Consider the following 57,671-nt stretch of genomic DNA (forward strand, 5'->3'; position numbering starts at 1 on the left):
TGCAAATAGCAAGCATATTTGACCGTGTAGATTAAATGATGCCTCACTATAATCCCAAACATTTAGTTTAAAGTACACATTAAGAATGTAGCCTGAAGTGTATTCAAGTACCAATATGATACTTGTAATAAAAAAAATTTTCTTGAGAATCATCATTCTTGGATGACAGGTATGAAGATAATTTGCAAGGTTTCCACTTAGCCCCGCGCAAACAAACATCGCCCAATGGCTAGTCCCATCATAAATAATTTCTAGCATGTAATAAATGGATCCAAAGATAATAAAAACAATCAAATGTTGTAATAAGCTATTAAATTTATTCATAATTATGCACCATCCCATGTTGTTTAATATTTCTATTATCTGTGAATCCATCCAAATAGATACATGGAACTTGTTAACATATGCTTTTAGTTATAATACGAATAAATCTAAAAAAACACTCCCTATATCAGAAAGTGCTTTGTAAATGCAAAAAAACTTTTTCTCTATTTTAATAATCTAGTATAGAAATTTTTATACTTCGAATAAACCAACTACCATTCTTATAAATCCTTATCATTCAAAAACTGTTCGAACTTTTTCTCAGATAATATTTCATTGGTTACAAATCTTCCATTATAAAACAGACTATACGTGGTGAATGGTGCGGGAGCACTTTGTGCCTCACTTGTTGTATTGAGCTTAAGTACCTTTAATGATTGATCTTGTTGCTTTGCAATATCATGAATGATTTTTACATATTTCTCCGTATGGGGGCATTGATTAGAATAATACAAAACCATACCTTGATTATCAATAACACCTTTTTTACAGCACTCCTTGAATCTTGGCTTTTCATTGCCTAGTTCAAATGGGAGATACAAAAGCTCGTAATAAGGTTCTGCTGAATCGCATTGTTCAAAGCCCTTGTACTTTAGATATTTAGGATCTGATAAAAATGGTATTTTCTTTTTTGAAGAAAGGATAACTAGACCATTTTTACCTTTTGATCTTGCATCATCTATACATCCCTCTAATAACTTATTTGCATACCCTTGTCCTTTAAATTGCCCTGAAACCCAAAAACAGTTAATAAACATATAATTTTCAGCTATGATTGGGCACCACGCATTTTCAGCTGGGATATATTCAATAAAAACCTTACCACGAGCATTTAACTTTTTAAAAACAAGCCCATCATCATAGCGCTCTTTTAGCCATGCTTTTTTTGACGATACACAGCATTCCCCTTTTTTATCTGTAATGGCACAACAAATATGTTCAGTATCAACATTATCATTGTTCACAGATATAATATCCATTTCGTTTCCCCCTCTCTCTTGATTCAATTAGAATTCAAGGCAATATAAATATGAATTTCAACAATATTATCACTGCCACTTTGGTATTCCTCAAAATCACTGCTGAATTTTCTATCTAAATTCATTGACCACAGCTTGGTCCAGAATTCAGCTACAACCTTCTGCATATCACCTTTGACAACAAATTTTGCATATTTTCCAGCTGGTATCATCTGAGGATAAACACCCACCGGAAGCTTTGATGAATTAATTACTTCACAGCAAACCATCATATCATACTCACCCTGATCATCGCTCTCATAATTCGTATATAAGCCAATGCTTTTATCATTGTATTTATTTGGTATCGACTGATAGATACCCTTTGTAAAAAACTCTTGCCAAAGACCACCAATTGAGTTAACCATATTAGGGTCGCTATTACTTGTTCTAATTTTCAATCCAGCAACATTCTTTTCTTCTAAATATACTATTTCATAATCCATTATACTACCTCTTTTCATCCTTTTATGAAATCAGTATACCACTTGTAATTTGACAGCTGCATGTCATATTAAAAATATTATTGCAATTATTTATAAACTTCATATCCACAAAATAACCGACTATGAAATCCCTGAATTACTCACCATAGTCGGTTATTTATATGATTAATTAATTACAACTAAACTATCAAGTTTTGCTTCCCTTTTAGCTGTGCTTTTTAACTTACTCTCCTCTAAAATAGAATATATCGTTGGTATAATTACTAAGGTTAGTGTCGTTGCCATGGTTAACCCAAACATGAGGGCTATCCCCATTGGAGCAAGAAACGGATCTTTTAAGGTAATAGGTAAGATACCTCCCACTGTTGTTATGGTTGTTGCAAATACTGGAATAAATCGTGTTTTTCCAGTTTCCAATATTGCATCTTTGATATCGTAACCATTCTTCCTTAAATAGTTAATGTAATCTACAAGCACAATTGCATCATTAACTGCAATCCCTACAAGAGCAACCACCCCAACAAATGAAAAGAATCCAAATGCATTTCCTGTCATTAACAAGCCCGGTATAACTCCAATTAGAGCCATAGGTAACGTAAGCAGTATGATAAATGGTTGTGAAAGCGAGTTAAATTGTATCGCTAATATAATAAATACTAGTAATACTGCAATAACCATATTTACCATCATATCTCCAAAAGAATCACCCATCATCTCCATTTCTCCACCATACTCAATTGTAACATCATCTGAAACAGGATAATCTTTAATTGCTGTTTTAAATGCATTAACTGCATCTGTGGCAGTTTCAATTTCCGGATTTTGATTAGGTACTATATCAGCAGAAACAGAAACTATTCTTTTTCCATCCTCGTGTTGTATTGCTGTGATACTTTCAGTTTCAACTATACTTGCAACCTGTGAAAAAGCGATAACATCTCCACTTTGGTTATAAAAATTTAATTTTTCTAGATCATATATCGTGTTAACCTTATGTCCAGCTAGCTTGATTACAATATCAATTTCCTCTTGATCTTGTCTAAAGGTTGTTGCTGTTATACCATGAATTGAATTACGAATACCGAAGGCAATCGTTATATCATCCAATCCAAATCGCTTAGCTTTTTCTTTATCTACTTTAACCTCTAAAATATTTTTACCTCTTTTCGTACTTGTTTCAACATCTCTTATTCCATTAATGCCATTCAGAGTATTTGCAAAATCCTCTTCGACCTTTCTAATGTTTTCTAAACTATTGCCTTTAATTCTTATAAATACTGGGGCTCCTGTTGGTGGTCCCCCTTCCATTTCAACCACATCAAAGTCAATTCCTGGTATTCCTTTCATTAAAGTTCGGATTTCTTGGGCAATCTCCATACTTGAACGTTCTCTATCTTCTTCCTCCAGTAAATCTAATAATAGAAATGAACGATTTGGAATCCCACCACCATCATCATTATAATCCTCCCAAACATTTGCTCCATTGTTACCTACATAAGTAACAAAGCTTTTTATTTCTGGGACTGAAAACAATCTCTTTTCTATTTCTTTCACACTTTTATCTGTATCTTCTACTGTTGTTCCTTCTGGCGTCCTAACATATACAAATAACCAAGGTGAATCTGTTGAAGGAAACATTTCCACTTTAAGTATACCCATAGGTATCGTTCCAATACATATGATTAACGCTATTACAACTGAAGCAATAACCAATAACTTTCTACGCGTTTTCTCTAGTATCCATTCTAAAAAAGATATGTATTTCTTAATAATCTTCCCTGGTTCATGAGAATTTTTTGATTTTAATTGTTTAAATAGCATCCCCGATCCAAATAGTATTGCTGCAACGATCGCTAACGGCCCTATACCTTTTAAGCCTTCTTTTCCATAATCCATGAAAGCTGCCAATGATAAAATAAAAACCAATAAAACAGATAAGGAAATTCTAATTTTCTTCTTTATAGGGTGTGTTTTTCCATCATCATGACTTCGATGTTTCTTCAAGGCCAATGAACATATGGACGGTGTAACTGTAATTGCCATTAAAAACGATGCACTAAGTGCAAAAATAACGGTAAATGGAATATGTTTTATGAAATCTCCCATTATTCCCGAAGTTAGGGCAATTGGGAAAAATGCAGCTAAAGTTGTTAACGTTGAGGCAAGAATTGCAGGCGCGATTTGATTTGTACCTACTACTGCTGCATCTTTTGCTGATAGGCCTTTAAACCTAAGTCTATCCACGTTTTCCATTATAACAATGGCGTTATCTACTAGCATACCAACTGCTAGTATCATCGAAAACATGGTTACATTATTAATGGTCATACCTGTTATCTTCATTAAACCAAAGGCTGCAAATAAAGACAATGGTATAACAAAGGATACAATAAGCGACTCACCAAATCCAATAAATAAAAACAATACAACTATAACAAGAAAAAATCCAGCTTTAGCATTATCAGTTACATCGTCAACAATATCTTCAATGTACTCCGCTTTATCCCCTACCAAATCAAATTGGACATTTTCAGGAATCAGCTCACTTCTTTTCTCTTCCATAACTTCACGTACTTTATTTCTTACCTTGATATCATCTGACGAATCTCGTTTTTTCACCGCGATACCTATCGCATGTTTTGTTTCTTTTATATCATCACTTGAGTAAAAAGATTTTGAAACGAAAATTTCTTGTTCTTTGTACCCATCTTCTATAATTGCAATATCATTTAAAACAAGTTGCCCCGTGTCTGTTGACTTAATAATAACATTTTGAAGTTCATCTATTTGATCAAATCTACCAACAGTTCGAATAGAATATAATTTGTCGTTAAGCTCTATGTCACCACCAGGCATATTGATATTTGAGCTAGTTAGCGCATTTTGAATATCTTCCATTGTAATTCCATATACTTGAAGCGTTTGGGGATCAACAGTAATTGTGATTTCTCTTTCAATATCCCCAATTACTAAAACTTCGCTCACAATACTTATTTTTTCTAATTCTTTTTTTACATTATTAGCGATATTTTGCAAGGTCATAAGATCCTCGTCACCACTCACAGTATAAATAACCACTGGCGACTTACCAATTTCGAAGTCAGAAGCAACCGGCAACTCCGCATCCTTAGGTAGTTCACTGCTAATATTTGAAAGTTTCTCTCTTATGTCTCTTAGCTTTTCGTCAATATCCGCTCCTGGATCAAATTCAATAGCAACAGAGGAATACCCAAAGCCAGATACTGAGGTCAAATTATTGATGTCATCTAAATCTTCTAACTTATTTTCAATTTTATCTGTTATAAGAGTCTCAACTTCCTCTGGCGAAGCACCAATGTAAACTGTACTAACAAATGCCATGGGCAAGATAACTTCAGGCTGAGCCTCTCTCTTTATCGTAGCATATTGATATACACCCCAAATCAGTACAATTGCTATAAAAAGAAACGTTACTCGATATCTTTCTATAAAAAAGGCAGACCATTTCCCTAAAAAATTCTTTTTTAAATACAGTTCTGGTATCTCATCATGGTTCAAACCATCATTTTGGATACCCTTTTCATTATCCTTCTTATTCATACCCTTGCCTCCAAATACTCATGTGTTTTATTGAACAATCTGAATCTTTTCACCATTTGTTAAGTAATCCTGTCCCTTGATGATTACTTCCTGACCCTCTACCAGACCTTTTAAAATTTCAACCTTTGTACCATTGTCAACGCCCATTTCAATATCCACTCTTTTTGCCATTTGGTTCTCAACCACATATATGTATTTTTGGATATTATCTAAGAGAAGTGCATTTCTATTAATCAATAATGCCTCATCATTTTTTTCTATTACAATTGAAACTTCAGCATACATACCATCTTTTAAAAGTCCCGCTTCATTATCAATTTCCACCTTAATGGGATAAGTAAATGTACGTTTGTCAACAGTAGGAGAAATTTCGATTACTTTACCAATAATAATCTCATCGCCTTGCATCTTAACCTTAACTTGAACCTGTTGGTTAAGCGTAATCTTAGAAATAACACTTTCAGGCACGTTAATTTCAAGAATCAACTTGTCAAGCTTGACGATTGTAAAAGCGGGTTGGTTACCAGCCAATTCACCTTCTTCAATATTTCTTTGGGCCACTATACCACTGATAGGACTTCTTACTTCATGATCTTTAACACCATCTTTGGCAATATTAATTTGTGCTGCAAAGGAGCTTTTAGAAGGATCATTAAAAAATAAGTCGTATGATTGCTTCGCTGTCTCATAAGCAAGTTTTGCTTGCTCATATCTAATTTTTGTATCTTCAAACTGTTGATTAGCAATAATTCCTTCACTTAATAACACAGTCATATCATCTAGCATATTTTTTGCATCATTAAATTGTAGTTCTGCCGCTTTTAAAGAGGATTCCAACTGATTTGCTTGTGTATCCATCTGATTTTCAAGGATAATTAGATTATTGCTTGCATTCTTTTTATCCATGATAAACAATAGTTCTCCATCCTTTACCTGATCTCCAACATCGAAGAATATTCGATCAATCGTCCCCATTGATTTACTACTTACATCAACTGATTTTAATGGCTTTAAATACCCTGCATAAGTCATGCTTTTTTCTATGGGTCCTTTTATTGCCTTTTCTGTTTTTACAGGAGTATATTTCTCCTCAGTTGCTGCTACTGCAGCGCTCTTTTGACATCCACTTGTTAGTATTGTAATTGATGCTAAACCAAGTATAATTGCAAGAGTAAGTGTACTTTTTAAGCTTAAAACTGTTCTTTTCATGTTTGCCTCCAATTAATAAATATTTCCCTATGCATATTGTTTATTTCCATTATATCTCATTCTTTAATTAAGTATAAGTATATACGAAGATTATTACTTCATGTTTAGTAAAAGATTAGAAAATCATTAGAAATACACGAAATTTTCCCAAGTAAAAAAACAACACCCTACTACGGGTGTTACAGACTGTCGACAAAAGCATTTTTTCTCATAGGTGTGTACTAATTCTTGGCAGTAAGTGTTCATTTTTCTGGCCTTACCCTTCGGCCGGTCTGGCGAAAAATGAACACTTACTGCCTTTCGTATTAATCGCGAAGAAAAAATGCTTTTATCTCTGTTTCGCTACTTGATAATTAAATTGTCAACATCCTGCAACACTTCTTCTGGTGTTATTTATTCAATCATTTAACCTTCCTTATTTCTTAGGATTAAACCATGCATATGTATCATATGTTTTGCTAAATCTAATCAATGGTTCATCCCCGATTGTAGTTTGAAAATATGTAAAGCCTTCATATTCTGATCCTTTATATAATTCCGTACTAAGGTTCAATGGTATTACCAAAGAAATGAACTCGTTATATACTGTTCCGTCCTTCCTAACAGCACTGAATAAATAATTGTTTATATCTACAGCCGTATCCTTTTCAGTTTCTAAAGCTTTTACCTTGAATCTAACTAACATGTATTCGCAACCATCTTTAGGCGCACGGTTGAATTTATTTTCTTTGATGATGATATCCCATGCAGCTTGGCCTTTAATAACTTCTGTTAGTGTTATTTCAATTTTATGTTTGCCATTTGAAAAATCATCTCGATCACATACAATCTTTTGTCCTATTACAGCTGGATTACTCCTTGAGTTTGTAGTAATAGTCGCTGTACCTTTATCCACAATATTTGCAGTGCTTGTTATCCCATCCCAATCAACCTCTTTACCAACTAATTCTGCAACCTTTCTCATCGGTAAATAGGTAGTGTTCTTGTATAAGATACTATAGGGTACTTTCTCACCATTAGTTAAGGTATAAGTATCCCCCTTACTTGCTGCCTTTGTACCCGCAACTAAAATATTTACACCATTGAGTACTGCCGTAATCGTTTGAGTTACCCCAGCTCCATAAACGTTAAATGATGCAAAAAAGATTGTTGCCGATAAAAAGCCTACTAAATACCCTTTTATATGTTTTCTCATTACATTTCCCTCCTCAAATGATACTATTTTAACAAAAGTATAGCACACTAGGAATAATATGCAAATAAAAAGGTAAGAACAATAAAATAAAAGTCTACAATCTATATTCAAAAGATTGTAGACTTTCTCTTACTAACGAAAGAAAATGGTATAGACTAGATCTACCAACAAAACAACTAGAATAGTGACAGATAGTACTGTTATTTTTTGATCGCTCAATTTGCCTACAACTTTTTCAAAAAGTGGCTGGAACAAATATAGAAATATTACCCCACCAATGCCAAAACGTATGGATGGTGACAGTGCAATTCTAGCCTGGAAATGAATGGCGTAATCCGCATATGTTTGCCATGGCCAGCTGCCAGTTGTCCATTCCATTAAATAACTTGTAAGCAGTTCTAACAAAGTGGCTGAAGCCATACATCCCAGGAATACTGGCAGAATCCATATTAACTTTTTGGGATACTTTTTATCTTTAATCAGCGGATAAACGCAAAACAAAAAAAGAAGTGCTCCAAATCCGTATACTGGGCAATAGGGGCCAAACAAAAAACCTCGATTTGAAAAGCCCCAGCGATATACGACAACTTCAAGAAACACCTCATAAATCCATCCAAACAATGCATACATCATAAAAAATAAGATATATCTTCTCATGCCTCTTATCTGTGTAATCGTCTTACTTTCAATGAATACTTTCATAATCTTTTTCTCCTAATAGCATTAATAATCACTTTTCACACCCTGATGATCAAAATGTCAATACCTTCTAATATATCAAACCCTTTAAAACAGTATATTATACATTTTTACATTCCACAATCAAAACTGTTATTTTCGACAAAATATTAATACTAATAGGTGCTACATTTAGTCTGTTACTAATGTAGCTTTTCTTCAAAAATCTAGCTAATGGCTCATTTTCTAGCACTGCCATGTACAAAGCTATATAATACATCACCAAGGTTTGATAGTATTATGAGACCATGGTACTGCAGGGGGAATTACAATAGGTCTATCAATAACATCAATATCAATCTGCGGAGGAAAAAGGGTTGCAATATTTACAGCTCTTATTTCTACAGCATTATTTTTTAACAAATATATTCCATAAACAATACCATTACCATGGTTAGCTTGATGAAAGTTTGGAAATCCAGTGGCGAAACCATTTATTCTAGCATAATCATTTACTGCCCTAAATCTTGATGGAATGTCTGGTGGATTATTTAACTCAGTTACTAGAACATCTTTCCACTCTAATGCTTCATGCTTTAGTAAAATTACTCCATAAACTAGTCCATTACCATAATCAGCTTGATGAAAATTGGGGAATCCCGTAGCAAAACCATTCATGATAGCATAATCATTTACAGCTCTATATCTCGAACTAAAATCTGGTGGATTACCTAATTCGGCTGCTGTTACATCTCTTTTTTCTACAAATTCGTTTTTTAATAAAATAGTTCCAAAAACTACTCCATCACCATAATTAGCTTGATGGAAGTTTGGGAATCCAGCAGCATAACCATTTCTTGCGGCATAATCATTTATAGCTCTAAATCTTGATTCTGTATCTATCACCTGTTCAGTTAGTTTAACTCTTAGATTACGTGTACTTACGTCGATTCCTTTATCTTTATATATACCTTCAATCATTTCTCTAGTAATTTGATTACCATGTACTGTAGTTACCTTGTTTTTAAACCATTCTATAACCTTTTCAATACCCTCAGTAATAACGTCTGAGTTAATTTCACAAGTCACTTTTACTTCTTTAACCATACCATGACGATCAAAATTAATTTCTGGTTTACAAGGAAAATCTATAATTTTCTCGGTTACTGCTTTACACCAATCTCCAAATTCTTTACTAACTAAACCACAAACTTCTCTAGCTACTTCTCCAGCATTTTCAGATAAACTCATTATATTACCTCCTTTAATATAGTAATATTTTTATCTGAAACTTTAAATATTATTATGATAATATATTTTTTAAGCAACCTAAAACAATAAAAGTATCAAATGAGTATCGCTGTCAATAATTAAAGCCTGCAAACCTTTATAAATCAAGGCTTGCAGGCTTTCTCTTATCTATTCCCACTCAATCGTAGCTGGTGGCTTACTCGTTATATCATAAACAATTCTATTAACATTCTGTACTTCATTCACAATTCTATTACTAACATTAGCAAGAATTTCATGAGGAATTCTCGACCAATCAGCCGTCATAAAGTCTGAGGTGTCTACTGAACGAAGAGCTACGGTATAACTATACGTTCTCTCATCACCCATAACACCAACACTTCTTAAATTTGTCAATACTGCAAAGTATTGACCTAAACCACTTGCAATACCAGCATTAAGTACTTCTTCTCTAAAAATATAATCAGCATCACGAAGAGTATCTAGTTTTTCCTTAGTAATATCACCAATGATTCTAATTGCAAGACCAGGTCCTGGGAATGGTTGACGAGAAACTAAGAATTCTGGAATTCCTACTGCACGTCCTACTTCACGAACCTCATCCTTAAATAAATCTCTAAGAGGTTCAATAATTTCCTTAAAGTCCACGTGATCAGGTAGTCCGCCTACGTTATGATGACTCTTAATAACTGCTGCATTTTTAGTTCCACTCTCTATTACATCAGGATAGATTGTACCTTGTACAAGATAATCAACTACTCCTATTTTTTTCGCTTCAGCTTCGAATACACGAATGAATTCCTCACCAATAATTTTTCTTTTCGTTTCAGGATCAGATACACCTGCTAGCTTGTCTAAAAACTGATCTTCACAATTTACACGAATAAGATTCATATCAAATTCTCTAGCAAAAATTGTTTCTACTTCATCGCCTTCATTCTTGCGAAGTAAACCGTGATCTACAAAAATACAGGTCAATTGCTTTCCAACCGCTTTATGAATAAGCACTGCTGCTACAGAGGAATCTACTCCACCTGACAAAGCACAAAGCACCTTTTTATCACCAATTTTTTCTTTGATTATTCTTATTTGCTCTTGAGCGAAATCAGTCATGATCCAATCACCACTACACTCACAAATATGGAATAAGAAGTTCTTCAATATTTCCTTGCCTCTTGGTGTATGTACTACCTCAGGGTGGAATTGAACTCCATATAATTTCTTTTCTACATGGGCCATCGCAGCAACTGGACAAGTTTTCGTCGTTCCAATAATTTCGAAGCCAGCTGGTGGAGCACTCACATAATAAGTATGGCTCATCCAACACACAATATCTTTTTCAATATCTTTAAATAATAGACTTTCCGTGTTTAGCTCTATATCCGTTTTGCCATATTCTCTATGTTCAGCCTGTGCAACCTCAGCATCAAGCACATATCCCATTAGTTGAGTACCATAACAAATACCTAAGATAGGAATACCAAGCTCAAAAAGCTCTTTACCAACTAACGGTGCTCCTTCTTCAAAAACTACGCTAGGTCCACCAGTAAGAATAATGCCCTTTGGATTCTTTGCTTTTATTTCTTCAATTGGAGTATCATAATGTATGACCTCACAATATACGTTTGCTTCTCTAACACGCCTTGCAATCAGTTGGTTGTATTGACCTCCAAAATCAAGGACTATAATTAACTCATGCTTCATTTATATTGCCTCCTAAAAAACAAAAATTGATACAGTTTACTTCTATTTTCTCTATTTCTAGACTTTTATCATACATTAATATTTATTCAAATGCAAACATTTTTTAGTAAAACAAGAATAATGTTCGGATAATTTATTCTACACTTAATTTTGTATTTAGTAAAATGTCATTCTCCCATTCTTCGATCACCTTAGAATTTGAAGCAATCGCATAAAAAAATATGGTACACCCATTTTCTTGAAAATACCTTGCATAGAATTTCCCCTTCATTTCGACTAAAGGAAAGTCTTTGCCTTCAAATAAATTCTTTGGAGGCTTGCCATACTGAATATATGCTTCTAATCCATCCTTTTTCATATGCATTGGAGAATTGGTAAGTACGGTTCCTTCAATAACGTCCCAATCTTCATAGCCCAAAAGCTTATCCATTGAAAGCCCTTCTTCCAACTGCGAATCAAAAGTATAATGAGTACACCCAAGGCTATTTAAAACCAATTGGGTCATATCATATTTTGCAATCAAGGCCATTTCATCATAATCAGGCTTTCCATCTGCAAAATAACCATATGGAAAACCCTTTCCTTTCACAACATAAGCCCCATAAAATGCATTAAAATACGGCGAGAAGCGATCATAGAAGGTTGAAGCTCTATGATTAAAATCATAGGCACCGAAATTATATAAAATGCTTAACTTCACATCTTTACCAACATAATTCGAAAAACCTTCAGAACTATTAAAAGTCATAACAAAAGGATACCAGTCCTTCTTAATTGTCGATATTCCTCCAGGCATGCTTATTTTAATATTTTCTTCCTTTAATAAACTATAATTCCTTTGATAAGTGCTACTAATGGACATTATTGTAACACTTTTTAGAAACTGAAAATAGGGGCTAGAAATAATTAATACAATCAGAATAACCCCAAATACTATTTTGAATTTTTTACTCATATATACCATATATACCTCAAACTTCATGTATTGAATCTATACAGTATATTATAGTCTTAAACTCTCGGTTCAATTCACTTAGTAAGGTAATCTTATTGTCATTTTTGTACCTTCTCCAACTTTACTATCAACCTTTATTTTTCCATTATATAGTTCAACTATATGTTTTACAATTGATAATCCCAGTCCAGTACCACCTGTTGCCCTTGATCTACCTCTGTCAACGCGATAAAATCTTTCAAACAATCTAGGTATATGTTTTTTCTCAATGCCTATACCGGAATCTTCAATTTCTATAATTACAAATTTAAACTCTTCTCTAAGACGAATCTTGACAAACCCAACATCCGTATACTTTATAGCATTTCCAATCACATTAATCAAAAGTTGCTTTATTCTATTTTTATTACATTTATATGGAACCACTAAATCATCGGTAAATGTTTCTATTTGCAAATTCTTTTCCTTTGCCTCTGGCAACAAAAGTTCAACGACTTCATTTATGATTTCACCAATATTGTAAAGCCCAATATTTTTATCTCCAACCATCGCTTCAATTTCAGATAAAATTAATATATCATCAATTAACCCTTCTAATCTTTCAGCTTCAATATCAATAATGTCTAAAAATCTTGTAGCCACCTCTTCTTCATCAATCGCTCCATTTTTCAAGGTATCAACAAAGCCTCTGATTGAAGTAAGTGGTGTTTTTAATTCATGAGTAACATTTGATACAAAATCGCTTCGCATGTTTTCTAATTTTCTCATTTGCGTAACATCAGATACAACAAGTAGAACCCCTAAGCTTTTTTTAGTTTCAGATCTTGATCTTATTGGATTTGCATAAATCAAATAATTTCTTTCTCCTGATGAATCATATATTTTTGCTTCCTTTACAATCAATTCACTAAGCTCTAAGGATTTCTCTAGTAAATCAAAAATAACAAGATTTCTTGTGACTTCATAAAACAGTTTGCCCTTTATGTCTTGATCTTCAATATGAAACAACTTTAAAAAATTATCATTATAAATTCCAATCTTCATTTCATGGTTAACAGCAATTATCCCACTACTCATGCTACTTAAAATCGATTCTAATTCTGCATTTTTATTTTCTAATTTCCACAAGTTCATTCTTAGCTTAAAAGTCATATTATTAAAAGCATCTGCTAGCTGCCCAATCTCGTCGTGCTGTTGAATATAGATTTTATCTTCATAATCTCCTTCAGATATTTTAATTGCTGCCTCCGTTAATTCATTAATTGGTAACATAATTTTTCTAGTGAGAAAATAAGCGATAGCAATCGCTAATAATGCACCTATAAAAATACCAATTACCACCATCATTAACATGTCTGATATGATCTCTTCAATTTCTGTTAGAGGTGTAGCCGTTCTTAAAACGCCCTGAAAATCTTGAACATTTAAAGGAATTGCTACGTATTGAAAATAAACTTTCATTGTATTGCTGTATCTTAAACTTGAATAAAGCTCTCCTTTTTCAAGAGCCTTGGCAATTTCTTCTCTATTTTTATGGTTGTCCATTTCATCGACTTTATTATCTGACTCCGCTATTACTTGACCCTCTGAATCCACTATCGTAATTCTAGATCCTGTTTTTTCGGAGTATATATTCACAAAATCCTGATATCTAGATGGATCATAGCTCTGATCCGATGTAACAATATCTAACAACAAATTAATTCTTGTTTCTGATTCTTTCTGTACCCTTTCAAAAAAATAGTCTTTTGTTTTATTCCATGAAAAAATTACTGTAACAAGCATAGTAACAGTAATGATTAGTAAATAGGTTCCTAATAATTTCTTTTGCACGATACCACTCCTCTACTTAAGAAAACTTATATCCAATGCCACGAACAGTTTTAATGTAAATAGGATTACTATCATCAACTTCAATTTTCTTTCTTATGTTTCTTATATGTACATCAACCGTTCTGGTTTCTCCAAAATAATCATAGCCCCAAATTTTTTCAAGAAGATATTCCCGATCAAAAACTCTTCCTTTGTTTTTCGCAAGTAAATAGAGCAGTTCGAATTCCTTTAAAGGCAATTCAACCACTTTATCTCCAATTACAACCTCATGTGTTGACTTGTTAATCATGATATCACCAATTTTTATGCGATCTTCCAAGAAATCTTCTTTAACCGCTTGTCTTTTAGATAATTCTTCTGTTCTTCTAGCCACAGCTTTGATTCTAGCCATCAATTCATGTATACCAAAAGGCTTACTGAGATAATCATCTGCCCCCATTTCCAGTCCGAGTACCTTATCAATTTCTTCACTTTTTGCAGTAAGCATGATGACTGGAATGCTCATCCATTTTTCTGTTGATCTAATCGTTTTGAGCACCTCTAAACCATCTATACCTGGTAGCATAAGATCTAGTAATATCATATCCACATCTTTTTCATTTAAGATACGAAGTCCACCTTCACCGGTATCTGCTTGAAGTACTTCATAACCGTTTTTTTCTAAATTGTATTTGAGTAATTCTAATATATTTTGTTCATCATCGACAGTAAGTATAACCTTTTTCATGACACAAGCCTCCTTTATAGCAGTAAATCTTATAAAACTCCGCATTCCATTCGGTTAAATTTTAGTGGCTGCCTGTCACTGTATATATAATCCATTCAGCAATATTTGTAGCATGGTCTCCCATTCTTTCCAAATACTTGACTATAAACATAAAGTCCTTACACTGTCTAATATTATCACTATTCTCTTTCATAAGCTCTATTAATTCTTCAATTATAGTATCAAAATAGTTGTCAATCTCATCGTCTCTAGCACAAATAGATCTTGCCAGTTCCAAGTCTTTTTTTACCGAGCAATCAATCGCATCCTTTACCATTTGCTTCACTTTTTCAACCATTTCAGGAATATGAACCACTGGTTTAATATAATTCTCTTTAGACAAACTAACTGTATATTCAGAAATATCTGCACAATGATCCGCAATTCGCTCTAAATCAGTAATGATTTTAAGAACAGCAGCTATATCTCTAAGGTCTGAAGCAATCGGTTGCTGTCTAGCAATTAATAAGATGCATTCTCTTTCAACCTTAAGTTCCATTTCATCAATTTCTTCATCTCTATCAATAACCTGTTGAGCCAATTCAATATTTTGAGTAATCAATGCCTCAATCATGTCATCCATTGTTTTTTCGATGACTGCACCCATTTTTGTTAAGTCTTTATGTAGTACATCTAGCTCTCTTTGAAATTCATATCTTTCTGGCATAAATAATTCCTCCAATTATGATAGTTTGCGCTTGTATAAATTCTTATCACCCAAAGCGTCCTGTGATATAATCCTCTGTCTTTTGTTTTGTTGGATTGCTAAATATCTTTTCTGTACTATCAAATTCAAGCAGTTCTCCAAGAAGGAAAAATGCAGTTTTATCAGATATTCTTGCAGCTTGCTGCATATTATGCGTTACCATAACAATAGTATAATCCTTTTTTAACTCAGTTGCCAAGTCCTCAATTTTTAATGTAGAAATTGGATCAAGTGCAGATGTTGGTTCATCCATTAACAATACTTCTGGTTCAACTGCCAATGCTCTTGCTATACATATCCTTTGTTGTTGTCCTCCAGAAAATCCAATTGCATTTCTTTTAAGTCTATCACTTACTTCATCCCAGATAGCAGCTTTTCTAAGACTACTTTCTACAATCTCATCTAGAATTGCTTTTTTCTTAATGCCATGTGATCTTGGACCATAAGCAATATTATCATATACACTCATTGGAAAAGGATTCGGCTTTTGAAAAACCATGCCAACTCTTGATCTTAGCTTAATAACATCAATATCACCATAGATATCTTCACTGTCTAACTCAATTTTTCCTTCTACTCTTACACCTTCTATTAAATCGTTCATCCTATTTAATGTTCTTAAGAAGGTTGACTTACCACATCCAGACGGACCGATAAATGCTGTGATTTCATTTTTTAGTATATCCATATTAATATTTTTTAAGGCTTGAAGGTCACCGTAAAAAAAATCCAAATCCTTGATCATAAATTTTATACTTTTATCCATCATTTCACCCACCTTAATTTATTTTAGAGTATTTTCTTGTTATGAATTTTGATAAAACATTAAGAACTAGAATAATGGCAATAACAACTGTTCCTATAGCACATGCCATTTCAATATTACCTTCTTCTTTTGCTACGTTATAAGCTTTTACAGTTAGCGTAGCTCCGTTTGAAAAAATACTATTTGGAATAGTTGCTACTGTGCCTGCTGTAAGTAATAATGCAGCTGATTCCCCAACAATTCTTCCAATACTTAAAATAATAGCAACTACAATACCTGGAATCGCACTTGGCAAAACTGCATTTTTTATTGTATGAAGCTTCGTCGCTCCCAATCCCAAAGAACCTTCTCTATAGGACAAAGGTACCGCTTTTAAGGATTCTTCTGTTTGTCTTATGATCACTGGTAACAATATAATACTTAAGGTTAGTGCACCTGCTAAAATTGAAAAACCAAGTTTAAGAAATGCTACAAAGAACAGCATTCCAAATAATCCATATATAATAGATGGTATACCTGATAAGCTTTCTGTCGCAAAACGAATCAGTGTTACCATGCGTCCTGCTTTTGCGTATTCAGTCAAATAAATCGCTGCAAAAATACCAATTGGGCAAGCAATTATGAGGCATAAGCCAATCATCATTAAGGTTGTTACAAGCATTGGAAAAACACCTTCACCTGCTCTCGTAACCTTTAATGTAAGCGTTTCACCTTCTTTGTTAATCATATCATTTATTTCAGCTAATGATACACCCTTTACATTTGTTTTTCCTATTTTTTTTACAATATCTCCTTTTTTCATCTTGAATACTTCACCAGTAGTCAATTTCCCCTTACTTACTAGAGAGGCTGATTCAACATTTGTTATAATCGCTACCTCTTCACCTTCTATTTGCTTTAGTTCAAAACTCACACCAAGTTTATTTTCTTTACCATTTTCTATAGCTTCTACCTTAACATAACTCGTTTTGGAGTCGTAATCTGATGTTAAAAAGTCGATCCTTAATTTATCCATACCATTCATAAAAACAAATCCAATAATATACAATAGAACACCAATCGTAAAAGCTGTAGAAAGACCAATAAGAAAATATGCAAGTATATTCGTTGTCTTACCCTTGGAAGTTTTTTCTTTTAGAGATATGTTTCCCTTATTGATATAAGATCGTTTCATAATATCTTGTTCCATTTTATCACTCCTATTTCACATTAATACGTGATACCATTCTACTAAGTAGGATGTTAATGACAATAATAAAAATAAATAAAACTGCGCCTGTAGCAAATAGCATTTCTTGGTGTAATCCAAAGGAATATCCCATTTCCATAGCAATATTTGTTGTTAACGGCCTTACCTTATCCCATATGCTAAAGGGCATTCCTGCAATTGGATTACCTGCAACTAGCATTACTGCCATCGTTTCTCCAATAGCTCGACCAATTCCAAGTACAACAGCTGCTAATATTCCAGACCTCGCTGCTGGTAGAATTACTTTAAAAATAGTTTGTACTTTAGATGCTCCTAGTCCATAAGAGCCTTCTCTATATGAATTTGGCACTGTGCGGATTGCATTTTCAGAAATCGTAATCACTGTTGGCAATATCATAATTGTTAATACAATAATGACTGCAAGTAGCGATTGTCCTTGTGATTGTGGTGATATCTTCATAACATGAGGCACGATAATTCCCAATCCAAATACCCCATAAATAACAGATGGTATTCCTGCTAATAATTCAACTGCTGGCTTCACGATTTTTTTAATAGGCCTTGGTGCGATTTCCGAAATAAAAACCGCTGTTAGTATACCAATAGGAACCCCTATCAAAATTGCTCCTGAAGTAGCAAATACTGATCCAACTATCATAAATAAAATACCATATTTTGCATCAGCTGGATTATCACTTGGTCGCCACTCAGTCCCCGTTAAGAACTGTATTAATGAATATGTACCTTCCTTATTACTTGGAACAAATGGTTGTAATCCTTTATAAAAAACAAAAAAAGTTATCGCAATAACACTAATAATCGCTATACAAGCATTTATAAAAAACCATTTTTCAAAAATGAATTCTAAGAAATCTCTTTTTTTGTTTGCCTTCATTGTAGTTTTATCTTGAACCATTATTTCACTCCTTACACTTGATGATAGCCAAACAATTTAGTCAATTGTTTGGCTTCTCAAAGTATGATGTATTCGTTATTTTACTGGAATGCCACCACTTTCAGTTACAATTACTTGACCTTCTTCTGATAAGATGAAATCCATGTATGCTTGTGTTGCTGTGGTCATGTTTTCTTCATGATAAATCATTAAGAAAGGTCTTGATATTTTGTAGGTTTCTGCTAATACATTTTCAACTGTTGCTTCTACGTCATTCACTGAAACTGCTTTTACTGTCTCATCAATGGATGTAAGTGAAACATAACCAATCGCTTGTGGATTACCTGCTACTGAAGTTTGAACATTCCCATTTCCTTCAGCGATCATTGCATTTGCTGTTAACTCTTTTTCAAACTCTAAAAGCTCTTCAAATGCGCCTCTTGTACCTGAACCATCTTCTCTAGATACAACTACGATTACTTGATCTGCTCCACCAACTTCTGACCAGTTTGTTATTTCACCTTTGTAAATTGCTGTAATTTGTTCCATTGTTAGAGCCTTTACCGCATTATCTGGATGCGTAACAACTGCAATGCCATCATATGCTACAACAACTTCTGTTAAGCCCCATGTTTTTTCTTCTTCTTTTAAATTTCTTGATGATGCACCAATAGGTGTAACTCCTTCATGTGCGTTCTTAACACCTGCTGATGATCCAATTGCTTCATATGAAAAACCTGCTTCTGGGTTAATTGCGATAAATTCTTCTCCCGTAGCATTTCCAATTTTTTCTACTGATGTTGATCCTGATATTGCTACTTCACCACTAATAGTTGTTTCGCTTGGTGTTTCTGTAATAGCTTCTGGTGTTTCTTCTGGTGTTTTTGTTTCTACATCTTTCCCACATCCAACAAATGTCAATACCATAGTAGCTGCTAATAATAATCCTAATAATGATTTCATTTTCTTCATAATATCCTCCAATGTTTTACAGGTTCTTTTTTTATTTAATTCATGTCATTAATATATCATTCTCTAGTTAACACCATATAATGCAAATGTTAAGTTCATGTAAAGTCGAAAATTGCAATTTTAATAAATAAAACACCCAAAGTTATATACCATGAGTGTTTTTATACTTATTATTATTTTTTTAAACCAATCAATTTATTCATATCGCAGTAAATTTATTGAATTTTAGCTCCGAAAGGTAAAAGGGCTAATTTTGCTAGCTTTAGATGTTGTAACCCAAAAGGTATTCCAACTATGGTTATACATAAGATTCCTGCAAAGATCAAATGACTTAACGCCAATTCCCATCCTAAAAAAATCAACCAAATAATGTTTCCAATGAGACCTCCTGCACCAAACTCTCCGATTTGAACATCTCTCCCAAATGGAGCTAGAACCAAACCCGAAATTTTAAAGCATTGTAAACCAAAGGGTATTCCAATTACTGTTACGCAACATAATAACCCACATATGAGCCATTCAATAGCAGAAATAAACCCACCAAAAATAATCCATAAAACATTTCCTAAGCAACCCATGTTAGCATCTCCAATCAAGTTATATATCTACTATTCTTAATATGCTGTACTTCTCAAGAAAATCGGCTGCGCCGAGTTAAAACTCTCGTTACGCATCTGCCGCTTTTCCAATTGCATATGCAGAACTTTCCTTGTCAATAAAAAAGCACCTTTAATGTCCAGCTAATTACAAGTAAAATGCAAACTAAAAATCCATATCCAGCAAGAAACTTTCCGAATTTTAAAGTGACTTTTGCTTTTAATAATCCCATTATATTAAAAATAGCTGTAAACACCATAAGTAAGTAAACCAAAAAACCAACTCTATTATATCTTAATGCATCCGTAAAATTAAAATTCTCTAGGGAAATAAAGCTTCTTGTTAGGCCACAAGAGGGACATTGAAATCCAAAATTAGTTCTATAAAAACATTTTCCAATCTCATATTTTTCCCAATTAAATACACTGATATAAGCAACGTCTCTTTCAACAAAAGCGATTGCAGCAATAAACAGAACTCCTAATATAGCCAATAATGAAAGCATATGTAATGTTCTAATGTTAATCCATCTTTTCAAAGTATTGATTCCTTTTTCTTTTATTTCATTCTCACTCCTAGAAAATCGACTGCGCAGCGTTAAATATCTATTTATACGCAGCGTTAAATATCTTTGTTATTTATACACCGAGTTAAAACTCTCGTTACCTATCTGCCGCTTTTCCAATTGCTTATGCAGAACTTCCTTATCTAATAAAAAAATAACCGCATCCATTTTTATGATACGGTTGATTTTTCAATTGTCAATTTACTCGTACTAATCTTCTAAAAAGTCTTCAAAATAGTTTTCATAATCATACTTGTAGTCAAATGATGGTAATGCTATGCTTATAATGGTAAGTATGATAGCTAAAACTATCGCAATGATTCCAAGTATGAATCCTGCTTTTGCCATACCTTTTCCAACTGTTAGATCTTTGTTGGCATTTAAAAATAGTATTGCAAAAACAATTGCTAATGCACCTAATATAATCATACCAACTACTGTACAGCAGCATCCTGGGAAGAATGCAGTAATCCCTAGTACTAGAGATGCAATACCAAACCCCTTTTTATTAATAACTGGTGTGTCAGGTGTAACATCAACATACGTTTCAACAACTTGTTCATTTTCTTGATCATTAAATTCGCTCATAAGTCGCCCTCACTTTTTTATTATTCGTTGACATTATACCAAATTTTTACCTTTTAATCAACATAAGGGTCTGTTTTATTTTAATATATAATTATACTATTTCCATTGATCTCAACAATTTTAGCATCAATGCTATAAACTCTACGTATATTTTCTTCCGTCAATACCTCGTTTGCTTCACCAGATGCATAAATTTCACCCTCACATAGAAGTATTACATGATCACAATATTTCATCGTTAAATTAAGATCATGCATCACACATAAAATGGTTTTATCCTCTTCAGTACTTAATCTTTTGGTCAAATTAAGTATATCAAGTTGATGATGTATGTCTAAATGAGACAAAGGTTCGTCTAATAATAAAATATCAGTTTGTTGAGCAATTGCTCTAGCCAATATTACTCTTTGGAGTTCTCCACCACTTAAGGTATTCACATCTCTTGTTCTATGCTGAAGAAGATTCGTTTTTTCCAGGGCATGTTGAACAAACTCTTTATCCTGTTGTGTAAAATTTCCAAGTCCTTTTATATATGGATACCTTCCCATAGCAACAATCTCTTCAACAGAAAATGAAAGTTCTATATTGAAGGTTTGAGGAACCATTGCCATTTCTCTAGCTCTCGTTTTTTCTTTTAAAGATGTAACATCTTGTCCTGAAATCCATATTGTTTTTTCAGGAGTTTTTAATAAACTGGCAATGTGCTTTAACAAGGTTGTCTTTCCTGAGCCATTCGGCCCAATAATTCCATAGAACCTACCTTTTTCGAATTCATGTGTAATGTCTTTCAGTATTTTTCTATGATCATAAAAATGCTCTAATTGCTCTATTGAAATGGACATATCATCACCTACTGTACGATCAATTTTTTATTTTTATATAACAATGCCAAGAAAAAAGGAACACCAAAAAGTGCAGTTATAATACCAACTGATATTTCGGCATTTGGCAATATACTTCTTGCTATGGTATCCGCTACAACCATGAAAATTCCACCTAAAATCGTAGAAATAGGAATAAGCACTTTATGATTAGCACCCACAACAAGTCTTGTTGCATGTGGAGTGATTAGCCCCACAAATCCAATAATACCACAGGTGGAAACAATAACAGCAACCATCAATGATGCTACCACTAACAATATCCTTTTAACCTTTTCAGTTGATACTCCCAAAGTCAATGCTTGCTCTTCATTCACCATGATCATATTTAATTCTACATAATACTTATAGATCACTATGAATGCAATTATAACGATTGCTCCTAAAAATCCAAGCTTAAGCCAACTAGCATCTCGAAAACTACCCAGCGTCCAAAAATATACACTCTCTATCTTTTCCTTATTAAACATCATTAATAACGCTATAAGAGAAGCTATAAAATAATTAATTGCAATGCCTGCAAGAATCAAAGCAATTTTAGGCAAAGAATTTTTATTCTTTGCAATAAAGAACACAAAAACCATCGTTGTAATAGCACCTAAAAATGCAAACGTACTCACAGATCCAAATGCTAAAAATCGATTGGAAATTGGAAAAAGCATCGCTATAGTAGCTCCCAATGCAGCCCCAGACGATATACCAATCAAATATGGGTCCGCCATGGGATTAGAAAAAACCCCCTGATAAACACAGCCTGCAGCAGAAAGCCCCATTCCAACAAATAGAGCTAGGATAATTCTAGGAAGTCTCAAATTCATAACTATGATAATATGTGATTCCTTAATTCCATCAGCATGAATAAGCTGATTTAACCCTGGAATATGGCTCCCAATTATTTTTATGCAATCATCAATTGAGATAGAAACCGTTCCAAACATAATGGAACCCACAGTAACAACAATTAATATAAATAGCATGATTGATATTTTGTATGCTAATTTTATGTCACGCCTTATTTTCATTTTTATCACTCTTTTTCTAATTATTTAAAGGCCTCTGGATGAAAGATTTGAGCCAATACCTTTATTGCTTCAACTGTTCTAGGTCCTTGTCTAAAGAAAATATTTTCATCGACTTCATATAGCTTGCCCTCTTTTACAGCAGTAAGTTCTTTATATCCTTCTAATTCAGAGATTTGAGCCTTCGTACCAAAGTATTTTGAGCAGATTAAAATATCTGGGTCTTTGTCAAGCAACTGTTCAATACTATACATCCAGTTACTACCATCTGCTGCAGCATTTGTTGCTCCCGTTTGTTCCATGAGCTGCCCAATAAAAGTATCTCCTGTCGCTGCAGAGTCAAACTCACCAAAACCAATAACAAAATATGCAGTTGGCTGATCAAGCCCCTGTACCTTCGATATGATTTGCTTAATATCAGTTTTCATGTTGTTCGTCAATTCCATAGCCTGATCTTGTACATTGAAAACAATTCCAAGCTTATCAATATATTCATAGACTCCATCAACATTTGTATCTGCATCTAATACCAAAACCTTTAATCCTTGTTCTGTTAGAGTTCTTACTATCTCTTCACTTGCCATAGAAGATAGCAGAATCAGGTCTGGATTACTTTCTACAATGCTTTCAATATTTAAATTAAACAAATCCCCCATATCTGGAATTTCTTTGGTATCATCAGGATAATCGCAATAAATAGACCTACCAATAAGCGTATCCTCCACTCCTAAGGCATACATGATCTCTACCAACTCTGGTGAATAAGAAATAACCCTTTCAGGCTCATTTTCCAATATGATTTCATTACCAAACTTGTCCATCACTTTTAATGGGTAGGTGTTATCCACTTCCTGTGGTTTCTTATCCTCTATAGTTTTCTTGTTATTACAAGCTGAAAATAATAATGATAAAGTCAAAATGCTTAATAAAATGATTAATAATTTCTTCATGTTTTTTCCTCACTTCTTTGTTTGTATATTATTTAAAGCCATCCCACATAAGTGGTATGGCTTTGAACGCTTAATAGTAATAGCCTAAATAAAGGCTTTCAATATACGCTTTCCCTCCGAAAGTATGTGATGTTATACATGGCAGGTTTCCTGACTTATGGCTCATAACCAAGCTCTAACCTTCTCAGTCTCCCAATGGTATTTTTAGATCTTGTGGCCATATACAGTAGCGGGGGCTGTAACGAATTTACATCGTTTTCCCTTTTAACTTCAATAATGATAATGAAGCACCAATGTATGCTCATATTAAATTTTGTTTCTAATTCTCTCACCTTTTATTATGCTTGTCAAGTTACTATTTATAAAAGACTACCACTACTGACGTTTGATTCGCATGTCTTATATATTGTTCACCAAAGCTAATAAATCCGAATCTATTGACATCTTCACCAAAAGCGTCTTGAAATATTGTTTCGTATTGCTTCTCTTTATTCCCGCTATGAATGCCATCTCCTAATAGTTCAACATATCTATGCGCACACATAATTTCAAAGCATCCTAATACATTATGTGCATGAATTGTTTTCTCTAGCTTACTTATAACATCCTCAGTCGAATCTATGATTGAAGTAGTTCTTAATATATGTATATTTTCATTTGCCTCAACAGTACATGAATTTCTTATATAACCCTCTTCAGTAATCTTTTGAGGTGTTCTAATGAAAATTTGGTTGTCGTGTCCTTCATAACCAAAGGGATATTTTGAAAACATTTGATCCATTTCAATATTTCCATCATCCATTAGGGTGCTCACTCTTTCCTTGTAAACCTTACCTGCCAATTCACCTTCAAGCTTTTGAAGTGTTCTTCCCACTACTCTTGTAGTTTTTACTGTGATGCCGGTTTTTTCAACGCTTTGAATTTTTGCAATTGCATGCTTTATTTTCATTTTAGCAATCAGTAGAATTGCCTCATGAGAATACACCTTACCATTATAAAAAATATCTGATTTTTCAAACTGCAAATTATCACTTGCCGAACCACCAATGATATCAATATGGGTCTTAACTTCTAAAGTTTTCATAAGATGCTCTTCCTTCTCTAGAAGTGAGCATATATGAATAAATCCTACGTAGTCTTCTTGATTTAAATATCTTAGGGGTTTCCCAAAAACTGAATTTGATTTTTTAAATAAATCAAATACACCTTTTGCAATATCATCAAGATGAATTAATACTGAAATAGTTTTCTCAACCTCATCTTCATCATAAATAACGAGTAAATTTTCATTCTTCCTCGTTGCCCCACAAATGATTGTACCAGTAAGACCACCAATTACTTCCACACCTTGAAAAAAATCATAAACCTTTTCATTCACATATGCTGCATCAATATTTGGACAACAATACAACATAATTAATTTAGGTTTTTTAATAATATCAAGTGCTTCCAAAAAATATTCTATTGTATTTGCTTGCTCAATAGAAAAAGTATAGCTCCTCATATTTTATTCCCCTTTTTTTATCCTATTAAATCTCTTATAAGTCAAAATTAACAGTCTACTTATGCACATCATCATTTATGTCAGATGAAAGTGGTAGCATAATCGCAAATGTTGTCCCCTCTCCAAGGATACTATGAACCGATATTGAACCATTGTGAGATACAATAGTACCATAGATCGCCGCTAAACCTAAGCCTGTTCCTTTTCCAACTTCTTTCGTCGTAAAAAAGGGCTCAAATATATTTTTAATAATGGATTTATTTATTCCAAAGCCATTGTCTGATACCTCAATTTTAATATAATTACCTGTCTCCAATATGAATTCCTCTATCTGACAGTTTTCTTTTATTATAGTCGCATTGCTAGTTGATATACAAATATTCCCTCCATTAGGCATTGCATCTCTAGAATTTAGGCACAAATTAATAAACACATTTTGAAGTTCCGTAGCATCTGCTAAAACAATATCTTTTTCTGCAATAAAGTCAAGTTCAAAAGATATTTTTTTGTCTATCGTCATTGATAGAATTTCAAAAGCATTACAGATACACTCATGTACATTAATATGATTTTTAAATAAACTGTCTTTTCTAGAAAAAGCCAAAAGCTTTTTCGTTAGATCAGCAGAACTTCTAACCGAGTACAGAATTTTATTACAATACTCATTGATCGTAGCATCTTGAGATTTAAGCTTAATCAATTCCGCATATCCGCTTGCTGCCATTAAGATATTGTTAAAGTCGTGGGCAATACCTCCTGCAAGTTGTCCAACTGCTGTCATTTTTTCAGCTTGTCTTAATCTTTCCTCTAAAAGGTTTCTTTCAGTAATATCTTGTAGTGTACCTATAATACTGATTATTTTTCCGTTATCATCATAATTCTTTGTTGCAATAACATGAATCTTTTTTACACCTTGACTAAAGTGCATAAAAAACTCTTCCTCATATTGATCATTTAATAAAAGGCCATCACTAAAGCCTCTGAACCTGTTCATTTGTTCTTCACCGATTATTTCTTCTAACCTCATAAGTGTATATTCGTTCTCAACATAACTAAATCCTAGTATTTGTAGCGCTTCATCAGATAAAAATATTGTTTCTTGTTCAAAATCATAATCCCATCCTCCAAGATGAGCAATTTTTTGAGCTTGCTGTAATCGTTTTTGATTTTTTATTATGTTTTGCTCATTTTCTACACTTGATGAAATATCTTGACTAATTCCTACTGCTCTGAGTACATTTCCCTCATCATCATATTCGATAACCTTACCTGTACTTTTCATCCAAATAGTTTTGTTTCTTCTTGCACTATAAACCCTATATTTAACCAAAAAAGAATTTTTACCCAAAAATCTAATTCTATTAATTTCCTGTAAAAACAATGCAACATCTTCTCTATGAATATTTGTTATATGTTCAGCTAACGTAAATTGTTCATTGGACTCCCTACTCAAATTGTACTCGTCTATATAACTTCTAAACGTTATTCTATCAGTTTTAACATCATAGTCCCAGACATCTATGCCGCCATTTTTTATACCTATTTCTAGCATTTGAGCTAGCTTCTTAATCTCATCTTGGGCTAGCTTTTGTTGATTAATGTCTTGATAAATACCTAATAACATAGTTGGTTTTAAGTCTTGATTATTAATCAAGATCGCTGTCTTTCTCACCCAAATATATTTTTTACTAATACCATGATAAAACCTAAATTCACATTGACATTCTTCATGTTCCACTATTTTTTCAAATAGCTCCTCAACGCTTTTTTTATCTTCCGGATGAATATTATTCCAAAAATAAGTTAGGATATTCTTGTTTTTTTCTGTCGCACCAAATAATTCATACCAAAAGTCGCTTACAACTTGAGTGTTCGTATCATAATCATATTTAAAAAAAGCTATTTTTGCAGATCGTGCTGCCATATTATTACGAAGGACTTCTTCATTCAAATGCTTTTTATTCATGTATTCTTCTGTTGCATCTATTATTAATGTCACAAATCTTCCTATTTCATAAGAATAGGCATGAACTTTAAAGCATTTATCAATAGGTTTTATATACATTTCAAAATACTTTTCAACACCCTTTTGCGTTATCTCTCCAAATAGTTCAATCCATTTGTCTTCTATATCAGGAATGATTTCCTTGATTGTTTTACCTACCATTTTACTTTTTTCTATCCCTACTAGTCTTTCAAAAGCAGTATTAAGATCAGTAAATCTATAATTAATTGGTAATCCTTCTTCATTTAAAATTATCTCATGATCAGCTACTCCAATAAACTCATTGCTAACTAGCCTTTCATATATCTCCAAATGCTTTAGTGACATCCTATTACCTCACTTAATTAAAAAAGTTTATTTAGCCCAATGCAACATCCAATATCATCATTATCGTAAATCCTAGCATTGCTCCCATTGTTGCGATGTGCGTATTATGATTTGCTTGAGATTCTGGAATAAGCTCTTCAACAACTACAAATATCATTGCACCTGCAGCAAACGCAAGTGCATAAGGTAAAATCGCCCTCATTGAAATAACCGCAATAGCACCAATCACCCCTGCAATTGGCTCAACTATACCTGATGCTTGACCATACATAAAACTTTTTCTTCTTGAAAAACCCTCTCTACGTAGTGGCATAGATACTGCTGCACCTTCTGGGAAATTCTGTATACCGATACCAATTGCTAATGCAATTGCTCCTGCTAGTGTAGCTCCTTCAATATTACCCGTAACAGCTCCAAAGGCTACTCCTACAGCTAGGCCCTCAGGAATATTGTGCAAAGTAATTGCAAGCACAAGTAAAACACTTTTTTGTAAATGGCTCTTAACACCCTCTGCATTCTCTATTGGTTCACCAATATGAAGATGAGGTAAATACCTGTCAACAACCCTTAAAAAAACTCCACCTAATAAAAATCCAATTGCAACGACAAGCCAAGGTGGCAATGGACCTCCCTCTGCCATATCAATCGCCGGTGCCAGCAAAGACCAAAAACTTGCAGCAACCATTACCCCTGCTGCAAAGCCTAACATCCCATCTAAAACCTTTTGATTCATTTCTTTCATAAAAAAAACCAAAGAAGCTCCAAGTGCAGTTAAACCCCATGTAAAAAGCGTTGCAAAAAGAGCTTGTAATACTATATCAAGGCCTCTAAACCATTCATACATAATGTATTCCTCCTATAGTGATAATCTCTATTATTATATCAGGAAAATTAAATAATTATCAAATATTATTTTCCCGACTAAATCATATTTTGTAGTATTAACATACCATAAATATCCAATTTTATAAAGATTTATTTTCTGTTTATAGCATAAAAATACGCATTAATTGTAATAAAAAAAGCACCTTATAGGTGCTTTTTAGTAGTTGTTTTATTCTGCTAATTCTAATGCAATTGTCATCATCTTTGTAAATGCATTTTGACGTTCGTCACTCGTTGTTAATTCCCCACTTACCAATGAATCTGATACAGTTAATAGACATGTTGCTTCTTTATTTAAAATCTTAGCATTCGCAAAGAGTGCAAATGATTCCATTTCAACTGCTATACATCCATGTTCATCTCGTATGTTTTTAAAGGAATCAAAATCTTGGCGATAAAAAACATCAGAGGAATGTATACGTCCTCTATGAATTGGTATATTTAAACCACTAGCAACTTGAACTACTTGATCATTTAATGACTTTGTAGCTTCCACAACGTCCTTCTCATATCCACTTTGAACTTTAGCATATGTAGATTCAGACCAGCAGTCATCTACGAGTAGAACATCATATAAGTTTAAATCCTTTGAGTATGCTCCGCATGAACCAATTCTAATAATCTTCTTAACATCATAAAAAGCAAATAATTCATAAGAATATATGCCAATACTTGCCATTCCCATGCCAGACCCCATTACAGAAATTCGTCTACCTTTATACGTTCCAGTATATCCAAGCATATTACGCACTTCATTAATTTGTGTAACATTTTCCAAAAAATTTTCAGCAATAAATTTCGCTCTTAAAGGATCACCTGGCATTAAAACCGTTTCAGCAATCATACTTTTATCTTTAAGCTCAATATGTGGTGTAGGAATTCCCATTATAATACCTCCAAAGTCTTATTGTTTATTAATATCATTATCTTAATTTAAAGATTCTTAGTATATGGTTTTTCTAAAAGCACCCCACCCTCTTTAAAAATAAGAAGCTTAGGATTGAAAGGCTTATTCTCATAATTCTCCATAACAATAGCCTCAGTATCATTTTCTAATTCAAGTGAAAATCCAATTGGATATGGAGATACCTTAGAAATAAATAATTTAACAATTTTAGGATCAAAAGCCTTTCCACTATTATTGATTAGATATTTAAATGCATTAACTGGAGTCATTGCTTCTCTATACTTTTTAGGCGCAGTTAAAGCATCAAACACGTCAGCTACCGCAACGATACGACCATAAAGGCTAATCTCCTCATTCGCCTTACCTTGAGGATATCCTGTTCCATCAAATCTTTCATGATGCTGTAAAATAGCAAGATAGCTTGTAGTTGGTAAGTTAAAAGTATCCTTTGCGTATCTATAGCCTAATTCAGTATGTTGATTCATGATTTTATAATCTGCTGCTGTATATACGTCTTCTTTATTCAATACTTCTAAAGGGATAAACATTTGACCCATATCATGAAAAAATGCCCCAACCCCTAGCTTGTATAAATCATAGGTATTTAATCCAAGTGCTTTTCCTAATACCAATGATATGATACATACATTAACACTATGGGCGTATTTATAATTCTCTAATAGTTTAACATCAAAAACGTCTACTAAAGAAATATTTTCTGTAATGATATCATCTAGAATCATATCTATACTTCCCAAACAACTTTGCATCTGATTATGTAGTACTTTAGAATATTTCTCCATTACATGTTCATCTTTATTTGCAGTCTGAATGGTTAAATATAATGCCTTAATAAATTGAATGGCTTTGTTTCTAACCTCAGTTGTGATTGTACATTTTATTTCCACGTTCTTAGAATATTCATCATCAATATAAATATATTTCCAATAAAAGCTTTTTAGTTTTTCAATGTATTTATTTGTAATAACAGTTCCTACTTTAACTAATATATCTCCATTTACTCCATAAATGGTTTGTCCAACAATCATCCCTTCTTTGGCTTCAGAAATTGGAATCAGTCTCAAATAATTCACCTACCTATTTATGTTTAATATATGATACCACCAAGCTGTGGCCTTTATATGACGAATGAATTATTAACAATTTAAATCTTCTAATGATAGGCATTATAACATTATTTTTTATTTATGTCTAGGCAATAATAGCCATTCTTTAGATAGCAAAGCTTTACATTTTTTGGTAAATCTTATATAATATTCTACAAGAAGTGCGTTGATTACACTGAAAATAACGGGGAAAACTGCAATGGTAAAATTCTTAAGAAAAAGATTTATACTTTACATCGCTTCCATATTTCTAATATTACTCATGCTAGTAATGTTTATATTATATGCAGCAATAGAAGATACCCTATATGATAACGCTAAGGAATCAGCATTTTCGGTTGCCAATTCGATTTATATTGCCCTTGATGATAATATCTTTAACTCCGCACAACTAGTTACCTTTATCGGTAACGACCCCTATATATGTAATGACTTATTCCATAATGAACTTGATGATACGAATGAAATTCAAGCTTATTTAAAAAACATTAAAAGCATCTATTCCTTTGATATCGTACATATGGCATCCTTTGATACCAATCATTATTATTCACAAGATGGTTTAGTCAATACCTTTGACAAAGCAAACCCGAAAGATAAATGGTTTTTTGAACTATTAGATTCCACTCAAATAAATACTGGTTATCAACCAATTGTAGTGAATGATGGTGAAAAAATAATTTTCAATAATATTCACATGCTCAAAGATTCATCAGGAATCGTAAAGGGATTTATTCTTATTGGACTTGATTATTCGAAATCACTTGAAAAAATAAAAAAATCAATTAACGCATTAAATGCATCTGTATATATTGTCAATGCAAATGGTGAAATACAAAGCTCCATGTTTGAGGCTCTTAACGATTTGAAAGGCAATGAATCCTTAATTGAAGACTTCGATATGTCCCTCATCACCTCCAATTCAACCAATCATTTTGTTCAAATAGTGCAAGATAATACATCTATTTCTTTCAAATACATCAAAGAAGTAAATAGCTATTTGGTTATTACTCAAGATCTTTCTTCTACAATTTTCTATACCTTTATCATTACTTTACTTATAATAACCTTTTTGCTTGCATGTATTTTGCTGATCACTCTTAAAATAGTTGATTATTCAAACAGAAAAATTCTTGACAAAGCAGCACTTGATCCTTTAACTAATATATATAACCGTTCCGTGTTTAATATTAAGCTGAGTGAAGCCATAGAATTATGCTTCCATTATAATATTGTTTCCTCTTTCATCTTTATTGATATTGATAATTTTAAAATGATTAATGATGAAATGGGCCATGCCATAGGTGATGAAATCATCGTTAAAGTTGCACGTCTCCTAGAAGATAGCAAACGCAAAAATGATATTTTATTCCGTTGGGGCGGAGATGAATTCGGCTTAATTGTAAGATCAAATCTTGAAAACACACTTCAACTTGCACAGAGAATTTTAAATAATTCACATGAAATTTTTTGGAAGGAAGGAACTGCCGTTTCCTTAAGTATTGGTGTTACAGAAATACTAAGCAATGATAGTAAAAAGCTTGTCTTTAATAGAGTTGATGACGCACTCTATCATGCAAAGGCAAACGGTAAAAATCAAATATATTCTCAATAACATTTATAAACAAACTAAAAGACCAGAAAATCTGGTCTTTTGGTTTGTAATTCTATCTATAAATAAATCTTAAATGATTGTATTAAATATTTTAAGCAAGTACTTCGCAAAAATCATCTTCATCCTCATCCTCATCGAGTTCGAAATTCTGTTGATCATCATTGCGTCCATCATCATTATGCTTATAAACAAACTTCAGTAATATTGGTGTCATTAATGTTGTAACGATCACCACAATAACCAATGGTCCGAATAGTACAGCATTCATAATCCCTATAGCAGCACCTTTATCTGCAACAATCAGAGCTACCTCACCTCTTGAAATCATCCCAATTCCAATTCTCAAAGATTCTTTCTTAGAATAGCCACAAGCTCTTGCACCCAATCCACATCCAACTACTTTTGTTAATATGGCTACTACCAATAAGACAAGTGTAAACAATATGATAGGACCAGTTAAACCTGTAAAGTGCGTTTTAATTCCAATGCTTGCAAAAAAGATTGGAGAAAGTAGCATGAAGGAAAGCACTTCAAACTTTTCTGAAATATAGTGAGATTGTGTTACACTCGATATAATAATTCCTGCTAAATAAGCTCCTGTAATGTCTGCAATTCCAAAATATTTTTCGGCAATATATGATAAAATTAAACAGAATGCTAATCCATACACTGGTATTCTTCTTTTCTTTCCATGTCTTTTGCTAAGATGGGCAAATACGTAGTAGAATATCAACCCGCAAATACCAGCAAATACGAAGAATAAAAGAATTCTTATCATGATACTAGTAATACTTACAGAAGAGTCAGCAAAACTTGAAATAATCGTTAATATAATGATTCCTAAAATATCATCGATAACAGCTGCTCCCAAAATGGCAGTGCCTGAAGGAGATTTTAGCTTCCCCATTTCACGAAGTGTCTCAACAGTGATACTAACGGATGTTGCTGTTAAAACAACACCAATAAAAATATTTTGAAGTATTTGTTGTTGTGTCATTTCTGCAAAAGCTGTTCCTGAATAAATAGAAGTTACTAAAAATCCACCCGCTAATGGAAGAGCAACTCCAATAATTGCGATGACAAGTGAAGCCTTTCCACATTTCTTCATTTCCTTAATGTCAGTTTCTAGCCCTGCCGTAAACATCAAAGCAATTACACCAAGCTCTGCCATTTTATCTATAAAGTCAGTTTCATGTACAATGTTTAATACTCCAGGTCCTAAAATCAATCCTGCTATTAATGCCCCCACAACTTGTGGTATCTTTATTTGTTTTGTAAGTAAGCCCAAAATCTTGGTGCTTAATAATATAATTGCTAAGTCAAGAAAAAAATCAACTTCTAACATTATTTTTCCTCCTAAAGTTTAGTCTGATCTATTGGAAGTCTCTAGTCACAAGAAACTAATTTTCACTGCTTTTTCACACAAAAAAAGACCAAAAACCTTTTTCTAAGAATACCTTACAGAAATAAATTGTCATACAATTGATTTACTACAAATATATCCCCGCATTCTTAGATACCAAGTCAACTTTGTCTTTTCGCATTTAACTATCTATTTGATGTTAGAAATTAACTATAAAATGCTCTTAAAGGGCATATTTACAAAATAGATTTCTAACTATATTTTAAATTTTTTTGCAACTTGTCTTACTGATTCCGTCATTTATGTTAATAGATTTTAATCTTTTATTTACTTTCATTATTATATTCCTGTATTTTTTTTTTGTCAATAAGATAACAATCTAATGTTGTATACAAGTATACATTATGTTTGTGCAGTTTTTACATTGATATCTTGCAAATAATTCATTTATAGTGCATTTTGCAGAATTACATGAAAATAAAAAAAGTTGCATAAAAAAATATATATGCAACCTGTTAATATTTATGATAAATCAACATGTAAGTTTGTGATAAATGTTAGACATTAAAAAAGCTTATTTATTCTATCTCTTTATAAGTATAGCCCGAGCTGGCGCTGCTTCAGTAGACATTAACTTTAATGGCAATACAATTAATTCATATTCACCTTCATCAACTTGATGAAGCTGCAATCCTTCCAGAATCATGATGCCTTTGTTTAATAGAATTTTATGGGTTTCATGATCCGGTTGATTACGTTCAATACCAAGTGCATCTATTCCAATTCCTTTGATTTTTTGATTTTTCAAGTATTTTGCTCCTGATTTTTCCAAATATACAAAGCTATGATTAAATGTCACATCTGATGAGTTCCTAGTCTTTAGCAGTATAAAGTCGCCTTCATTTATATTTTTTCCCCTTAAATCTTCTTCCGTAATATTATCTTTAAGATGCGTTAAATCCAGCACTTTAGCTTGACTTACAAAGTCCTCAATTAAATATGCTGCCATTGTACTCCCCCCATCGATAATATGTAAAGGTGCATCAATATGAGTTCCTGTATGCAGGTTTAAAGTCAATTCACTTTCGTAATGATTGTTTTCTTCAAAATTAGCACTCTGAAATATCTTAGGTTTTTTTCCCTCTTTGTTTTTATATACCATCATATCCTCTGAGATTGTCATAGAAATATCAAATATTTTCATCAGCTTACCCTCCAATCATGAAAAGAAAATCGGCTGAACATCGATCCTGGTTGCCGATTTTCGAATTTATATGCAAAACTGTTAAAAATCAAATTTCGAATTGTTTAAATCTTCAATATTCCACCATTTTCTATTTGCTGATTTTATCATAAACTCTGCCTCTATTGGTCCCTCTGAATTTTTTTCATAGGAGACTAAATAGTCATCTTTGGTACAACTACTAATCAAATGTTTAATAAGCATCCATGCCGCTTCCACTTCATCCCATCTTGTAAATAGCGTTGAATCTCCTGCAATGATATCATTCAATAGTCTTTCATATGCTTCCGGAGATCGATAAATGAAATTACATGATTGACAATAGTCCATACTAACAGGCATTACCTCTTTTTCACTTCTTGGTTTTTTCGTATTGATTCTAAAATATATACCTTCTTCTGGTTGAATTTTAATGATCAACAAATTAGGTTGAGCTAATAATCCAAAGGGTTCACATTGGGTCTTGTTTTTAAATTCTATAATAATTTCCGCTTCCCTGCCATTTAAATATTTTCCTGTTCTTAAGAAAAACGGAACCCCTTCCCATCTAGGATGATCTATTTCACATTTAATAGCAACATAAGTTTCAGTCTTAGAATGAGGCTTTACTTTTTCTTCCTCTAAATAACCTTTGTATTGACCAAAAACTATGTTTTCATGGCTCTTCAATTCAGGTGTTATTTTAATATTCTTTAGTACCTTCACCTTTTCATTACGTATGCTATCTGTATCAAATTTGCTAGGTTCCTCCATTGCAACAAATGCAAGTATTTGTAATAGATGATTTTGAACCATATCTCTTAACGCACCTGCTTGATCGTAGTAGCCTCCGCGCTCCTCAACTCCATTGCTTTCTTTCACTGTAATTTGTACATTATCAATAGCATCCTTGTTCCATACAGCATTGAAAATTTGGTTAGTAAACCGTATTGTTAAAATATTTTGTATCATTTCCTTTCCTAGGTAATGATCAATTCTATAAATATTGTCTTCTCCAAATACGGCAGATATACTATTATTTATTTCTGTAGCCGATTTCAAATCATAACCAAAAGGCTTCTCAAATACTGCACGATTGAAGCCATTCGTATCTAATAGTCCATACTTCTTTAAATATTCCGATATCGAAGGAAAATCTGTTGGCGCAGTGGCTAAATAATAAATTCTATTGCCATTGGTTTGATGCGCCTGGTCTAAGTTTATCATAAAATTATTAAAATCCCCATAATGGAGCTCATTTGTAAAATCTAAATTATAATAGTATATTCTATCTTTAAAAGCGTCAAAGCCCTTCTTAGAATAATCCGGATACTTCTGTTTAATTTTCGTTTCTATTTCCTTTCTATACTGTTCATTGGTTTTAGCTCTTCTACCTATTGCAACAAAAAATATATTAGAATCAAATTTTTCTTCTTGAAAAAGTTGATAAAAAGCAGGAAATAATTTATTATATGCCAAGTTACCGGTCCCACCAAAGATAGTAAATATTAACCGTTGTTTGTGCATAGATTGGCCTCCTATTTTTTATGCAGAGTATGACCACCAAATTCATTTCTGAGTGCTGCAACAACCTTATCAGAAAAAGCCTCACTGTCTTTTGATGCATATCTAACGAACAATGAACTTGTAATAACTGGCGCAGGAACCCCTAAACGAACAGCTTCTTCAACCGTCCATTGTCCCTCACCTAGAGCGTCAATAATTGGTACAATTTCTTCAAGATTGCCATGATGTTCAAATGCCTTTTTGGTCATATCAATTAAATAGCCCTCTATGATTGAACCATGGTTCCATACATTTGCGACCTTTTCAAAATCCATCTCAAAGCCAGATTTTTGAAGTATGTCAAATCCTTCTCCAATGGCCTGCATCATACCATATTCAATACCATTATGCACCATTTTCACATAGTGACCTGAACCTCTCTTACCAACGTGAAGATACCCACCTTCTACATTAAGCGATTTTAACATTGGTTCTAATCTCTTTACTGGTTCCTCGTCTCCTCCAACCATCATACATGCACCATTTCTAGCACCACTTGTTCCACCACTCGTTCCAGCATCTACAAAAAAGATTCCTCTTTCTTGAAGATAGTCTCCTCGTCTTAAGGTATCAGTAAATCTAGAATTACCACCATCAATAATTGTATCCCCTGGTGATAAATATTCAAGTAAATGATCAATTACTCCATCAACTGCAGTACCAGCAGTAATCATTAACCATATTGCTCTTGGTTTTGCTAAAGATTCAACCAAACCCTGTATTGTTTCGTACGTTTTAACGCCTTCATTCCCTATTTTTTTTAATGTCTCTAAATTGCGAGTAAAGACCCTAACGTCCACCTCATGATCTTTCATATTTAACGCCAAATTATATCCCATCTTACCTAATCCAATTAATCCAATTTCCATAAAAAAACCTCCTTACTGTATATTCTAATATTCAAATATATTATGTTCTATTATAAACAATCGTGCTCAATTTGTAAATGAAAGTTTTATTTTTCGAATTATAAAACAAAGCCGTTTGCCATATCATCTAATATATGGGCATTTTGTTTGAAAATTTCTACTTCATCAGAAATTCTGTGAGAAAGATAATCAATAAATTCAATGGACTCAACAGCACTCCTAGTTTTATTGGCATTCACAGCCATTAGTTGCAGTAGTTTTTCTGACATCTGATCAATGTCTTCAGTGTGCTTTGATACTACAATCATTTTCTTATTGTAATCAGAAAACATTTCTTTAAAATTATTCGTTTCATTCGTAAACTTATCGCCAATAACTCGGAACATATCATAACTTTTTTCTATATCTTTATCCATAAAAAAGATTAACTCATTAGAATGTTTCGTAAGGCTTTCTACAGAATCTACAACTTGAGTTGTCAAACCTTGAATTTTAACGATGCTTTCTTCAGTATTGTGTGATAGATTTCTGATAGCTTCAGCTACTACACCAAAACCAAGACCTTTTTCACCAGCTCTTGCTGCTTCTATTGAAGCATTTAAAGAAAGAAGCTTCGTTTGTTTTGAAATTGCAATGATGCTTTCTGAAAGCAAATAAATGTCATTAACAACTGCAACTTCTTGGATCGCTTTTTGAATATTGTCTTTTGTTAGTCTATAAGAAGCTTCCGTCTCAATTCGCACTTTATTGGCACTTTCCTGTAGGTTAGTTGCCTCAATATGGGTTTGATCAACATTATTCATCATTGATTGAGATGATTCTTTAACGCTAGTGACTATAGAATGAATCATACAAGCATTTTCGTCTATTTCTTTAGATGCATTTTTTGCTTTATGAATGTCATCAGATAAGTCATCTATTGTAATTTTTATTTTATTAATATTGTTGCCCATGTTGGTTACCTTTTCATTAACACCATTGGAAGCTGACTTTATGATTTGAGAACTCGAACATATTCCCAACATCATTCCATGAAGCTTTTTAAAGAATGTGTTAATGCAATGCGAAAGTATATGAAATTCATCGGTACTATTTACAATAATTTCTTTTGTTAAGTCTTGATGCTCCGTCGCATAGACTAATTCTGTTTTCAAAATATCAAGGGGTTTCCTAATTGCTTTGGTAATAATCATCGAGGCAAAGATAGTTACTACAATAGAAAAAAAGAAAAGAAAAATAATCGTTATAAGAAAAGTAAAATTTAAGGTTTTAAACTTTTTCTGTTGCTCTGAGAGGGTTAAATCTGATGCCCTAACGATACTTTCTGATAATTGATTCATTGTTAATTCATTTGCTGCTAATTCTTTCTCAACTCCCATAAGTTCATTAATGCTTGTCTCATATTCTTTTAAAAAATAAATAATAGATTCCGCTTGCCCTTTATTAATGGATGTATCGCATAAGTTTTTTAATTCTACTGCCATATCATTCGTACTTGTTATATTCTCCATAATGAATTGAATGGATTCAGAACTTTGCGTTCTTATAAATTCTTTCTCATTCAATCTCATATATAAAAATTTATTGAGTATACTATTTGCGTACTTCATCTGGATAATTTTCTTTAATACATCTTCGCTTTTATTATTCTCAAGTAAAGCCTTATATTGTAACTCTAATTGATCGTTCATCCTTGTAATAACACTATCTGCATCAGCACCACTAGAATCCAAACTCTCCATAACCTTCATTTCTTCATTTATTTTTTGCTTGACATCTAAGCTAAGTACATCATAACCTTCGATAAGCTGTAACATTTCCTTCGAATTCTTCTTATCAAAATCTGCCATAGCTATAGCATTTTCTTTGGCTTGTTTTAATAAATGACTTGCTTTTTCGCTATATTTAATATCCTTCCATTTCAGAAAGCTTCTTTCATTTAAATCAGCATTTAATATGTATTTCATTGTTTGAATAGCATTCTTGTTGTTTCTTTCAAAAGTGTTATATTTTTGCAAATTGTAAATACCACCTAGAACCAATATAGCTATAACAATAATAAATAATGAGTAACTAATCATAATTTTTTTAACAAGCTTTGCATTGTTGAATTTTCTAATCAAGGATCTCACCATTTCCCTTCTGAATTTTCCTTTTGATGTATGTATCACATATTATCACAGAAAAATGCCTCCTACAATGCATCTAGACTAAGCATAACCTACTGTTAACTTCAATTTTACATAACTATAAGGTTCGTATTTTAGTCTCTAAAATTACCAATAATTATAACAAAAAAACCATATCATTTTGTTAGATATGGCTCAAATTGTTTTGTTTTTCATTGATAATAAAATCTTGATGATGTTGATTTAGCGTTGATTAGAATGAGTACCTGTATCTTCACTTTGTTGTGATTTTACTTCTGTATTAATTACTTTGTCTTTATTTGCACTTTTTACTTTCCTTTTTTTGCTCATCTTTTTAAAAAATATAATCATTGCAATAGTAATCACTGCAAATATTACAAGATAAGGAATTGCTACGACGATGAAAATAAATAGATTAACAAAAAAATCTTTGATGTCATTTATTGAATCAAGAAAGCCTTTTGATATTTTCTGTCCTACAGTTACCGCTGGTTCTTCATAAGTACTAACCTCGATAACTTCTTTTAATTCAAGTTGAACGGTGCTATAGTTCACTTGATTATCAATGTTAACGATTGTAGCAGTATAAGTCTCGATTTGGTAACGTACATCTGATAATTGAGTTTCAATTTCCAGAATATCTTTTAATTCAGTGCCTTTTTTAACCAGTTCAAGTAAGCGTTCTTCTTGAATCTTTAAAGATTTAATTCTTGCTGTTACATCAGTATATTGTGCAGTTACATCTTCTTTATTCACACGTTCTTGAACTACATTACCTAACCCTTTTAGCTCTTCTGAAAAGTTATTCAATTTTTCTGACGGTATTCTAAGCGAATAATAGGCATGTCTTGTATTGTATGAGTACGTGTTGTAGATTTCTTTTCCGGTTATTTCAGCACCTTCTACATATCCTAAATATTTACTAACCAAACTTTCAACACTTTTTGTAGTCTTATCGAATTCTAAGGTTTCCATTACAAAAAATTTATTCTGAATTTCTTTTCTCACAGATTGACTATTTTCCAAATCTGAAGTTTTTTTATCCTCATCATAATAGATCTCTTCTTCTACTGCTTCTTTTGGTTTTGAAAAACTCACCTCAGGGGCTGCTTCCCCTGTAGAAACATTGTCATAAGCTTTTTCATTTTTCCCACAACCAGAAGTACTTAATAATATTAAAATTACGAATCCAAAAATAAAAATTGTTCTAATTTGTAGCCTCTTTTTCATAATACCATCCTCCTCAGTTAATTATATGTAATTTGACGATTAAAAAGCAAATTTTGTTCCCTATTAAATTATACTTCTTAAATAAATCTAATACAATCATAACTTAATCAATAAAAAAACACCTCTTGAGAAAAAATCTTAAAATAGGTGTTATACTGTTATTGTATCGTTTAAGCCAAAATAAAAAACACCAGCTAAAAAGCCAGTGTTTTGCATGGTTGCAATGAGCAAGCCGATAAGCCGAGTTCTGTCGTGGACGATCATCTCTCTTCGCTTACTGTCGCCAGCAAGCTCTAGCAACCTACCCAGAAGCACGGCGGGCAGCCGTATAGCTTCTTGTACGGTCTTGCTCCGGATGGGGTTTACATATGCCCTCTTTGTTACCAAAGAGGCGGTGAGCTCTTACCTCGCCTTTCCACCCTTACCAAATCAATAGATTTGGCGGTTTATCTCTGTTGCACTGTCCTTGAAGTTGCCTCCACCAGACGTTATCTGGCATCCTGCCCTATGGAGCTCGGACTTTCCTCACCTAGGACCTTTAGGCATTCTAGGTGCGATCGTCTAGCTTACTCACTGCTTGAACTACTATATCATAGACCATCTTTTTTGTCTACTTGTAATCACCTTAAAGCACAATAGATTATTGGAAAAACTGGTCACTCTAAAAACAACTTCCTCCAATAAATTCTCTAAGCAAAGAATTGTATGGAATTTTATCACTTGTTACCCCTAAGAAATAGTCCAATAGCTTAATCAATCTTCTGGCTTCTGTATATTCAGGACAATCTCTAGGAACATTAAATAAGAGTGGCTCCGCAAATTGTTTTAATACCGTTAATTCATAAATCAAAACAGAATTGAACATTACATCCGCCTCTTCTTGAAATGGAAATATGTAGTTTTCCTCTCCTCGTCGAACAGATTCCCACATACCAATCGTTTTAATTGCTGAAGCACCTCTGTAATAATTATCTCTTACCATACGTCTGATAAGTCTTGCATCTGTTGTTGGTATTCTATTATGATTGTCAATATTAAGTTGAGTAAGCGCACTAATATAAATTTTAAACTTACTTTGATCAGGAATTGCACGAGATAATTCATTATTTAAGCCATGAATACCCTCAATTACCAATACATCATTTACATCTAAGGTTAGAAATTTCCCCTTGTATTCACGTTCACCTGCTATAAAATTAAATACAGGCATATCTACTGTCTTACCAGCTAATAAGTCTATCATATCTTCATTAAACTTAACAAGATCAAGTGCTTCTAAACATTCGAAATTAAACTTACCTTCACTATCCCTAGGTGTTTCCTCTCTTGAAACAAAGTAATTGTCTAAGGAAATGGTATGGGGTTTTACACCATGTGCACGTAGTTGAATGGCTAATCTATTTGCAAAAGTCGTTTTCCCAGAGGAAGAGGGACCTGCAATAAACACAAATTTCTTTTTATCCGTATTATCAATGATCTGATCAGCAATATTTGCAATACGTTTCTCCATTAGTGCTTCTGAAACAAGAATCAGATCGTTGATATGACCTACTGAAATCATCTTGTTCAAATCACCAACGTTTTCAACTTCCATGATTTCCCCCCATTTAGAAGCACCCTTTAAGGTCTTGAACAGCTTTTTATCTGGGTTGAATTCATCTACAGTGTTAGGTGCATGTCTAGTTGAAAATTGCAGTACAATTCCTTCATCATATAAGAATAAATCAAAGGTTTTTAAGCAGCTTGTATTCGGAGTAATTTGTCCATAATAGTAATCGTAATAATCTTCTAGTTTACATAAATTAACCATAGAAGACCTTCTATATTTAAATAACTCAATTTTATCAAGCATATTTTGCTTCTCAAATATTTCTCTAGCATAATCTACCTTTACTGGACGTCTCTCAAATAAAATATTAGAAGAAATCATTTCATTCATTCTTGTTTTAATTTTCTGAACAAGTTCCTCATTAAGTACTAAATTTGATTTGATTTCACAGTAAATACCACTGTTTATAGCATAATGAATAATTGTTTCAACATATTCATTAATACCAACAATATCTCTTATAGCTTTTACCATTAAAAATTGTAGACTTCTTTGATATGTTTTATATCCATCTTTATCTGTAATGTCTAAAAATTTAACACTACAGGATTCTTCTAATTTATAACTCAATTCCTTGAGCTTATAATCTACAAGCGCAATAACGATTGGTGATACAAAGGACTCTTGATACACTTTAGATAACTCAAATAAGGTAGTCCCTTTTATTAATTGTACTTCTTTTCCCATTGCTGTAACTGTTATTTGCTTACTCATATTTTCCACCTCTTTTATAAGATTTGAATTGGATTTTTTGCGGTATAGTCTAGAAGTATTTCTACATCTGAAAGCTTATTATTGAAGATATTTCCTAATAGTTCTACAACAATATTTTCACTTCCAAAGTGAGTTGCATCAATTAACGCAATTCCGGCTTCCTTCGCATATTGGGCATTATGATATTTTATATCACCTGTTATGAATACATCAGCGCCTTTTATAATAGCCTTATCTAGCTCTGAGAATCCACTTCCTGTAACGATTGCAACTTTTTTGATCATACGGCCTTTATCACCAACATAATGAATATAATCAAGCTTTAATAGCTTTTGAATGTCTTTAGAAAATTGGGCTAGGGTCAATTTTTCTTTCAACGAACCGATCACTCCAAGACCCATTGTATTATAATCTATGCTGAATTCTTGGTCGTTGTTTACATTTAACTGTTCATAGCTCTTTTCTATACTAAGCACTTGTATATCTGCTAATTTTAATTGCTTTCCTAAATAAAAGTTTAAACCCTCTTGTGCCTTATCTAGATTTGTATGTGCGCAATATAGTCCAATCTCATTTTTTATTAGTTTCATAAGTTTTTCTCCTTCAACCGTAGTTGAAGTTATCTTGTTAATCTTATTCATCATTAAGGGATGATGTGTAACAATAAGATCAACATCATTTTTTACAGCGTTATCTATATTTTCCATACTTGGTTCAAGTGCTACAAGAAGTTTCTTTACTTCTTTTCTTTCATCTCCAACCAAAAGCCCACAGTTATCCCAAGCTTCTGCCAAATAAATAGGGGCTAGTTCTTCAACAATATTCATAATATCTTTTATTATTTTAGCCATTTGCCCACCTCACATATAGCCTCCGAATCTTTTTCAATCTCATCTATTCTTTTTATACTAGCCGGTGTATTCTTTTTAAGTAATTCCTTTTTAAGCTCAATGTTTTTCATGATTAATACCTGAAGGTATTCTCTATACTCCATATGGCAACTTTCAATTAACTTTTTGCCATATTTATACTCAACTTCATTTTCATATTTTTCTTTTCCATGATTGCATAGGATGATTGGATAAAACTGTTGTCCTTCTCTAATGAAGTCCTCTAACGTAATTTCATATCCTAGCTTATGAACTACTTTTCTAACAACAGCAATATCTAAGTGTGGAGAAAGTATTAGAGTTGGAATTTTTTTCAACTGATGCTTTGCCTCAACCAAAATCCTTTTGATTAACATTCCACCCATACCTGCTATAATTAAAGTATCTACCTTTCGATCCCCAAGTTGATGTAATCCATCTGATAAAATTGGCACAACCAGTTCCTTCACACCATTCGCTTCAATATTCATTTCTGCTTTTTTAAGAGGTCCTTTTGCAACATCTATTGCATATGCCTTTGGAGAAACGCCTTCCTTAACTAAATAAATTGGTATGTATCCATGATCTGTACCCACATCAGCAACAATAGTGCCTAATGGTACATGACTTGCAATTCGTTCAAGTCGTCTTGTAAGCTCCATCTTCCTAAATCCCTCCCAAATTAATATTACAGGAAAATCGGCTGTGCATATTATAATCCTCGATACACTTCTGCCGCTTTTCCAATTGCTTATGCAGAACGTTCTTAGTAAACAGGAAAATCGGCTGTGCGTATTAAAATCCTAGATACACTTCTACCGCTTTTCCAATTACTCATACATTATAAATAAAAACGGATAATAAGTATATCACTTTATTATCCGCAGTATGTTTATTCTAAATAATCTTTTAATTTTCTACTACGACTTGGGTGTCTCAACTTTCTAAGCGCTTTCGCCTCTATTTGTCTAATACGTTCACGTGTTACATTAAACTCTCTACCAACTTCTTCAAGAGTTCTTGCTCTTCCATCATCTAGTCCAAATCGGAGCCTTAAAACCTTTTGCTCTCTATCTGTTAATGTATCCAAAACATCCACTAATTGTTCCTTAAGCAACGTAAATGCTGCTGCTTCTGCAGGAACAGGTACATTTTCATCTTGGATAAAGTCACCTAAATGACTGTCCTCTTCCTCTCCAATAGGTGTTTCTAAAGAAACAGGCTCTTGAGAGATTTTCAAAATTTCTCTTACTTTATCAACAGACATTTCAAGCTCTTCTGCGATTTCTTCTGGAGATGGATCTCTACCAAGTTCTTGTAGAAGTTGTCTTGATACTCGAATAAGTTTGTTTATAGTCTCCACCATATGAACTGGGATTCTGATGGTTCTTGCTTGATCTGCAATTGCTCTTGTAATGGCTTGTCTAATCCACCAAGTAGCATAGGTACTAAATTTATACCCTTTTCTGTAATCAAACTTTTCTACTGCCTTTATAAGTCCTAAGTTTCCTTCTTGAATTAAATCTAAAAACAGCATTCCTCTGCCTACATATCTTTTAGCAATACTTACAACGAGACGTAAATTAGCTTCTGCCAAACGCTTCTTAGCTTCTTGATCGCCATTTTCCATTCTTACAGCTAGTTCAATTTCTTCATCAGCATTCAGAAGTGGAACCTTACCAATTTCCTTTAGGTACATTCTAACTGGATCGTCAATATTGACACCCTCTGGTAGGGTTAAGTCCAATTCAATCTCTACTTCTTCATCGGCTTCAAAGTCTTCATCAGGTGTCTCTAAAAGCTTTCCGATGACATCAACACCTCTTTTTTCTAAAAACTCATAGATGTTATCAATACTTTCTGGTTCAAGAACCACTTCCTTAAAATGTGATTCAATCTCCGAGTAATCAATAACATTCTTTTTTTCCTTTGCCAATATTAAGAGTTCATCTAATTTCTTATCAAATTTAGCGGTTTCTTCATCTTCCTGGGAAATTTTGTCGATATTTTCTTCCGTTGTCATTTATTCTCAATCCTTTCTTGTGTTTACTAGTCTATCCATGATTCAAAGAAATATACAAATCCTGCAACTGTCTCTTGACTTTGATCAAATCTTGTAGATCCTTAATGTCAGTAATCTGCCCAGACATTTTATCAATATATGCATTTTTTAATATTTGTACACTTTCATTAACCATTTTTTCAAATTGCATTCCATTTTCAACCTTTACATCATTGTTAAAAATTTGAGCAACCTTGTTTTGTTGTTCGAGTTCAATAAACTTATTAATGATCATTGCAGGATTAAGCTCTAAATTTTCTTCATAAAGCTCAAAAATAATGCCTGCGACTTGACTATATAATCCATCTACAAATTCCAATGGTTTGATATATGGCCTAACAGCTTCAAAAATATCCTTGTGACTCACTATAAAGGTTAATATATTTTTTTGTGCGACTTCGATGGAATCCTTTGAGAGTCTATTTTTGATTTTTCCTTCTGAATAAGCGTCTTCTCTTTTATGAGTTACAATTCCAACGTCTTTTCCAATTTTCTCCATTTCAGATTGGAGTGCTTTTGGGTTCATACTATATCTATTAATCATTGCTTCAAAATAGCTATCTCTTTTTATTTCATTTTCTAGCTCAACTAATTTTTTGGCAATGCTTTGATAGAACTTAGTCTTATGATCTGGATCTGATAAATTATATTTTGCCTCTAATTGCTCAACTTCAAACATAAAGCTTGGAATTGATGAAGAAATAATTTCTTCAAAACGTTCCGCTCCTTCTGCTTTTATAAAATCATCAGGGTCCTTATAAGGCAACATCTTTAATACTCTTACAGTAATATCTGAGGCTTCCATGATTGGAATTGCCTTTAGAATAGCATTGATGCCTGCTTTATCACTATCATAAGCAATGATCACTTCGTTCGTATACCTCTTTAGCAAATTACTTTGCCCTTGGGTAAACGCTGTTCCTAAAGAAGCAACTGTATTATCAAAGCCAGCTTGATGTAATGAAATTACATCCATATATCCTTCAACTAAAATAATATTGTTTCTTCTAGAGGTTCTTGCTATATTGAGTCCATATAGATTTTTGCTTTTATCAAAAAGCTTGGTTTCAGGAGAATTCAAGTACTTAGGCATTCCATCACCCAAAACCCTTCCTCCAAACCCAATCACTCGATTATGTATATCAAATATTGGGAACATGACTCTATTAAAAAAACGGTCATATACTTCTCCAGGTTTGCTTTTATCTTCTAAAACAAGGCCACTATCTGTCAAAACAGCGTCAGCATATCCCTTGCCTTTCAAATATTGATATAAATCATCTCTAAAAAAATGAGAGAAACCAAGGCCAAACTTTTTCCTTGTTTCACTTTCGATGCCTCTATCATTTAAATAATCAGAAGCTTTCTTTCCAAGCGGTACATTTGTCTGATGATAAAAATACTTCGCTGCTTCTTTGTTTGCATCATATAACTGCTGTTTATACTGCACCATTCTTCGCATTTCTTCTGAGATTTCCGGTTCTGGAAGACTAATATTTACCCTGTCTGCCAAAGCCTTAATCGCCTCAACGAAGGAATAATTCTCGTACTCCATCACAAATGTTATTACGTTACCGCCTGCACCACAGCCAAAGCAATGATAAATCTGCTTATCTTGGGCTACCGAAAAGGAAGGTGTCTTTTCGTTATGAAAGGGGCATAATCCAAAATGTGAAGTGCCTTTTTTATTCAGTCTTACATATTGAGAAATAACTTCTACAATATCATTTTGATACCTAATTTCCTCAACTAACTCATCTGGATAAAACATTTTCAACCAAAGCTCCTTCACTATTCCACTGTTATATTTTCGACAAAATATTTGTGAATCCTTTAATTATTTTTATTTCTATATTTCTTTCCATGATGAAGGAATAAATAAGTCATAAAATTTTCCAATTGCATACCGATCAGTCATTCCCGCAACATAGTCACAAACTACTCTTTCTAGAGGTTCACCCTCAATTTCAATCATATCTATATACTCCGGAGGTAAAATATGTGGTTTCTCTTTAAAATATAAGAAGAGCTGCATCAACATATTTTTAGCCTTATCTTCATGATCCTTGGCCTTTGATCCAATATAAACATTGTTGAACATAAAAACTCTAAGCTCTTTCATTGCATCATCCATATCTGGGCTCATTTTGATTTCTTCTTGATTCAGACTTTGATTCACAATATCGTGAATCAAATTACTAATTCTTTCCCTAGACGTCTTTCCAAGAACATCTGTATATATACTTGGTAAGTCCTTAACATCTAAAATCTTTCCTCTAATAGCGTCATCAATATCATGATTGATATAAGCAATTTTATCAGATAATCGAATAATCTGTCCTTCTAATGTGTTAGGTTTACCTTTCGTAGGATGATTCAGAATTCCATCTCTAACCTCCCATGTTAAGTTTAAACCTTGCCCTTTATTTTCAAGCTTCTCTACAACGCGAAGACTTTGTTCATAATGTCTAAAACCTTGACTGCAAATTTCATCTAATGCATACTCTCCCGCATGTCCAAAGGGTGTATGTCCTAAATCATGTCCCAACGCAATTGCTTCAGCTAAGTCCTCATTCACCCTCAGCGCTCTGGCAATCGTTCTACCAATCTGAGCAACCTCAAGTGTATGCGTTAATCTCGTCCTATAATGATCTCCTTCAGGTGCAATAAAAACTTGGGTTTTATGCTTTAATCGTCTAAAAGCCTTAGAATGAATAATCCTATCTCGATCCCTCTGATATGAGTTTCTAATATCACAAAAGTCTTCATCTACTTCTCTACCTTTACTATTTTTGCTTAGCGAAGCATATGGGCTAAGTATCTTTGCCTCTAACTCCTCTTGCTGTTCCCTCAAGTTCATATCACAAGCCCCCCTTTCAACCATCTTATAACTATTATATACTCCTTCTTTAATAATAATCCTCTATTTGTCCCAATATTGACATATTTAAAAATGAAATACTCATATTTTCCCTACCCTAAAAATACAGAAACCCAAGAACGATATCCTTGGGCCATACTATTCCTAATAAATACAAGCTTTTCAATCATACTTCTTCTCTTTCTCACAATCATCCTTATGGATACACCCACTACAGCTTCCACAGCCACCACTCTTTCTAACTTTTAACACCTTTCTTATCGCTAGTACCACCATTAGCAAAACAACCAATAAAACCAATGCTGTTTCCATATAATCGCTCCTTTTATAACCTACATCTAACTAAGAAAAATTCTACTTCCAATTTGATATATCAAAAAAGCTACAAACCAAGCTATTGTCAATTGATATGCAAAAGAGAAAAATGTCCACTTCCATGAATTCGTTTCTTTTTTTATAATACCAATTGTTGCAACACATGGTGTATACAATAAACAGAAAGCCATAAACGCATAAGCACTCACAGCATTGAAGCCCGCTGCAATAAATGCTGATGTAAATCCACTTTCTGTAACACCAAAAATAACAGCCATACTGCTAACAACTATTTCTTTTCCCATAATTCCTGCAATCAAAGACAATGCAGCTTCCCAGGTTCCAAAACCAAGTGGTGCAAATATGGGTGCAATCGCTTTGCCAATATAAGCCCCAAAGCTTTCCGTCATATCCACGTGTCCACTAGGATTAAACTCTAAAATGAACCAAAGTACTACCGATGCAAGGAAGATCACAGTCCCAGCTCGTATGATATAATGTTTCACTTTTTCCCAAACAAAAATAGCAATTGTTTTAAAAGAAGGTTTTTTGTATTGAGGTAGTTCCATTATTAGCGCAGTCTTTCCTTTCTTCAAGGTAGCTTTAAAAACCAATGCTACTAAAATAGCTATAAACACACCCATCAAATAAAGCGAAAATGAAACTATAATTTCATATCCCGGAAAGAAAATTCTCGAAAACAATACATAAATCGGCATTTTAGCACTACAAGACATAAATGGTGTAATCATGGTTGTAATTAGACGATCATGTTCATTTTCTAATGTTCTTGCTGTCATAATAGCAGGAACTGAACAGCCGAACCCTAAAATCATAGGAATAAACGCTTTTCCATTTAATCCAATCTTGCACATAAATTTGTCCATTAACAATGCAACTCTTGCCATATAACCACTATCCTCAAGAATTGAAATAGCAATAAAAAGACAAGCTATATTTGGCAAAAACACAAGAATGCCTCCTACCCCTCCAATAATACCATCTACGATAAGGGCTACAACCCATTCTGTAACATGAATTGCAATGAGAAAATCTTTAATGAACCATGATAAGCCAAAAAGAATTGATTCAAATAAACCAGCGAAATAATTTCCTACACTAAAGGTAAAAGCAAAAACCATAATCATCATCAGTAAAAAAATCGGAATGCCTAAAAAATTATTCGTTATTACCTTGTCCACTTTATCTGAAAATGTCTCCTCTTCGTGATCAAATTGAAGCACTTCTTTAATAAAGCAGGATATGTAGTCATACTTAATCTTACCAATTTCTTCACTATAATTTTCAGATTTCCAATTAGGAAGTTTTAGCCTCTTCATTACTTCCGAATCTTTTTCAAGCAATTTAATTGCTAACCATCTGATAGCATTTTCATCTAATTTATGTGTTTCAGATATTTTGTCGCTTAATGTGTCAATATGTTGTTCAATTTCGGTTCCATAGTTAATTCTAATGGGAATATATTCACTTTTCATTTTAGCAGTCTTAATTAACTGATGTAATAATTTTGTTAATCCGCTTTGTTTGGTAGCAGAAACCGGAATTACTGAAACTCCTAGCTCACTAGATAATCTTTCTATATTAACGTTATACCCTTTGTTGTCCATAATATCCATCATATTTAAGACTACAACAACTGGCTTCCCCAGCTCAATTAATTGTAACGTTAAAAATAAATTTCTTTCTAAATTCGAAGCATCCACAATGTTAACTACAACATCCGGATCATAATTCATGATATATTCTCTAGTTAAAATCTCCTCCATAGAATATGGAGACAAACTATATATTCCAGGTAAATCGACTAAAGTTATCGTATTGCCATCATGTTTAATAATGCCTTCTTTTTTTTCGACAGTTACCCCTGCCCAGTTTCCTACTTTGTGTTTTGCTCCTGTATAAGCATTAAATAAAGTTGTTTTTCCACAATTAGGGTTTCCAACAAAAGCAACCTTAATTTGCATGTGCATGTCAATTACTCCTCTCTTCATTTTATGTCATAACTGACTTTCTTAAGCACCATGTTGTGTCCTATGCTCTGATTGATGTGATATATGTCTTTCATTTCCTCGCGTTTTTTTAGAACAATTATTGCAATGACTTGGTTCAACATGAATTTTTTCAGCAATATCTTTTCCTATAACCACTCTAGATCCTCTCACATTTAGAATAAAAGCATTGTTTGAGTAATAGGACATAATTTTAATTTTAATTCCTTGCGTTAGCCCCATATCTTGAAGCCTTTTTTTTATCTTCAATTCAGTGTCAATATTTATAATAGTAAACTGTTCGCCTTTTTTACCGTTGCTCAAAATCATATATAAACACCACCTTACTAGTTGATTTATTGTTATGAGAATGGATGTCATTTTCCTTTTAATTATACTCCAAATAGTAATAAAAAAGCAATGGTTATCTCTTATTGTTAACCATTGCTTTTCCATTACTTAATAATTAACAATATCACAGACATAATAAAACCTAATAGCCCACCTAACCAAGTTATTGCTCTTAATTCTTTCTTAGCAATGGTAAGAATAACCTCTTCAAAAATCTCAATTTCAAATGAATTAATTTGTTTTTCTACGATTGATGAAATCTTCACTGAGCCGATTAGTTTAATAACATATTTCTTGATCACGAAATGATAAAGCTCCAATACTTTTTTAGAAAGATTGCTCTTACCTTCAGGTGTAATTTGGATTGGGGAATAGATCATTTGCTCAATCAACTTCATTGTCAATTCCTCAGCTGAAGGTTTAATTGAATTCACATTGTCTTTCAATTTACTGTAAATATATTTTGAAAATTCATCCACTACTTCTTCAAGGCTTCCACTTGATATAGCGTTGGCCAATGCAAGTGGTGTCTTGTCCATATTATAAATATATGCACTTACTTTATCTATTAATGTTTTATTTAATATACTCTGCGCTACATACCTTGCAATTTCTTTTCTTGATTGTTCAGGTGCGATTTCACCTAAGGGCTTTTGAATCACCATAGCAATATATTCATTGATCGTTTTTGATATTTCAGTGGTTTCAATATTTTCATTTACAGTAGCAACAATGCTTTCATAAATTGACCCCGCATTCACAAACATAGAACCTAATGCACCAAATTTGCTTGAAATTACCGCAGTAATCATATCTTTGGCTTTTTCAGCGAAGCTTTCACTTATCAATATGTGATTGATTGCATCTTTAATTTTAGGTTCATTAAATGATACCAGATTTTGAATTTGCTTCATTAATTGTTGACCAAGAAGTTCTTCAATAGACTTATCTTCATCCATTAACAATTCAATTTCATTTGCCAATAGATCTATACTGCCGTCTGAATTGATCAGTTGATCCAAGAACAGTTGAAGTATTTCTTTGTTTTGAGTGGCAATTTCTTTTATCGTTTTTTCACCTAAAATTTTAATGATTTGTTCCTTTAATAACTGAATCATTTTGTTTTGTAATTCAGTATCCTTCAAACCATAAACTATCTTTTCTACAGCTAATCTTGATATGGTTCTACTAAATTGCTCAATTTCTTCTCTATTTTTAAATAATAAGGATAAGTTTAATGCTCCCTCCTTAATATGACTCTCCGCTTCAAAAAAAGATACAATGGTTTCTCCAATTGTGTCTGATGTTAATTCCTTTAGTATAACCTCGTCCGTAAGCAAGTACTGTTCAACAACCTCACCCATAGCCATGGTAATTCTTTCACGCTCTTTTGCAATTAAGCCTGGCGTAAATGGAACCTTTATACCAAATATTCGCTTTTCCTTATACGGTTTAAATAGCATTTTTATGGCAATCCAATTGGTTGTATATCCAATGATTGCTCCAACTATTGGTGTTGCAATATCTGAATAATTCATTATTCCACCTCTTTCTCTTTATTATATTCCAATCATATATTAAAGAATATGTTGCTTAATTGCTTGTGCAAATCCATGATCATTATTACTACCAGTTATATATTTTGCATGCTTTATTAGCTCCTGTGTTGCATTCTCAACAGCAACTCCATAACCTGAAGCTTCAACCATTTCTATATCATTATTATTATCACCTACTGCCATTACTTGCTCCATATCAATTCCTTTATGTTCACAATACATTTTTAACATATTACCCTTAGAAACTTGATTTGAAACTACCTCTAAAAAAATTTCATAGGATTTGAAAAAATGAAAGTTTGGAGTTTCTATATTTGCCATTTGGACAGCTATTTCATTTAAAACAAGTGGATCTCCAACAATCATTAGACGAGGGAAATTTTTTGTTAAAGCTGTTTCAAAGTTAGGTACGATAACTTGTTTGTAATTATTCAAACCTCTTTCGATTTCAGTGTATTCATTTGACTTATTGCAGATTAAAGTGTTTTTATTGTGTAAAATAAATGCAACATCATAGCTATTAAATTTATCATATACATCAGCTATTACATCTTTTCTTAAATAATTCATTTCCAGATCTTCCAATATGCCTTCTTCTGAAAGTTCAACTCCGTTAGTTCCAATCATAATATCAACATACTCACTAAAATGATACTCAATCGCAATCTTTTCAATTACAGATAGCGCCCTGCCACTAGCAATTCCAAATAGAATATTTTTTTCCCTTAATTGTTTTATTGCCTCGATATTTTCTTCACTTACATGTCCATTATCATCTAATAATGTACCATCTAAGTCTGTAACAACAAGCTGTATCATCTTTATCAACCCTTTCTTTTATAACTATTTACAATTATTGTACCCACTACCTTATCTTAGTAATAAAGCCTCTCAAAAGTCTGAGAGGCTTTAAATAAAATCTAATTATTTACCAGATTTAATTGCAGCTTGAGCAGCAGCAAGTCTAGCGATTGGCACTCTAAATGGTGAACAGGAAACATAATCAAGTCCAATATTATGGCAGAATTCGATTGAAGATGGGTCTCCACCGTGCTCTCCACAAATACCTAACTTAATGTTTGGTCTAACTTTTCTTCCTTTATCACAAGCCATTTGAACCAATTGTCCAACACCTGATTGATCTAATCTTCCAAATGGGTCGGATTCAAAGATTGATTTTTTGTAGTAATCATCTAAGAAGCTACCAGCATCATCTCTAGAAAAGCCAAATGTCATTTGAGTTAAGTCATTTGTACCAAAGGAGAAGAATTCAGCTTCTTTTGCAATTTCATCTGCAAGTAATGCAGCTCTAGGAATTTCAATCATAGTACCAACCATGTATTTCATTTCAATTCCAGATGCAGCAATGGCTTTTTCAACTGCTTCAACAACAACTTTCTTTACATATACCAATTCTTTGATTTCACATACAAGTGGAATCATAATCTCAGGAACGATATCAAAGCCTTTTTCTTTCTTAACTTCAAGTGCAGCTTCAATGATTGCTCTAGCTTGCATTTCAGCAATTTCTGGATAAGTTACTGCTAAACGGCAACCTCTATGACCTAACATTGGGTTAAATTCATGTAAACTATCTACTGTTTCTTTCAATTCTTCAAAAGTTAAGCCCATATCTTTTGCTAAGTTTCTAATATCGTCCTCTGCATGAGGTAAGAACTCATGTAATGGTGGGTCAAGCAAACGAACTGTCATAGGCATACCTTTAAGTGCTTCATACATACCTTTGAAGTCACCTTTTTGGAAAGGTATTAATTCTTCTAACGCAGCTTTTCTTTCTTCGATTGATTTAGAAACGATCATTTTTCTAATTTTTGGAATTCTATCTTCTTCAAAGAACATATGCTCAGTACGACATAAGCCAATACCTTCAGCGCCAAACTCAACCGCATTGATTGCGTCTTTAGGACTGTCAGCGTTTGTTCTTACTTTTAATGTTCTGAACTCATCTGCCCATGCCATAAATGTTTTGAAGTGACCACTAATTTCAGGATCAACTGTTTTAATATCTTCAATATAAATAGTACCTGCTGTACCATCTAATGAAATATAATCGCCTTCTTTCACTGTTTGACCGGCAATTGTGAATGTTTTCGCTTCTTCATTAATTTTAATATCTCCACAACCAGATACACAGCAAGTACCCATACCACGTGCAACTACTGCTGCATGAGATGTCATACCACCACGAACTGTTAAGATACCTTTTGCAGCAGCCATACCTTCAATGTCTTCAGGTGAAGTTTCAAGTCTAACTAAGATAACTCTTTCACCTTTTTTTGCAGCTGCAACAGCGTCTTCTGCTGTAAAATAAACTTTACCTGCAGCAGCACCAGGAGATGCAGCTAACCCTGATCCAACAACTGTTGCAGCTTTAAGAGCAGCTACATCAAAGTTTGGATGTAATAATTGATCTAATTGCTTAGGATCAACCTTCATTAAAGCTTCTTTAGGTGTTGCTAAGCCTTCTTCTACTAACTCAACAGCAATTCTTAGTGCTGCTTGAGCAGTTCTTTTACCATTACGTGTTTGTAAGAAGTAAAGTGTTCCTTTTTCGATGGTGAACTCCATATCTTGCATATCTTTGTAATGATTTTCAAGCTTAGTCGCAATAGCCATAAATTCTGCGTAAGCTTCTGGCATATCTTTTTCTAATCTTGTTATTGGTTCTGGTGTTCTAATACCTGCAACAACGTCTTCACCTTGTGCATTTAATAAGTATTCACCGTAAATTAATTTTTCTCCAGTAGATGGATTTCTAGTAAAGGCAACTCCAGTACCAGAACCGTCTCCCATATTACCAAATACCATTGCTTGAACATTTACTGCTGTTCCCCAGTCACCAGGTATATCATTCATTCTTCTATAGATAACTGCTCTTTCATTATTCCATGAACCAAATACAGCTTCTACTGATGCCATTAATTGTTCTCTAGGATCTTGAGGGAACTCTGTATTTAATTGTTCTTTATAATACGCTTTGTAAGCATTAATTACATCTTTTAAGTCTTCTGCACTTAATTCAAGGTCATTTTCAAAGCCTTTAGCTTCTTTAATGTCATCTAAAATTCTTTCAAATTTGTGTTTTGATAGGCCTTTAACAACATCAGAGAACATTTGAATAAATCTTCTATAAGAGTCATATGCAAATCTTGGATTGCCTGTACCTTTTGCAAAACCTTCTACGGATATATCATTAAGTCCAAGGTTAAGTACTGTGTCCATCATACCAGGCATTGAAGCTCTTGATCCTGAACGAACTGATACTAGTAATGGCATATTCACATCACCAAATTTTTTGTCGGATATTTTTTCTAATGCTTTAATACCGTCATCAATTTGTCCTAATATTAAATCTGCAATTACCTTACCATCATCATAGTATTTTGTACATGCTTCTGTTGTAACTGTAAATCCTTGTGGGATTGGAAGTCCAAGAATAGTCATTTCAGCTAAGTTAGCGCCTTTACCACCAAGAAGATTCTTCATTGATGCGTCGCCTTCATTGAACATATAAACATATTTGTTGCTCATTGAATGTATACCTCCTAAGATTTTGTATTATTTTAATAGAATGAAATTCTATTAGTAACTTTTTCCCCAAATTTATTATGTGTACGCTTTGTAATGAATCAATAAATTTGCCGCTTTATTGTTTATTTTTGGGTAATTCTGGAATTAGCCCGAAGTATATTATATCATATATACCATGAATTAGAAGTATTTTTTGAGTATTTTTTACTTCGTCTATTCGATTTAAAACATTTGTACAACTTTTTTGTGTAATTGCAAGAATTTTAGTGAATTTTATTTAATAGGATACCCCTATTTTAACTTTGCAATTCTTTTTTAAAGGTTAAAACGAACATTTATCTTCAAAATAATGAAGAAGGTCGACAATCTTAACTCTTTCTTGCTGCATCGTGTCTCTATCTCTAATCGTAACAGCACCGTCTTCAGCTGTCTCAAAATCAACTGTTAGGCAAAATGGAGTACCAATTTCATCTTGACGTCTATATCTCTTACCAATACTTCCTCGATCATCAAATTCAACATTGTAATGTTTTCCTAATAGCTCATATAGCTTTTCAGCTTCTTCATTAAGCTTTTTAGATAATGGAAAAACTGCAACTTGAACAGGTGCTAGTGCAGGATGAAATCTAAGTACAGTACGTACATCCCCATCTTCCAATTCCTCTTCATCATATGCTTCACATAAGAATGCTAATGTTACACGGTCTGCTCCAAGAGATGGTTCAATACAATAAGGAGTGTATTTTTCTTTGGTAACATCATCAAAATAAGTCATATCTTGTCCCGAATGCTCTTGATGTGCTTTAAGGTCAAAATCAGTACGATCTGCAATACCCCATAATTCACCCCAACCAAAAGGAAACATATACTCA

Annotated in this window: 48 protein-coding genes, 1 other RNA gene and 1 riboswitch (2 of these 50 cut by a window edge); of the genes, 1 reads left to right on the plus strand and 48 read right to left on the minus strand. The window is 33.0% G+C overall.

The features are described 5' to 3' along the window. The 28 genes from CVU84_04970 to CVU84_05105 form a co-directional block, all read right to left on the minus strand. Window positions 1–375: the 5' portion of a hypothetical protein gene (locus CVU84_04970; GenBank protein PKM95422.1), read on the minus strand. It extends 189 nt beyond the left edge of the window; 375 of the gene's 564 nt are visible here — the first part of the coding sequence; it begins with the start codon at window positions 373–375; its stop codon lies off the left edge, out of view. A gap of 170 nt (window positions 376–545) precedes the next feature. Then, window positions 546–1,304 carry a GNAT family N-acetyltransferase gene (locus CVU84_04975; GenBank protein ID PKM95423.1) on the minus strand — a complete coding sequence of 253 codons (759 nt, stop codon included), beginning with the start codon at window positions 1,302–1,304 and terminating at the stop codon, window positions 546–548. A 23-nt stretch (window positions 1,305–1,327) separates the two neighbouring features. Beyond that, a complete protein-coding gene (locus CVU84_04980) occupies window positions 1,328–1,789 on the minus strand; it encodes an AraC family transcriptional regulator (GenBank protein ID PKM95424.1) in 462 nt (153 codons plus the stop codon). 165 nt (window positions 1,790–1,954) lie between these two features. Then, entirely contained in the window at window positions 1,955–5,368 is a 3,414-nt protein-coding gene (locus tag CVU84_04985) for a hypothetical protein (protein ID PKM95425.1), read from the minus strand. A gap of 27 nt (window positions 5,369–5,395) precedes the next feature. Continuing rightward, a complete protein-coding gene (locus CVU84_04990; protein ID PKM95426.1) occupies window positions 5,396–6,577 on the minus strand; it encodes a hypothetical protein in 1,182 nt (393 codons plus the stop codon). 415 nt (window positions 6,578–6,992) lie between these two features. Continuing rightward, complete coding sequence (locus CVU84_04995) at window positions 6,993–7,772, minus strand: hypothetical protein (protein PKM95427.1); 780 nt, start codon at window positions 7,770–7,772, stop codon at window positions 6,993–6,995. Window positions 7,773–7,904: 132 nt separating this feature from the next. Then, on the minus strand, window positions 7,905–8,474 hold the full coding sequence (locus tag CVU84_05000; protein PKM95428.1) for a hypothetical protein: 570 nt from the start codon (window positions 8,472–8,474) through the stop codon (window positions 7,905–7,907). Between the two features lie 255 nt (window positions 8,475–8,729). Further along, window positions 8,730–9,701, minus strand: a complete 972-nt coding sequence (locus tag CVU84_05005) for a hypothetical protein (protein ID PKM95429.1) — start codon at window positions 9,699–9,701, stop codon at window positions 8,730–8,732. A 168-nt stretch (window positions 9,702–9,869) separates the two neighbouring features. Beyond that, window positions 9,870–11,405, minus strand: a complete 1,536-nt coding sequence (locus CVU84_05010) for a GMP synthase (glutamine-hydrolyzing) (protein PKM95430.1) — start codon at window positions 11,403–11,405, stop codon at window positions 9,870–9,872. Between the two features lie 133 nt (window positions 11,406–11,538). Continuing rightward, a complete protein-coding gene (locus CVU84_05015) occupies window positions 11,539–12,369 on the minus strand; it encodes a hypothetical protein (protein PKM95431.1) in 831 nt (276 codons plus the stop codon). A 69-nt stretch (window positions 12,370–12,438) separates the two neighbouring features. After that, on the minus strand, window positions 12,439–14,193 hold the full coding sequence (locus CVU84_05020) for a PAS domain-containing sensor histidine kinase (protein ID PKM95432.1): 1,755 nt from the start codon (window positions 14,191–14,193) through the stop codon (window positions 12,439–12,441). Between the two features lie 16 nt (window positions 14,194–14,209). Next, window positions 14,210–14,920 (minus strand): DNA-binding response regulator, encoded by a 711-nt coding sequence (locus CVU84_05025; GenBank protein ID PKM95433.1) that lies wholly within the window; start codon window positions 14,918–14,920, stop codon window positions 14,210–14,212. A 61-nt stretch (window positions 14,921–14,981) separates the two neighbouring features. After that, entirely contained in the window at window positions 14,982–15,626 is a 645-nt protein-coding gene (phoU, locus tag CVU84_05030) for a phosphate transport system regulatory protein PhoU (GenBank protein ID PKM95434.1), read from the minus strand. A 46-nt stretch (window positions 15,627–15,672) separates the two neighbouring features. After that, window positions 15,673–16,431 (minus strand): phosphate ABC transporter ATP-binding protein, encoded by a 759-nt coding sequence (locus CVU84_05035; GenBank protein ID PKM95435.1) that lies wholly within the window; start codon window positions 16,429–16,431, stop codon window positions 15,673–15,675. 13 nt (window positions 16,432–16,444) lie between these two features. Continuing rightward, the gene (gene pstA / locus CVU84_05040; protein PKM95569.1) at window positions 16,445–17,605 is read right to left on the minus strand and encodes a phosphate ABC transporter, permease protein PstA; all 1,161 of its coding nucleotides are present in this window, start codon (window positions 17,603–17,605) and stop codon (window positions 16,445–16,447) included. A gap of 25 nt (window positions 17,606–17,630) precedes the next feature. Beyond that, window positions 17,631–18,536 carry a phosphate ABC transporter permease subunit PstC gene (gene pstC / locus CVU84_05045; protein PKM95570.1) on the minus strand — a complete coding sequence of 302 codons (906 nt, stop codon included), beginning with the start codon at window positions 18,534–18,536 and terminating at the stop codon, window positions 17,631–17,633. 96 nt (window positions 18,537–18,632) lie between these two features. Beyond that, complete coding sequence (locus CVU84_05050; protein PKM95436.1) at window positions 18,633–19,508, minus strand: hypothetical protein; 876 nt, start codon at window positions 19,506–19,508, stop codon at window positions 18,633–18,635. 215 nt (window positions 19,509–19,723) lie between these two features. Then, entirely contained in the window at window positions 19,724–20,086 is a 363-nt protein-coding gene (locus tag CVU84_05055) for a YccF domain-containing protein (GenBank protein ID PKM95437.1), read from the minus strand. Between the two features lie 134 nt (window positions 20,087–20,220). Continuing rightward, window positions 20,221–20,643, minus strand: a complete 423-nt coding sequence (locus CVU84_05060) for a hypothetical protein (GenBank protein ID PKM95438.1) — start codon at window positions 20,641–20,643, stop codon at window positions 20,221–20,223. 237 nt (window positions 20,644–20,880) lie between these two features. Further along, window positions 20,881–21,258: a hypothetical protein gene (locus tag CVU84_05065; GenBank protein PKM95439.1), complete on the minus strand. Its 378-nt coding sequence runs from the start codon at window positions 21,256–21,258 to the stop codon at window positions 20,881–20,883. Between the two features lie 80 nt (window positions 21,259–21,338). Next, window positions 21,339–22,100, minus strand: a complete 762-nt coding sequence (locus CVU84_05070) for an ABC transporter (GenBank protein PKM95440.1) — start codon at window positions 22,098–22,100, stop codon at window positions 21,339–21,341. An 8-nt stretch (window positions 22,101–22,108) separates the two neighbouring features. Beyond that, window positions 22,109–23,161, minus strand: coding sequence for an iron ABC transporter (locus CVU84_05075; protein PKM95441.1), 1,053 nt, complete (start codon window positions 23,159–23,161; stop codon window positions 22,109–22,111). Between the two features lie 20 nt (window positions 23,162–23,181). Next, the gene (locus CVU84_05080; protein ID PKM95442.1) at window positions 23,182–24,108 is read right to left on the minus strand and encodes an ABC transporter substrate-binding protein; all 927 of its coding nucleotides are present in this window, start codon (window positions 24,106–24,108) and stop codon (window positions 23,182–23,184) included. Window positions 24,109–24,230: 122 nt separating this feature from the next. Continuing rightward, a riboswitch (cobalamin riboswitch) is annotated at window positions 24,231–24,418 on the minus strand. 45 nt (window positions 24,419–24,463) lie between these two features. Then, window positions 24,464–25,612, minus strand: a complete 1,149-nt coding sequence (locus CVU84_05085) for a hypothetical protein (GenBank protein PKM95443.1) — start codon at window positions 25,610–25,612, stop codon at window positions 24,464–24,466. 55 nt (window positions 25,613–25,667) lie between these two features. Beyond that, complete coding sequence (locus CVU84_05090) at window positions 25,668–27,944, minus strand: hypothetical protein (protein PKM95444.1); 2,277 nt, start codon at window positions 27,942–27,944, stop codon at window positions 25,668–25,670. 31 nt (window positions 27,945–27,975) lie between these two features. After that, window positions 27,976–28,788 carry a ZIP family metal transporter gene (locus CVU84_05095; protein ID PKM95445.1) on the minus strand — a complete coding sequence of 271 codons (813 nt, stop codon included), beginning with the start codon at window positions 28,786–28,788 and terminating at the stop codon, window positions 27,976–27,978. A gap of 210 nt (window positions 28,789–28,998) precedes the next feature. Beyond that, window positions 28,999–29,715 (minus strand): purine-nucleoside phosphorylase, encoded by a 717-nt coding sequence (deoD, locus tag CVU84_05100; GenBank protein ID PKM95446.1) that lies wholly within the window; start codon window positions 29,713–29,715, stop codon window positions 28,999–29,001. Window positions 29,716–29,762: 47 nt separating this feature from the next. Continuing rightward, window positions 29,763–30,821 (minus strand): HD family phosphohydrolase, encoded by a 1,059-nt coding sequence (locus tag CVU84_05105; GenBank protein PKM95447.1) that lies wholly within the window; start codon window positions 30,819–30,821, stop codon window positions 29,763–29,765. Between the two features lie 241 nt (window positions 30,822–31,062). Here CVU84_05105 and CVU84_05110 point away from each other — a divergent pair, with 241 nt between their 5' ends. Then, window positions 31,063–32,478, plus strand: a complete 1,416-nt coding sequence (locus tag CVU84_05110; GenBank protein PKM95448.1) for a hypothetical protein — start codon at window positions 31,063–31,065, stop codon at window positions 32,476–32,478. A gap of 91 nt (window positions 32,479–32,569) precedes the next feature. Here the strand turns inward: CVU84_05110 and CVU84_05115 are convergent, their stop codons facing one another. From CVU84_05115 to CVU84_05210, 20 genes are all read right to left on the minus strand, one after another. Next, complete coding sequence (locus CVU84_05115) at window positions 32,570–33,823, minus strand: sodium:proton antiporter (protein PKM95449.1); 1,254 nt, start codon at window positions 33,821–33,823, stop codon at window positions 32,570–32,572. Between the two features lie 601 nt (window positions 33,824–34,424). After that, entirely contained in the window at window positions 34,425–35,045 is a 621-nt protein-coding gene (locus CVU84_05120) for a cyclase (GenBank protein PKM95450.1), read from the minus strand. A gap of 81 nt (window positions 35,046–35,126) precedes the next feature. Next, window positions 35,127–36,590 carry a glucose-6-phosphate dehydrogenase gene (gene zwf, locus CVU84_05125; GenBank protein ID PKM95451.1) on the minus strand — a complete coding sequence of 488 codons (1,464 nt, stop codon included), beginning with the start codon at window positions 36,588–36,590 and terminating at the stop codon, window positions 35,127–35,129. A gap of 11 nt (window positions 36,591–36,601) precedes the next feature. Beyond that, window positions 36,602–37,498: a 6-phosphogluconate dehydrogenase (decarboxylating) gene (gene gnd, locus CVU84_05130; GenBank protein ID PKM95452.1), complete on the minus strand. Its 897-nt coding sequence runs from the start codon at window positions 37,496–37,498 to the stop codon at window positions 36,602–36,604. 98 nt (window positions 37,499–37,596) lie between these two features. After that, window positions 37,597–39,669, minus strand: a complete 2,073-nt coding sequence (locus tag CVU84_05135; GenBank protein ID PKM95453.1) for a hypothetical protein — start codon at window positions 39,667–39,669, stop codon at window positions 37,597–37,599. A 201-nt stretch (window positions 39,670–39,870) separates the two neighbouring features. Then, window positions 39,871–40,878: a hypothetical protein gene (locus CVU84_05140; GenBank protein ID PKM95454.1), complete on the minus strand. Its 1,008-nt coding sequence runs from the start codon at window positions 40,876–40,878 to the stop codon at window positions 39,871–39,873. A gap of 220 nt (window positions 40,879–41,098) precedes the next feature. After that, window positions 41,099–41,451: RNase P RNA component class A (gene rnpB, locus CVU84_05145), an RNA gene on the minus strand. 88 nt (window positions 41,452–41,539) lie between these two features. Further along, window positions 41,540–43,174, minus strand: coding sequence for a nucleoside kinase (locus CVU84_05150; protein ID PKM95571.1), 1,635 nt, complete (start codon window positions 43,172–43,174; stop codon window positions 41,540–41,542). A 41-nt stretch (window positions 43,175–43,215) separates the two neighbouring features. Continuing rightward, window positions 43,216–44,052: a Nif3-like dinuclear metal center hexameric protein gene (locus CVU84_05155; protein PKM95455.1), complete on the minus strand. Its 837-nt coding sequence runs from the start codon at window positions 44,050–44,052 to the stop codon at window positions 43,216–43,218. Beyond that, window positions 44,040–44,732: a hypothetical protein gene (locus tag CVU84_05160; protein ID PKM95456.1), complete on the minus strand. Its 693-nt coding sequence runs from the start codon at window positions 44,730–44,732 to the stop codon at window positions 44,040–44,042. The genes CVU84_05155 and CVU84_05160 overlap by 13 nt, the downstream gene beginning before the upstream one ends. Window positions 44,733–44,962: 230 nt before the next feature. After that, a complete protein-coding gene (locus tag CVU84_05165; GenBank protein PKM95457.1) occupies window positions 44,963–46,093 on the minus strand; it encodes an RNA polymerase sigma factor RpoD in 1,131 nt (376 codons plus the stop codon). A gap of 31 nt (window positions 46,094–46,124) precedes the next feature. Next, window positions 46,125–47,903, minus strand: coding sequence for a DNA primase (locus CVU84_05170; GenBank protein ID PKM95458.1), 1,779 nt, complete (start codon window positions 47,901–47,903; stop codon window positions 46,125–46,127). A gap of 78 nt (window positions 47,904–47,981) precedes the next feature. Next, window positions 47,982–48,992 (minus strand): deoxyguanosinetriphosphate triphosphohydrolase, encoded by a 1,011-nt coding sequence (locus tag CVU84_05175; protein ID PKM95459.1) that lies wholly within the window; start codon window positions 48,990–48,992, stop codon window positions 47,982–47,984. A gap of 183 nt (window positions 48,993–49,175) precedes the next feature. Then, entirely contained in the window at window positions 49,176–49,325 is a 150-nt protein-coding gene (locus CVU84_05180) for a hypothetical protein (GenBank protein PKM95460.1), read from the minus strand. Window positions 49,326–49,351: 26 nt separating this feature from the next. Beyond that, window positions 49,352–51,319 carry a ferrous iron transport protein B gene (feoB, locus tag CVU84_05185; protein ID PKM95461.1) on the minus strand — a complete coding sequence of 656 codons (1,968 nt, stop codon included), beginning with the start codon at window positions 51,317–51,319 and terminating at the stop codon, window positions 49,352–49,354. Window positions 51,320–51,361: 42 nt separating this feature from the next. Beyond that, a complete protein-coding gene (locus tag CVU84_05190) occupies window positions 51,362–51,793 on the minus strand; it encodes a hypothetical protein (GenBank protein ID PKM95462.1) in 432 nt (143 codons plus the stop codon). Beyond that, window positions 51,793–53,226, minus strand: coding sequence for a hypothetical protein (locus tag CVU84_05195; GenBank protein ID PKM95463.1), 1,434 nt, complete (start codon window positions 53,224–53,226; stop codon window positions 51,793–51,795). Before CVU84_05195 ends, CVU84_05190 begins: the two co-directional genes overlap by 1 nt. Before the next feature lie 39 nt (window positions 53,227–53,265). Beyond that, window positions 53,266–54,066 carry a hypothetical protein gene (locus CVU84_05200; GenBank protein ID PKM95464.1) on the minus strand — a complete coding sequence of 267 codons (801 nt, stop codon included), beginning with the start codon at window positions 54,064–54,066 and terminating at the stop codon, window positions 53,266–53,268. Between the two features lie 105 nt (window positions 54,067–54,171). Continuing rightward, complete coding sequence (locus CVU84_05205; GenBank protein ID PKM95465.1) at window positions 54,172–56,799, minus strand: pyruvate, phosphate dikinase; 2,628 nt, start codon at window positions 56,797–56,799, stop codon at window positions 54,172–54,174. Window positions 56,800–57,121: 322 nt separating this feature from the next. Next, window positions 57,122–57,671, minus strand: the final stretch of a protein-coding gene (locus CVU84_05210; protein PKM95466.1) for a glycine--tRNA ligase. The gene runs 839 nt beyond the window's last position; the window shows 550 of its 1,389 coding nt (coding positions 840–1,389); its start codon lies off the right edge, out of view; the stop codon is at window positions 57,122–57,124.

The organism is Firmicutes bacterium HGW-Firmicutes-1 (assembly GCA_002841625.1).
GTDB lineage: Bacteria > Bacillota > Clostridia > Lachnospirales > Vallitaleaceae > HGW-1.

Bases quoted from the DNA above. Each gene is read 5' to 3' on its own strand.
- CVU84_04975 (PKM95423.1), bottom strand. From the start codon at position 1,304: ATGGATATTATATCTGTGAACAATGATAATGTTGATACTGAACATATT.
- CVU84_04980 (PKM95424.1), bottom strand. From the start codon at position 1,789: ATGGATTATGAAATAGTATATTTAGAAGAAAAGAATGTTGCTGGATTG.
- CVU84_04985 (PKM95425.1), bottom strand. From the start codon at position 5,368: ATGAATAAGAAGGATAATGAAAAGGGTATCCAAAATGATGGTTTGAAC.
- CVU84_04990 (PKM95426.1), bottom strand. From the start codon at position 6,577: ATGAAAAGAACAGTTTTAAGCTTAAAAAGTACACTTACTCTTGCAATT.
- CVU84_04995 (PKM95427.1), bottom strand. From the start codon at position 7,772: ATGAGAAAACATATAAAAGGGTATTTAGTAGGCTTTTTATCGGCAACA.
- CVU84_05000 (PKM95428.1), bottom strand. From the start codon at position 8,474: ATGAAAGTATTCATTGAAAGTAAGACGATTACACAGATAAGAGGCATG.
- CVU84_05005 (PKM95429.1), bottom strand. From the start codon at position 9,701: ATGAGTTTATCTGAAAATGCTGGAGAAGTAGCTAGAGAAGTTTGTGGT.
- CVU84_05010 (PKM95430.1), bottom strand. From the start codon at position 11,405: ATGAAGCATGAGTTAATTATAGTCCTTGATTTTGGAGGTCAATACAAC.
- CVU84_05015 (PKM95431.1), bottom strand. From the start codon at position 12,369: ATGGTATATATGAGTAAAAAATTCAAAATAGTATTTGGGGTTATTCTG.
- CVU84_05025 (PKM95433.1), bottom strand. From the start codon at position 14,920: ATGAAAAAGGTTATACTTACTGTCGATGATGAACAAAATATATTAGAA.
- phoU (PKM95434.1), bottom strand. From the start codon at position 15,626: ATGCCAGAAAGATATGAATTTCAAAGAGAGCTAGATGTACTACATAAA.
- CVU84_05035 (PKM95435.1), bottom strand. From the start codon at position 16,431: ATGGATAAAAGTATAAAATTTATGATCAAGGATTTGGATTTTTTTTAC.
- pstA (PKM95569.1), bottom strand. From the start codon at position 17,605: ATGAAACGATCTTATATCAATAAGGGAAACATATCTCTAAAAGAAAAA.
- pstC (PKM95570.1), bottom strand. From the start codon at position 18,536: ATGAAGGCAAACAAAAAAAGAGATTTCTTAGAATTCATTTTTGAAAAA.
- CVU84_05050 (PKM95436.1), bottom strand. From the start codon at position 19,508: ATGAAGAAAATGAAATCATTATTAGGATTATTATTAGCAGCTACTATG.
- CVU84_05055 (PKM95437.1), bottom strand. From the start codon at position 20,086: ATGGGTTGCTTAGGAAATGTTTTATGGATTATTTTTGGTGGGTTTATT.
- CVU84_05065 (PKM95439.1), bottom strand. From the start codon at position 21,258: ATGAGCGAATTTAATGATCAAGAAAATGAACAAGTTGTTGAAACGTAT.
- CVU84_05070 (PKM95440.1), bottom strand. From the start codon at position 22,100: ATGTCCATTTCAATAGAGCAATTAGAGCATTTTTATGATCATAGAAAA.
- CVU84_05075 (PKM95441.1), bottom strand. From the start codon at position 23,161: ATGAAAATAAGGCGTGACATAAAATTAGCATACAAAATATCAATCATG.
- CVU84_05080 (PKM95442.1), bottom strand. From the start codon at position 24,108: ATGAAGAAATTATTAATCATTTTATTAAGCATTTTGACTTTATCATTA.
- CVU84_05085 (PKM95443.1), bottom strand. From the start codon at position 25,612: ATGAGGAGCTATACTTTTTCTATTGAGCAAGCAAATACAATAGAATAT.
- CVU84_05090 (PKM95444.1), bottom strand. From the start codon at position 27,944: ATGTCACTAAAGCATTTGGAGATATATGAAAGGCTAGTTAGCAATGAG.
- CVU84_05095 (PKM95445.1), bottom strand. From the start codon at position 28,788: ATGTATGAATGGTTTAGAGGCCTTGATATAGTATTACAAGCTCTTTTT.
- deoD (PKM95446.1), bottom strand. From the start codon at position 29,715: ATGGGAATTCCTACACCACATATTGAGCTTAAAGATAAAAGTATGATT.
- CVU84_05110 (PKM95448.1), top strand. From the start codon at position 31,063: ATGGTAAAATTCTTAAGAAAAAGATTTATACTTTACATCGCTTCCATA.
- CVU84_05115 (PKM95449.1), bottom strand. From the start codon at position 33,823: ATGTTAGAAGTTGATTTTTTTCTTGACTTAGCAATTATATTATTAAGC.
- CVU84_05120 (PKM95450.1), bottom strand. From the start codon at position 35,045: ATGAAAATATTTGATATTTCTATGACAATCTCAGAGGATATGATGGTA.
- zwf (PKM95451.1), bottom strand. From the start codon at position 36,590: ATGCACAAACAACGGTTAATATTTACTATCTTTGGTGGGACCGGTAAC.
- gnd (PKM95452.1), bottom strand. From the start codon at position 37,498: ATGGAAATTGGATTAATTGGATTAGGTAAGATGGGATATAATTTGGCG.
- CVU84_05140 (PKM95454.1), bottom strand. From the start codon at position 40,878: ATGAAAAAGAGGCTACAAATTAGAACAATTTTTATTTTTGGATTCGTA.
- CVU84_05150 (PKM95571.1), bottom strand. From the start codon at position 43,174: ATGGGAAAAGAAGTACAATTAATAAAAGGGACTACCTTATTTGAGTTA.
- CVU84_05155 (PKM95455.1), bottom strand. From the start codon at position 44,052: ATGGCTAAAATAATAAAAGATATTATGAATATTGTTGAAGAACTAGCC.
- CVU84_05160 (PKM95456.1), bottom strand. From the start codon at position 44,732: ATGGAGCTTACAAGACGACTTGAACGAATTGCAAGTCATGTACCATTA.
- CVU84_05165 (PKM95457.1), bottom strand. From the start codon at position 46,093: ATGACAACGGAAGAAAATATCGACAAAATTTCCCAGGAAGATGAAGAA.
- CVU84_05170 (PKM95458.1), bottom strand. From the start codon at position 47,903: ATGTTTTATCCAGATGAGTTAGTTGAGGAAATTAGGTATCAAAATGAT.
- CVU84_05175 (PKM95459.1), bottom strand. From the start codon at position 48,992: ATGAACTTGAGGGAACAGCAAGAGGAGTTAGAGGCAAAGATACTTAGC.
- CVU84_05180 (PKM95460.1), bottom strand. From the start codon at position 49,325: ATGGAAACAGCATTGGTTTTATTGGTTGTTTTGCTAATGGTGGTACTA.
- feoB (PKM95461.1), bottom strand. From the start codon at position 51,319: ATGCACATGCAAATTAAGGTTGCTTTTGTTGGAAACCCTAATTGTGGA.
- CVU84_05190 (PKM95462.1), bottom strand. From the start codon at position 51,793: ATGGAAAAGCAATGGTTAACAATAAGAGATAACCATTGCTTTTTTATT.
- CVU84_05195 (PKM95463.1), bottom strand. From the start codon at position 53,226: ATGAATTATTCAGATATTGCAACACCAATAGTTGGAGCAATCATTGGA.
- CVU84_05200 (PKM95464.1), bottom strand. From the start codon at position 54,066: ATGATACAGCTTGTTGTTACAGACTTAGATGGTACATTATTAGATGAT.
- CVU84_05205 (PKM95465.1), bottom strand. From the start codon at position 56,799: ATGAGCAACAAATATGTTTATATGTTCAATGAAGGCGACGCATCAATG.